The 55,279-nt window shown below is 70.3% G+C and carries 56 protein-coding genes, 1 tRNA gene and 1 pseudogene (1 of these 58 cut by a window edge); 39 read left to right on the top strand and 19 right to left on the bottom strand.

The genetic code is table 11. From position 1 onward, the window contains the following. Positions 1–887: the 5' portion of a cytochrome P450 gene (locus tag ACYVC6_RS00290; RefSeq protein ID WP_460709764.1), read on the bottom strand. The gene continues 301 nt to the left of window position 1, outside the view; the window shows 887 of its 1,188 coding nt (coding positions 1–887); its start codon is at positions 885–887; its stop codon lies off the left edge, out of view. Positions 888–917: 30 nt separating this feature from the next. Here ACYVC6_RS00290 and ACYVC6_RS00285 point away from each other — a divergent pair, with 30 nt between their 5' ends. From ACYVC6_RS00285 to ACYVC6_RS00275, 3 genes are all read left to right on the top strand, one after another. Next, positions 918–1,556, top strand: coding sequence for an MBL fold metallo-hydrolase (locus tag ACYVC6_RS00285; RefSeq protein ID WP_460709762.1), 639 nt, complete (start codon positions 918–920; stop codon positions 1,554–1,556). Then, positions 1,553–2,230, top strand: a complete 678-nt coding sequence (locus ACYVC6_RS00280) for a hypothetical protein (protein ID WP_460709760.1) — start codon at positions 1,553–1,555, stop codon at positions 2,228–2,230. Before ACYVC6_RS00285 ends, ACYVC6_RS00280 begins: the two co-directional genes overlap by 4 nt. 134 nt (positions 2,231–2,364) lie before the next feature. Further along, complete coding sequence (locus tag ACYVC6_RS00275) at positions 2,365–3,045, top strand: hypothetical protein (RefSeq protein ID WP_460709758.1); 681 nt, start codon at positions 2,365–2,367, stop codon at positions 3,043–3,045. Positions 3,046–3,055: 10 nt separating this feature from the next. On the opposite strand, the gene ACYVC6_RS00270 is transcribed toward ACYVC6_RS00275, so the two are convergent. Together ACYVC6_RS00270 and ACYVC6_RS00265 are read right to left on the bottom strand one after the other, a co-directional pair. Then, positions 3,056–4,321 (bottom strand): isochorismate synthase, encoded by a 1,266-nt coding sequence (locus ACYVC6_RS00270; protein ID WP_460709756.1) that lies wholly within the window; start codon positions 4,319–4,321, stop codon positions 3,056–3,058. Between the two features lie 26 nt (positions 4,322–4,347). Next, a complete protein-coding gene (locus ACYVC6_RS00265) occupies positions 4,348–5,220 on the bottom strand; it encodes a L,D-transpeptidase family protein (RefSeq protein ID WP_460709754.1) in 873 nt (290 codons plus the stop codon). A 110-nt stretch (positions 5,221–5,330) separates the two neighbouring features. On the opposite strand from ACYVC6_RS00265, the gene ACYVC6_RS00260 reads away from it, so the two are divergent. Continuing rightward, positions 5,331–6,020 (top strand): demethylmenaquinone methyltransferase, encoded by a 690-nt coding sequence (locus tag ACYVC6_RS00260; protein WP_460709752.1) that lies wholly within the window; start codon positions 5,331–5,333, stop codon positions 6,018–6,020. Between the two features lie 7 nt (positions 6,021–6,027). Here ACYVC6_RS00260 and ACYVC6_RS00255 read toward each other — a convergent pair whose 3' ends face one another. Continuing rightward, the gene (locus tag ACYVC6_RS00255; protein WP_460709750.1) at positions 6,028–6,300 is read right to left on the bottom strand and encodes a winged helix-turn-helix transcriptional regulator; all 273 of its coding nucleotides are present in this window, start codon (positions 6,298–6,300) and stop codon (positions 6,028–6,030) included. 62 nt (positions 6,301–6,362) lie between these two features. On the opposite strand from ACYVC6_RS00255, the gene ACYVC6_RS00250 reads away from it, so the two are divergent. From ACYVC6_RS00250 to ACYVC6_RS00175, 16 genes are all read left to right on the top strand, one after another. Then, a complete protein-coding gene (locus ACYVC6_RS00250; RefSeq protein WP_460709748.1) occupies positions 6,363–6,938 on the top strand; it encodes a carboxymuconolactone decarboxylase family protein in 576 nt (191 codons plus the stop codon). Between the two features lie 170 nt (positions 6,939–7,108). Next, the gene (locus tag ACYVC6_RS00245; protein ID WP_460709746.1) at positions 7,109–7,468 is read left to right on the top strand and encodes an NADH-quinone oxidoreductase subunit A; all 360 of its coding nucleotides are present in this window, start codon (positions 7,109–7,111) and stop codon (positions 7,466–7,468) included. 14 nt (positions 7,469–7,482) lie between these two features. After that, entirely contained in the window at positions 7,483–8,037 is a 555-nt protein-coding gene (locus ACYVC6_RS00240) for a NuoB/complex I 20 kDa subunit family protein (protein ID WP_460709744.1), read from the top strand. Then, positions 8,034–8,771 carry an NADH-quinone oxidoreductase subunit C gene (locus tag ACYVC6_RS00235; protein ID WP_460709742.1) on the top strand — a complete coding sequence of 246 codons (738 nt, stop codon included), beginning with the start codon at positions 8,034–8,036 and terminating at the stop codon, positions 8,769–8,771. Before ACYVC6_RS00240 ends, ACYVC6_RS00235 begins: the two co-directional genes overlap by 4 nt. Further along, the gene (locus ACYVC6_RS00230; RefSeq protein ID WP_460709740.1) at positions 8,771–10,126 is read left to right on the top strand and encodes an NADH-quinone oxidoreductase subunit D; all 1,356 of its coding nucleotides are present in this window, start codon (positions 8,771–8,773) and stop codon (positions 10,124–10,126) included. The genes ACYVC6_RS00235 and ACYVC6_RS00230 overlap by 1 nt, the downstream gene beginning before the upstream one ends. Then, positions 10,123–10,833, top strand: coding sequence for an NADH-quinone oxidoreductase subunit NuoE (gene nuoE, locus ACYVC6_RS00225; RefSeq protein ID WP_460709738.1), 711 nt, complete (start codon positions 10,123–10,125; stop codon positions 10,831–10,833). The genes ACYVC6_RS00230 and nuoE overlap by 4 nt, the downstream gene beginning before the upstream one ends. Continuing rightward, entirely contained in the window at positions 10,826–12,136 is a 1,311-nt protein-coding gene (gene nuoF / locus ACYVC6_RS00220; RefSeq protein WP_460709736.1) for an NADH-quinone oxidoreductase subunit NuoF, read from the top strand. The genes nuoE and nuoF overlap by 8 nt, the downstream gene beginning before the upstream one ends. Then, entirely contained in the window at positions 12,133–14,571 is a 2,439-nt protein-coding gene (locus ACYVC6_RS00215) for an NADH-quinone oxidoreductase subunit G (protein WP_460709734.1), read from the top strand. Before nuoF ends, ACYVC6_RS00215 begins: the two co-directional genes overlap by 4 nt. Next, positions 14,568–15,863 carry an NADH-quinone oxidoreductase subunit NuoH gene (gene nuoH / locus ACYVC6_RS00210; RefSeq protein ID WP_460709732.1) on the top strand — a complete coding sequence of 432 codons (1,296 nt, stop codon included), beginning with the start codon at positions 14,568–14,570 and terminating at the stop codon, positions 15,861–15,863. Before ACYVC6_RS00215 ends, nuoH begins: the two co-directional genes overlap by 4 nt. Continuing rightward, positions 15,863–16,378: an NADH-quinone oxidoreductase subunit NuoI gene (nuoI, locus tag ACYVC6_RS00205; protein WP_460709730.1), complete on the top strand. Its 516-nt coding sequence runs from the start codon at positions 15,863–15,865 to the stop codon at positions 16,376–16,378. The genes nuoH and nuoI overlap by 1 nt, the downstream gene beginning before the upstream one ends. Continuing rightward, complete coding sequence (locus tag ACYVC6_RS00200; protein WP_460709728.1) at positions 16,375–17,130, top strand: NADH-quinone oxidoreductase subunit J; 756 nt, start codon at positions 16,375–16,377, stop codon at positions 17,128–17,130. Before nuoI ends, ACYVC6_RS00200 begins: the two co-directional genes overlap by 4 nt. Then, a complete protein-coding gene (gene nuoK, locus ACYVC6_RS00195) occupies positions 17,127–17,420 on the top strand; it encodes an NADH-quinone oxidoreductase subunit NuoK (RefSeq protein ID WP_460709726.1) in 294 nt (97 codons plus the stop codon). Before ACYVC6_RS00200 ends, nuoK begins: the two co-directional genes overlap by 4 nt. Positions 17,421–17,430: 10 nt before the next feature. Continuing rightward, positions 17,431–19,368: an NADH-quinone oxidoreductase subunit L gene (gene nuoL / locus ACYVC6_RS00190; RefSeq protein WP_460709724.1), complete on the top strand. Its 1,938-nt coding sequence runs from the start codon at positions 17,431–17,433 to the stop codon at positions 19,366–19,368. Then, a complete protein-coding gene (locus ACYVC6_RS00185) occupies positions 19,365–20,909 on the top strand; it encodes an NADH-quinone oxidoreductase subunit M (RefSeq protein ID WP_460709722.1) in 1,545 nt (514 codons plus the stop codon). Before nuoL ends, ACYVC6_RS00185 begins: the two co-directional genes overlap by 4 nt. Continuing rightward, positions 20,909–22,573, top strand: coding sequence for an NADH-quinone oxidoreductase subunit NuoN (gene nuoN / locus ACYVC6_RS00180; protein ID WP_460709720.1), 1,665 nt, complete (start codon positions 20,909–20,911; stop codon positions 22,571–22,573). Before ACYVC6_RS00185 ends, nuoN begins: the two co-directional genes overlap by 1 nt. Next, a complete protein-coding gene (locus tag ACYVC6_RS00175; protein WP_460709718.1) occupies positions 22,570–23,580 on the top strand; it encodes a polyprenyl synthetase family protein in 1,011 nt (336 codons plus the stop codon). Before nuoN ends, ACYVC6_RS00175 begins: the two co-directional genes overlap by 4 nt. A gap of 18 nt (positions 23,581–23,598) precedes the next feature. Here ACYVC6_RS00175 and ACYVC6_RS00170 read toward each other — a convergent pair whose 3' ends face one another. After that, a complete protein-coding gene (locus tag ACYVC6_RS00170) occupies positions 23,599–24,891 on the bottom strand; it encodes an HNH endonuclease signature motif containing protein (RefSeq protein WP_460709716.1) in 1,293 nt (430 codons plus the stop codon). Positions 24,892–25,131: 240 nt separating this feature from the next. Then, positions 25,132–26,043 carry an EamA family transporter RarD gene (rarD, locus tag ACYVC6_RS00165; protein ID WP_460709714.1) on the bottom strand — a complete coding sequence of 304 codons (912 nt, stop codon included), beginning with the start codon at positions 26,041–26,043 and terminating at the stop codon, positions 25,132–25,134. Between the two features lie 112 nt (positions 26,044–26,155). Between rarD and ACYVC6_RS00160 the strand changes: the two genes are divergently transcribed. Next, positions 26,156–26,518, top strand: a complete 363-nt coding sequence (locus tag ACYVC6_RS00160; protein ID WP_460709712.1) for a hypothetical protein — start codon at positions 26,156–26,158, stop codon at positions 26,516–26,518. Next, complete coding sequence (locus ACYVC6_RS00155; RefSeq protein ID WP_460709710.1) at positions 26,518–26,916, top strand: hypothetical protein; 399 nt, start codon at positions 26,518–26,520, stop codon at positions 26,914–26,916. Before ACYVC6_RS00160 ends, ACYVC6_RS00155 begins: the two co-directional genes overlap by 1 nt. 31 nt (positions 26,917–26,947) lie before the next feature. Here ACYVC6_RS00155 and ACYVC6_RS00150 read toward each other — a convergent pair whose 3' ends face one another. Both ACYVC6_RS00150 and ACYVC6_RS00145 read right to left on the bottom strand, forming a co-directional pair. Further along, positions 26,948–28,045, bottom strand: coding sequence for a 2-oxoacid:ferredoxin oxidoreductase subunit beta (locus ACYVC6_RS00150; RefSeq protein ID WP_460709708.1), 1,098 nt, complete (start codon positions 28,043–28,045; stop codon positions 26,948–26,950). Between the two features lies 1 nt (position 28,046). Beyond that, the gene (locus ACYVC6_RS00145; protein WP_460709706.1) at positions 28,047–29,984 is read right to left on the bottom strand and encodes a 2-oxoacid:acceptor oxidoreductase subunit alpha; all 1,938 of its coding nucleotides are present in this window, start codon (positions 29,982–29,984) and stop codon (positions 28,047–28,049) included. A 268-nt stretch (positions 29,985–30,252) separates the two neighbouring features. Between ACYVC6_RS00145 and ACYVC6_RS00140 the strand changes: the two genes are divergently transcribed. The 5 genes from ACYVC6_RS00140 to ACYVC6_RS00120 are packed head-to-tail and all read left to right on the top strand — an operon-like array spanning position 30,253 to position 35,107. Continuing rightward, a complete protein-coding gene (locus ACYVC6_RS00140) occupies positions 30,253–31,299 on the top strand; it encodes a sulfate ABC transporter substrate-binding protein (RefSeq protein ID WP_460709704.1) in 1,047 nt (348 codons plus the stop codon). A 6-nt stretch (positions 31,300–31,305) separates the two neighbouring features. Beyond that, positions 31,306–32,187, top strand: a complete 882-nt coding sequence (gene cysT, locus ACYVC6_RS00135) for a sulfate ABC transporter permease subunit CysT (RefSeq protein WP_460709702.1) — start codon at positions 31,306–31,308, stop codon at positions 32,185–32,187. Continuing rightward, positions 32,180–32,989, top strand: coding sequence for a sulfate ABC transporter permease (locus ACYVC6_RS00130; protein ID WP_460709700.1), 810 nt, complete (start codon positions 32,180–32,182; stop codon positions 32,987–32,989). Before cysT ends, ACYVC6_RS00130 begins: the two co-directional genes overlap by 8 nt. A 10-nt stretch (positions 32,990–32,999) precedes the next feature. Next, the gene (locus ACYVC6_RS00125; protein ID WP_460709698.1) at positions 33,000–33,962 is read left to right on the top strand and encodes a sulfate/molybdate ABC transporter ATP-binding protein; all 963 of its coding nucleotides are present in this window, start codon (positions 33,000–33,002) and stop codon (positions 33,960–33,962) included. Between the two features lie 14 nt (positions 33,963–33,976). Then, positions 33,977–35,107, top strand: coding sequence for a geranylgeranyl reductase family protein (locus ACYVC6_RS00120; protein ID WP_460709696.1), 1,131 nt, complete (start codon positions 33,977–33,979; stop codon positions 35,105–35,107). Here ACYVC6_RS00120 and ACYVC6_RS00115 read toward each other — a convergent pair. Next, on the bottom strand, positions 35,082–35,567 hold the full coding sequence (locus ACYVC6_RS00115) for an SRPBCC domain-containing protein (protein ID WP_460709694.1): 486 nt from the start codon (positions 35,565–35,567) through the stop codon (positions 35,082–35,084). The genes ACYVC6_RS00120 and ACYVC6_RS00115 overlap by 26 nt on opposite strands. 70 nt (positions 35,568–35,637) lie before the next feature. Between ACYVC6_RS00115 and ACYVC6_RS00110 the strand changes: the two genes are divergently transcribed. After that, on the top strand, positions 35,638–36,567 hold the full coding sequence (locus ACYVC6_RS00110) for a glutaminase (protein ID WP_460709692.1): 930 nt from the start codon (positions 35,638–35,640) through the stop codon (positions 36,565–36,567). Between the two features lie 36 nt (positions 36,568–36,603). Here ACYVC6_RS00110 and ACYVC6_RS00105 read toward each other — a convergent pair whose 3' ends face one another. Continuing rightward, positions 36,604–37,095: a YajQ family cyclic di-GMP-binding protein gene (locus ACYVC6_RS00105; RefSeq protein WP_460709690.1), complete on the bottom strand. Its 492-nt coding sequence runs from the start codon at positions 37,093–37,095 to the stop codon at positions 36,604–36,606. 125 nt (positions 37,096–37,220) lie between these two features. On the opposite strand from ACYVC6_RS00105, the gene ACYVC6_RS00100 reads away from it, so the two are divergent. After that, positions 37,221–37,303 (top strand) — tRNA-Tyr (locus ACYVC6_RS00100). An 85-nt stretch (positions 37,304–37,388) separates the two neighbouring features. On the opposite strand, the gene ACYVC6_RS00095 is transcribed toward ACYVC6_RS00100, so the two are convergent. Together ACYVC6_RS00095 and ACYVC6_RS00090 are read right to left on the bottom strand one after the other, a co-directional pair. Beyond that, positions 37,389–38,069: a DUF305 domain-containing protein gene (locus ACYVC6_RS00095; RefSeq protein WP_460709688.1), complete on the bottom strand. Its 681-nt coding sequence runs from the start codon at positions 38,067–38,069 to the stop codon at positions 37,389–37,391. 75 nt (positions 38,070–38,144) lie between these two features. Further along, complete coding sequence (locus tag ACYVC6_RS00090) at positions 38,145–38,564, bottom strand: PRC-barrel domain-containing protein (RefSeq protein WP_460709686.1); 420 nt, start codon at positions 38,562–38,564, stop codon at positions 38,145–38,147. Between the two features lie 148 nt (positions 38,565–38,712). On the opposite strand from ACYVC6_RS00090, the gene ACYVC6_RS00085 reads away from it, so the two are divergent. Genes ACYVC6_RS00085 through ACYVC6_RS00075 form a run of 3 tightly spaced genes read left to right on the top strand, consistent with a single transcriptional unit; the run spans position 38,713 to position 41,443 of the window. Next, positions 38,713–39,420 carry a response regulator transcription factor gene (locus ACYVC6_RS00085; RefSeq protein WP_460709684.1) on the top strand — a complete coding sequence of 236 codons (708 nt, stop codon included), beginning with the start codon at positions 38,713–38,715 and terminating at the stop codon, positions 39,418–39,420. Further along, positions 39,417–40,796 carry a HAMP domain-containing sensor histidine kinase gene (locus tag ACYVC6_RS00080; protein WP_460709682.1) on the top strand — a complete coding sequence of 460 codons (1,380 nt, stop codon included), beginning with the start codon at positions 39,417–39,419 and terminating at the stop codon, positions 40,794–40,796. Before ACYVC6_RS00085 ends, ACYVC6_RS00080 begins: the two co-directional genes overlap by 4 nt. After that, entirely contained in the window at positions 40,793–41,443 is a 651-nt protein-coding gene (locus tag ACYVC6_RS00075; RefSeq protein ID WP_460709680.1) for a GerMN domain-containing protein, read from the top strand. Before ACYVC6_RS00080 ends, ACYVC6_RS00075 begins: the two co-directional genes overlap by 4 nt. Positions 41,444–41,450: 7 nt before the next feature. Here ACYVC6_RS00075 and ACYVC6_RS00070 read toward each other — a convergent pair whose 3' ends face one another. Then, positions 41,451–42,161 carry an STAS domain-containing protein gene (locus ACYVC6_RS00070; protein ID WP_460709679.1) on the bottom strand — a complete coding sequence of 237 codons (711 nt, stop codon included), beginning with the start codon at positions 42,159–42,161 and terminating at the stop codon, positions 41,451–41,453. 295 nt (positions 42,162–42,456) lie between these two features. On the opposite strand from ACYVC6_RS00070, the gene ACYVC6_RS00065 reads away from it, so the two are divergent. Beyond that, positions 42,457–42,738 carry a Fe-S cluster assembly protein HesB gene (locus ACYVC6_RS00065; protein ID WP_460709677.1) on the top strand — a complete coding sequence of 94 codons (282 nt, stop codon included), beginning with the start codon at positions 42,457–42,459 and terminating at the stop codon, positions 42,736–42,738. A 192-nt stretch (positions 42,739–42,930) separates the two neighbouring features. Here ACYVC6_RS00065 and katG read toward each other — a convergent pair whose 3' ends face one another. Both katG and ACYVC6_RS00055 read right to left on the bottom strand, forming a co-directional pair. Beyond that, positions 42,931–45,198, bottom strand: a complete 2,268-nt coding sequence (gene katG, locus ACYVC6_RS00060; protein ID WP_460709675.1) for a catalase/peroxidase HPI — start codon at positions 45,196–45,198, stop codon at positions 42,931–42,933. Positions 45,199–45,220: 22 nt separating this feature from the next. Beyond that, complete coding sequence (locus ACYVC6_RS00055; RefSeq protein ID WP_460709673.1) at positions 45,221–45,655, bottom strand: Fur family transcriptional regulator; 435 nt, start codon at positions 45,653–45,655, stop codon at positions 45,221–45,223. A 129-nt stretch (positions 45,656–45,784) separates the two neighbouring features. On the opposite strand from ACYVC6_RS00055, the gene ACYVC6_RS00050 reads away from it, so the two are divergent. Genes ACYVC6_RS00050 through ACYVC6_RS00030 form a run of 5 tightly spaced genes read left to right on the top strand, consistent with a single transcriptional unit; the run spans position 45,785 to position 51,433 of the window. Further along, positions 45,785–46,612, top strand: coding sequence for an alpha/beta fold hydrolase (locus tag ACYVC6_RS00050; protein ID WP_460709671.1), 828 nt, complete (start codon positions 45,785–45,787; stop codon positions 46,610–46,612). Next, entirely contained in the window at positions 46,609–47,403 is a 795-nt protein-coding gene (locus ACYVC6_RS00045; protein WP_460709669.1) for a lysophospholipid acyltransferase family protein, read from the top strand. Before ACYVC6_RS00050 ends, ACYVC6_RS00045 begins: the two co-directional genes overlap by 4 nt. 12 nt (positions 47,404–47,415) lie before the next feature. After that, complete coding sequence (locus tag ACYVC6_RS00040) at positions 47,416–49,065, top strand: AMP-binding protein (protein WP_460709667.1); 1,650 nt, start codon at positions 47,416–47,418, stop codon at positions 49,063–49,065. After that, a complete protein-coding gene (locus tag ACYVC6_RS00035; protein ID WP_460709665.1) occupies positions 49,065–50,441 on the top strand; it encodes a WS/DGAT/MGAT family O-acyltransferase in 1,377 nt (458 codons plus the stop codon). Before ACYVC6_RS00040 ends, ACYVC6_RS00035 begins: the two co-directional genes overlap by 1 nt. Beyond that, positions 50,438–51,433 carry an alpha/beta fold hydrolase gene (locus ACYVC6_RS00030; protein WP_460709663.1) on the top strand — a complete coding sequence of 332 codons (996 nt, stop codon included), beginning with the start codon at positions 50,438–50,440 and terminating at the stop codon, positions 51,431–51,433. The genes ACYVC6_RS00035 and ACYVC6_RS00030 overlap by 4 nt, the downstream gene beginning before the upstream one ends. On the opposite strand, the gene ACYVC6_RS00025 is transcribed toward ACYVC6_RS00030, so the two are convergent. The 4 genes from ACYVC6_RS00025 to ACYVC6_RS00010 are packed head-to-tail and all read right to left on the bottom strand — an operon-like array spanning position 51,430 to position 54,903. Then, entirely contained in the window at positions 51,430–52,389 is a 960-nt protein-coding gene (locus ACYVC6_RS00025; protein ID WP_460709661.1) for a metallophosphoesterase, read from the bottom strand. The two genes, ACYVC6_RS00030 and ACYVC6_RS00025, sit on opposite strands and share 4 nt — an antisense overlap. A 21-nt stretch (positions 52,390–52,410) precedes the next feature. After that, the gene (locus ACYVC6_RS00020; RefSeq protein WP_460709659.1) at positions 52,411–52,881 is read right to left on the bottom strand and encodes a nitroreductase family deazaflavin-dependent oxidoreductase; all 471 of its coding nucleotides are present in this window, start codon (positions 52,879–52,881) and stop codon (positions 52,411–52,413) included. Between the two features lie 58 nt (positions 52,882–52,939). Then, complete coding sequence (fahA, locus tag ACYVC6_RS00015; RefSeq protein ID WP_460709657.1) at positions 52,940–54,088, bottom strand: fumarylacetoacetase; 1,149 nt, start codon at positions 54,086–54,088, stop codon at positions 52,940–52,942. Continuing rightward, positions 54,085–54,903: a hypothetical protein gene (locus tag ACYVC6_RS00010; protein ID WP_460709655.1), complete on the bottom strand. Its 819-nt coding sequence runs from the start codon at positions 54,901–54,903 to the stop codon at positions 54,085–54,087. The genes fahA and ACYVC6_RS00010 overlap by 4 nt, the downstream gene beginning before the upstream one ends. 19 nt (positions 54,904–54,922) lie before the next feature. Here ACYVC6_RS00010 and ACYVC6_RS00005 point away from each other — a divergent pair. Further along, positions 54,923–55,279 (top strand): annotated as a pseudogene (locus tag ACYVC6_RS00005) (homogentisate 1,2-dioxygenase); the annotation flags it as partial.

The following is a 55,279-nucleotide window of genomic DNA, read 5'->3' as shown; positions in this document are numbered from 1 at the left end:
CCGTGGAGGTCGACGTCCTCGATGGCCTCGCGGGTCACCCAGGTGACGGTCGGGTTGACCCGCATGACCTCCTCGACGGCGGCGCCCCCGAGCTCCGGCCGCTCACCGAGCAGGCGCCACTGGTCCGGGTGTCGCAGCAGGGTCTGTAGGGCCAGCCCGAGCTGGTTGCGGGTGGTCTCCATGCCGGCGAACGCCAGGAACACCAGCGCCACCGAGAGCTCGCGCTCGGTGAGGTCCTCCACGTGGGCCAACGTGGTGACCAGGTCGTCTCGGGGCCGTGCGCGCCGGTCCGCCACCACCTCGTCGACGTATGCCGTCAGGCCGTCCAGGGCCGCCTCGATCCTCGGCACCTGGCGGCCGACGTCGACCGAGAACGAGGCGCCGAGGTCGTCGGCCCAGTGGGCGACCTGGCGCCACTCGCCGTCGTCCCCGTCGGGCAGACCGAGCAGCTGGCAGATGATGCGGGCGGCGTAGGGCTCGGCGAACTCCGAGATGAACTCGACCTCGCCGCGCGGTGAGAACCGGTCCACCAGCTCGTCGGCCAGGGCCTGGAACCCCGGCCGCATCGCGGCGATCGTCCGGTTGCGGAACGCCGGCATCAGCAGCCGGCGGATGCGGCTGTGGTCGCCGCCCTCGAGGCTGAGCAGGGTCTCGGCCCACCAGCGGGGGAACGGCCCATCGGGAACGCCGTTCTGCTCCGGCCAGCGGGCGTTCCCCTGCCGGAAGCGGCGGTCCCGTAGGAGGGCGCTCGCCTCCTCGTGGCGCAGCACCGCCCAGCCCCACGTCGTCTCGGCGTACCAACTCGCCTCGCGTGCCGCGTGGACCACCGGTGCGGTGACGTCGAACGCGGGGTCACCGAGGTCGAACGTCGCCGGCGACCCACCCATGCGCCGAGCCTAGATGTCTAGGGTCGAACCATGCGGATCACCAAGTTCGGGCACTCGTGCGTCCGCGTCGAGCACGGCGGGGTGACCGTCGTGGTCGACCCGGGTGTCTTCACCGACGCCGAGGCGGTGGACGGCGCCGACGCCGTCCTCATCACCCACGAGCACCCGGACCACTACCTGCCCGACCATCTGCGCGCCACGGATGCCCCCATCTGGACGATCGAGGCGGTCGCGCGGCGCATCCGTGAGGACGCTCCCGACGTCGCGGAACGGGTCACCGTGGTGTCGCCGGAGGAGTCCTTCGACGTCGGACTGCCGGTCCGCGCGGTCGGCGCGCTGCACGCGGTGATCCACCCGGAGCTGCCGCGCTTCGACAACAGCGGCTACGTGCTGACCGCCGGCACGACCCGGATCTACCACCCGGGCGACGCGCTCACGCTCCCGAGCGGTCCGGTCGACGTCCTGTGCGTCCCGGTGTGCGCGCCGTGGATGAAGGCGTCGGAGGGCATCGACTTCGCCCGTGAGGTCAGGGCACCGCGCAACCTGGCGATCCACGACCGCGTCTACTCCGAGGCAGGGCTCGGCATCGTCGACGGTCACATGAACCGCTTCCTGCCGGCCGAAGGACTGGAGTACGTTCGCCTCGCCGACGGGAAGGACATGACATGACGCAGACTCCTCCTCCCACCCCCGGACCCACCCCGGGCGCCACGCCCGCGCCGGCTGCCGGAGCCAAGGTCACCGAGCTGGAGAAGCAGCTCGCCGAAGCCGCCGCCCAGGTCGCCAAGGTGCAGGCAGAGCTCAGCCAGGCGCGTGCCGCGGACCCCAACCTGCCCGACGTACCGGTGCCCTACTCGGGCAATGCTCCCGTGGTGATGATCAACGGCCAGCAGGTCCCCGCGGGGCAGGCCGTGGACATCAGCGCGATGCTCGGCGGCTTCTTCGGCGGGGCGGGCGCCGCTGCGGGCGCGACGGTCGCCGCGGACGGCAGCCAGGTTGTCAACATCCCGCCGGTCGTCACGGTCAACGGGCAGGTGGTCAGCAGCGGCCAGCCGATCGACCTGGCGAGCGTCGTGGGTCCCGCGGCGCTGGCACAGATCCGCAGCTCGCTGGACCAGCTCGGCCTCGGCGGCCAGCTGGCGGGGCTTTTCGGCACGCCGGCGTCCCCCTCGGCCAGTCCGCCGCCGTCCGGTTCCTGGACCCAGCCCGGACCCGCGCCGGCCGTCTACTCCGGCACTCCGGGCGAGGTCACCGACTCCGGCAACAAGGGCCTCGTCTGGCTGGCGGCACTCCTGGTGATCGGGATCATCGGCGTCGTCGCCTACCTGGTCATCACCGGCTGACCAGCACCGGGCTGACCAGCTGCCGCTGGCGCCGCCCACACATCCCGAAGATCGGTGATGCCCCAGCCCCGGTCACCGAGTTCAAGTGGACTGGACCACTGTCTCGGGGTGCGCGCGAGCGCGGGGAGCGCAGCATGGAGGGGAAGATCGTCGAGGGCCCGGACGCGATGGGCCTGCTCGAGGTGGGCCTGCTCGCCATCCTCGGGCTAGCCGCCATCGTCGCGTTGGCGCTCGGCCTGTCCCGCCCCGACCCGGAACCTCCCGCGCGCGGCGGCGGGGAGCTCCTCTCGCAGCAGACGTCGGCGCCGGGAGAGGAGCTGGAGCCGCCATGGTTCGCGGAGTCACTGACGTCGACGTCGTCGTGCCGCACGGACACCGCCGGCACGGTCACCTGCGCGGACCCAGGTCCCTTCGTCGAGACCCTGGAGATCCGGACCTACCCCACGCGCCAGGACCTGTATGCCGCGTACGTGCGGGAGGTGGAGGCGCTGACCGACCGACCCTTCCACGGCAACGTCGGTGACTGCTCCGGGAGCCACTCCGAAGGAGAGGTGAGCTGGAGCCTCGACCGGAGCAAGAGCCGCGCCTTCCCGCTGCGGCTGCTTCGCGACGGGCTGCTGGACCCGACGACCGAGGCTGCCGGCAGGGTCTTCTGCACCTCGGCGGGCGGGCAGCACGCCACGGTCGTCTGGACCCAGGACCCCTTCCGTCTCGTGACGGTGACGGGCAGCCCGGCCCAGCGGGTCACCAAGTGGTGGGTGGACGTCCACATCCGGCTGGCGTGCGGGGACGACCCGTCGAGCTGCCTGGGCTGAGGCCGAGCGGTCAGGCGCCCAGGGCGTCGCGGACCGGGACGAACTTGGCCTGCGCCTCGGCCAGCTCGGCCTCGGGGTCGGAGTCCGCGACGATGCCGCAGCCGGCGAACAGCCTGACCGTCGCGCCGTCGAGCACCGCCGAGCGGAGGGCGATCGCCCACTCGCCGTCGCCGTTCGCGTCCATCCAGCCGACCGGCCCGGCGTAGCGGCCCCGATCCATGCCCTCGAGCTCGGCGATCAGCCGAGACGCGGTCTCGGTGGGCGTCCCGCCGACCGCGGCCGAGGGGTGCAACGCTTCGGCGAGCTGGAGCGAGGAGACCGTGTCGGCGTCGTGCACGACACCGGCGACGTCCGTGGCGAGATGCATGACGTTGGGCAGGTGGAGGACGAACGGCGCCTCGGGCACGTTCATCGAGGAGCAGTGGGGCTCGAGCGCATCGGCCACCGACCGCACGGCGTACTCGTGCTCCTCGAGGTCCTTGGACGAGCGGGCCAGGGTCGCGGCGAGGGCCATGTCCCGGTCGTCGTCACCGGTGCGCCGGATGGTGCCGGCCAGCACGCGTGAGGTGACCAGGCCTCGCTCGCGACGGACCAGCATCTCCGGCGAGGCGCCGAACAGCCCGTCGACGTGGAACGTCCAACAGGTCGGGTAGTCCTCGGCGAGCCGGCGCAGCGGCCAGCGGACGTCGAGGCGCGCGTCGGCCGTGGCGATGAGGTCGCGGGCGAGCACGACCTTCTCCAGGTCGCCGGCCCCGATCCGGGCGACGGCGTCGGCGACGACCCCCATCCACTGCTCGCCGTTGAGGGCGCCGTCGGCGAACACCAGCCCCTCCGGCGCCTTGGCAGGCTCGGCGAGCGTGACCGTCGCCGTGGCGTCGAGCGCGCCTCGCGACACGGTGGTCAGCCAGGTGCGGCCCCCGCGACGACCGACGATGACCTCGGGCACCACCAGCATCGAGCCGCCCGGCTCGTCGGCGAACGCGAAGGAGCCGAAGCAGACCAGGCCGGTGCCGGGCTCGTCCACCTCGTCGCGCACCACCGCATGCGACGTCGTCTCCGACCACCACTTGGCGGCGTCGGCGAACCGGGTCGCCCCCGCGGTCTGGACCTCCGCCGCACGGCCCCACCCGACCAGGCCGTCGCCGCGCCGCAGCCAGGTGACGGGGTGGGTGGAGGGTAGGAAGTCGAGCAGGGACGCGTCCGCCGGGAGGTCCAGCGGGATGGTCCTGACGACCAGGGGGAGCGCTATCCCCTCCGCCGCCGCGCTGGTCGTCACGATCGGCAAGCGTACGACCCAGACACCTAGGACCAGTAGACGACGACCTTGTCCCCCACCACGACCTGGTCGAACAGCCAGGCGACACCGTTGTAGTCGCGGACGTTGACGCAGCCGTGCGAGGCACCGTTGTAGCCGACCGAGGCGAAGTCCGGTGAGTAGTGCACGGCCTGGCCGCCGGAGAAGAACATCGCGAACGGCATGTCGGTGTCGTAGAGCTTGGAGTGGTGGTCCCGGCTCTTGTAGCCGACGTAGAACAGGCCCTCGCGGGTCGGGGTCGACGGGCCGCCGAACCGGACGTCCATGGTCTTGATGACCACGCCGTCGACGACCCACCGGATCGTGCGGCTGGTCTTGTCGACGCACATCACCCGGCCGGTGCGGCACCGGGCGTCGAGCGCCCCCGGGACGTTGCCCAGGTTGTGCAGCTCGGCGTGGGTCGGGGTCGCTGTCATCGCGACAAGGCGCTTCATGGTGCGCCGGTCGACCTTGCCGGTCCCGCGGAGGCCCCGCTTCTCCTGGAAGCCCCGGACCGCCTGCGTCGTCGCCTCGCCGTAGACGCCGTCCACGTCCGGGAAGTACCACGCCAGCTGCTTGAGCCGGGCCTGCAGGTCGCGGACCTCGTCACCCTTGTCGCCGGGTGCGAGCAGCGGAGGGACCGGCAGCGGCTTCGGCGGCGTCACGACTACGGGCTGCACCGGCTGGGTCGGGGCGGGCCTCGGTCGCGGCGAGCTCGCCGGCGAGCCACCGGCGCCCGGCCTCGGGTCGACGTACGTCGTCGCGTCGCTGCGGTCGCCGGAGCTCGGCTGGACGCGCATGGCGTAACCGGCGGCCGTGGCCGCGCCCGCGAGCAGCGCCACGCTCAGCAGGCCGAGCGCGAGGCGGCGTAGCAACGACATGGGAGGACTCCTTCAATGCTGCCGGGGAAGTGGAAGGCTCTCCGGTCACGAGGGTGACGCCTGGGGGCGCCGTTTGGTTGCACGACACGCTCGATCTCTAGGCTCGCCTCGTGGTCCGCGCCGAGCTCGACAAGCAGCCCGCCGACGTGCGTCGGATGTTCGACGCCGTCGCGAAGCGCTACGACGTCACCAACGACGTGCTCTCGCTGGGGCAGGACCGGCGGTGGCGGCGCGACGTCATCGAGGCCGTCGACCCCCAGCGCGAGGAGATCGTGCTCGACCTCGCGGCCGGCACGGGCACCTCGAGCCAGCCGTTCGCCGACCGCGGGGCGATGGTGGTGCCGTGCGACTTCTCGCTCGGGATGCTCCAGGTGGGCAAGCGGGCCCGGCCGCACCTGCCCTTCACGGCCGGCGACGGCACGCGGCTGCCGTTCGCCGACAACACCTTCGACGCGGTGACGATCTCCTTCGGGCTGCGCAACATCGTCGACCCGCTGGCCGGGCTGCGCGAGATGCTGCGGGTGACCCGACCCGGTGGGCGTCTGGTCGTGTGCGAGTTCAGCCACCCGACCTGGGCGCCGTTCCGCACGCTCTACGTGGAGTACCTCATGAAGGCACTCCCGCCGGTCGCCCGGGCGGTCTCGTCCTCGCCGGACGCCTACGTCTACCTGGCCGAGTCGATCCGCGCCTGGCCCGACCAGCAGGGGCTCGCCGACCTGGTCGCGGACGCCGGCTGGCAGGACCCGGAGTGGCGCAACCTCAGTGGCGGGATCGTCGCTCTGCACCGGGCCACTGCCTGAGTCGCGGTCAGCGTCGCGCCCGCCACCATCGTCGGGCCCAATCGTCCAGCGGCAGCAGCAGCGTCAGCAGCTCCCGGCCGCGCGGGGTCAGGACGTAGCCGTTGTCGTCTCGTCTGACGACACCTGCCTCGCTGAGTTCGCGGACCCGGTCCGCCAGCACGCTCGACGACACCTCGTCGCACCGGGACCGCAGCTCGCGGAAGGTCAGGCCGGTCTCGTCCCGCAGCTCCCAGAGGACCCGCAGGGCCCAGCGTCGACCCAGCAGGTCAAGCAACTCCATGACCGGTCTCGCCACACGTCACCCCGCTTCTCTTTCCGAGGCGCCGATGGTAGCGTCCGACGATGCCTCGGAAATCGAAGCGTCCCCGAATCGAGCCGCTCGAGCCGCCGTACGACGAGGCGCAGGCAGAAGCTCTGGGTCGGCTGGGACCACCGATCGCCCTGTTCCGGGTCCTGGCGGGCAGGCCCGATCTCGCTCGCGGGGTGTCGGGGTGGGGTCGCTACTACCTCTCACGTCAGTCGGCACTGACGCTGCGTCAACGCGAGCTGGTGATCGACCGGGTCGTGGCTCGTTGTGGTGCCGACTACGAATGGGGCGTCCACATCTTGGTGTTCGCCGGCAAGGCGGGCCTCACCGCCGAGCAGGTGCGTTCCCTCGCGAGCGGCAATGACGGCGATCCCTGCTGGACCGACCGCGGGGACCGGGCTGTGCTGCGTGCGGTCGACCGGCTCCATGACACCCATGACCTCGACGACGCGTCCTGGACCGCGTTGGTCGACGCGGTCGGCGAGGACGGCGCGCTCGACGTGCTGCTCCTGGCCGGCTGGTACCACGCCATCTCGTACGCCGTTCGCGCACTGAGGCTCCCGATGGAACCCGGTACGCCGATGCTGAGCGCGCAGCCCGGAAGGCCCTGACGGCCGGCGAATTAGACCACGTCCGCGTGCGGTAAATCCCCAGGTCAGGGCAGGCTTGCCCCCGACTTCACGGCTCGGCTGGCGAGTGGCAGTATGAGCGGCGCGCACTTCGTGAAGACGTTCACAAGTTCACGAACGAGATCCACGTCACATGCTGGGAGGAGGTCCGGATGGAGCTCTACATACCCGTACTCGCCCTCGCCGGCCTGGCGTTCGTCTTCGCCGTCGGCTCGGTCGCCATGAGCGCGGTGGTGGGTCCCAAGCGCTACAACCGGGCCAAGCTCGACTCCTACGAGTGCGGCATCGAGCCGACGCCCCAGCCGGTCGGCGGCGGCCGTTTCCCGGTGAAGTACTACATCACCGCGATGCTTTTCATCGTCTTCGACATCGAGATCATCTTCCTCTACCCGTGGGCCGTGCACTTCGATGCGATGGGCTACTTCGGGCTGGTCGAGATGGTCCTCTTCATCGCCACCGTCTTCGTCGCCTACGCCTACGTCTGGCGCCGCGGCGGACTGGACTGGGACTGAGGCACCAGGAACTCATGGGTATCGAGGAGAAGCTCCCCAGCGGCGTCCTGCTGACGACCGTCGAGGGGGTCGCCGGCTACATGCGCAAGGCGTCGTTCTGGCCCGCGACCTTCGGCCTGGCCTGCTGCGCGATCGAGATGATGACGACCGGTGGCCCGAAGTACGACCTGGCCCGCTTCGGCATGGAGGTCTTCCGGGCCAGCCCCCGCCAGGCCGACCTGATGATCGTGGCCGGCCGGGTGAGCCAGAAGATGGCGCCGGTCCTCCGCCAGATCTACGACCAGATGCCCGACCCCAAGTGGGTGCTCGCGATGGGCGTCTGTGCCAGCAGCGGCGGCATGTTCAACAACTACGCGATCGTCCAGGGCGTCGACCACGTCGTCCCCGTCGACATGTACCTCCCCGGCTGCCCGCCCCGCCCGGAGATGCTCATCGACGCGATCCTCAAGCTGCACGACCAGGTCCAGAGCCGGCCGCTCGGCCCCAACATGGCCGCGCAGATCGAGCAGCGCGAGAACGCCGCGCTCAAGGCGCTGCCCACCTCGGAGATGAAGGGGCTCATGCGTTGAGCGACAAGAGCCCCGAGCAGGCGGCCGTCGACCAGTCACCCGAGAACGCACCCGCCGAGCTCGCTCCGGAGACCGAGATCCAGGTCGTCGGGCAGCGCACGGGCATGTTCGGCGTCGCCGGCACCGGCGACACCAGCGGCTACGGCGGCCTCGTGCAGCCCGTCGTGTTCCCTGGGCACACCAAGCGGCCGTTCGAGGGATGGCACGAGGACGTCGCCCGCGCCCTCGACACCGCGATGTCCGGCGGCGGCGTCGAGCCCGACGCGCTCCTGGGCACGGTCATCCACCGCGGCGAGATCACCTTCCACCTGCGCCGCGAGGACCTGCCCGCGGTGGCCAAGCTGTTCCGGGACGACCCGGCACTCCGTTTCGAGCTCTGCGTCGGAGTCAGCGGGGTCCACTACCCCGAGGACACCGGCCGTGAGCTGCACGCGGTCTACCACCTGCTCTCGATGACCCACAACCGCCGGGTCCGGCTCGAGGTGTCCTGCCCCGACAGCGACCCGCACATCCCGTCCATCGTGGCGACGTACCCGACGAACGACTGGCACGAGCGCGAGACCTTCGACATGTTCGGCATCGTCTTCGACGGCCACCCGGCGCTGACCCGGATCCTGATGCCGGACGACTGGCCCGGCCACCCGCAGCGCAAGGACTACCCGCTCGGTGGCATCCCCGTGGAATACAAGGGCGGCACGATCCCCCCGCCGGACCAGCGGAGGTCCTACAGCTGATGGCTACGACCGACCAGCACGACATGTACGCCGGCACCAACGAGACCACCGAGGGACGCGTCTTCACCGTCACCGGCCAGGACTGGGACTCGATCGTCAGCGGCCTGGCTGCGGGCGAGGGAGACACCGACAACAAGGTCGTCGTCAACATGGGTCCCCAGCACCCGTCGACCCACGGGGTGCTCAGGCTGATCCTCGAGCTCGAGGGCGAGACGGTGACCGAGGCCCGCTGCGGCATCGGCTACCTGCACACCGGCATCGAGAAGAACATGGAGTACCGCTCCTGGGTCCAGGGCGTCACGTTCTGCACCCGGATGGACTACCTGTCGCCGTTCTTCAACGAGACGACCTACTGCCTCGGCGTCGAGCGCCTCCTGGGCATCGAGGACGACATCCCCGAGAAGGCCTCGGTCATGCGGGTCCTGCTCATGGAGCTCAACCGCATCTCCTCCCACCTGGTGTGCATCGCGACCGGCGGCATGGAGATCGGTGCGCTGACGGTGATGACCATCGGGTTCCGCGAGCGCGAGCTGGTGCTCGACCTGTTCGAGCTGATCACCGGACTGCGGATGAACCACGGTTTCATCCGTCCCGGCGGCGTCGCGCAAGACCTCCCGCCCGGGGCGCTCGACGAGATCCGCAGCTTCATCACGCTGATGAAGAAGCGGCTGCCGGAGTACGCCGCCCTGTGCAACGCCAACCCGATCTTCAAGGGCCGCCTCGAGGGTGTCGGCCACCTCGAGGTCGACGGGGTCCTCGCCCTCGGCATCACCGGACCGGTGCTGCGCAGCACCGGCTACCCGTGGGACCTGCGCAAGACCGAGCCCTACTGCGGCTACGAGGACTACGACTTCGAGGTCCAGACCTGGGACACCTGCGACTCCTACGGCCGCTTCCGGGTGCGGCTCAACGAGATGTGGGAGTCGCTGAAGATCATCGAGCAGGCCGCCGACCGGCTCGCCGCGCTCGAGGGCGCCCCGGTCATGGTCGGTGACAAGAAGATCGCCTGGCCGAGCCAGCTCGCCATCGGCAGCGACGGCATGGGCAACAGCCTCGACCACATCCGGCACATCATGGGCGAGTCGATGGAGGCCCTGATCCACCACTTCAAGATCGTGACCGAGGGCTTCCGGGTCCCGGCCGGGCAGGCCTACGTGCCGATCGAGTCGCCCCGTGGCGAGCTCGGCGCACACGTCGTCTCCGACGGCGGCACCAGGCCGTTCCGGGCCCACTTCCGCGACCCGTCGTTCACCAACCTCCAGGCGACCGGGGTGATGAGCGAGGGCGGCATGGTCGCCGACGTCATCGTCGCCATCGCCTCGATCGACCCGGTGATGGGCGGGGTCGACCGATGAGCCAGTCGACGGAGCCGACCTCCCTGGACGCGTCCGTGCTCGAGGAGCTGCGCTCCATCGCGGCCCGCTATCCGGAGGCCCGATCGGGCCTCCTGCCGATGCTCCACCTCGTGCAGTCGGTCGAGGGGCGGATCACCCCCGACGGCATCCAGGCCTGTGCGGACATCCTCGACCTCTCCGCAGCCGAGGTCAGCGGTGTCGCGACGTTCTACACGATGTACAAGCGCAAGCCGGTCGGCGACTACCTCGTCGGCGTCTGCACCAACACGCTGTGCGCGGTCATGGGCGGCGACGCGATCTTCGAGCGCCTCAAGGACCACCTGGATGTCGGGAACGACGAGACGACGGCCGATGGCAAGGTCACGTTGGAGCACGTCGAGTGCAACGCGGCCTGCGACTACGCGCCGGTGATGATGGTCAACTGGGAGTTCATGGACAACATGACCCCGGCCTCCGCGGTCCAGCTCGTCGACGACCTGCGCGAGGGCAAGGAGGTCACCTCGACCCGCGGCCCCCGCATCTGCACCTGGCGCGAGGCCGAGCGGGTGCTCGCCGGCTTCCCGGACGGCCGGGTCGACGAGGGCCCAGCGGCCGGTGGTCCCTCGCTGGTCGGTCTCGAGATCGCGCGCGAGCGCGGCTGGACGGCGCCGCCGACGGATGCCTCCGAGTCCGAGACGAAGCAGGAGGAGGTCGACGACGATGCCTGATGTCCTCACCCCCGTCCTCACCGAGATCTGGGACGCCGAGCGTGCCTGGACCTTGAAGACCTACGAGGCCCACGGCGGCTACGTCGCGCTCAAGAAGGCGCTCGGCATGGAGCCTGCCGCCATCGTCGAGGAGGTCAAGAGCTCCGGCCTCCGGGGTCGCGGCGGGGCCGGCTTCCCGACCGGTATGAAGTGGTCCTTCATCCCGCAGGACAACCCGAGGCCGAAGTACCTCGTCGTTAACGCCGACGAGTCGGAGCCCGGGACCTGCAAGGACATCCCGCTGATGATGGCCAACCCCCACCTCCTCGTGGAGGGCGTGATCATCAGCTCCTTCGCGATCCGGGCCCACCACGCGTTCATCTACATCCGCGGCGAGGTGCTGCACGTGATCCGCCGGGTCCAGGCGGCGGTCGCCGAGGCCTACGCCGCCGGCCACCTCGGCAAGGACATCCACGGTTCCGGCTACGACCTCGACGTGGTCGTCCACACCGGCGCGGGCGCCTACATCTGCGGCGAGGAGACCGCGCTGCTCGAGGGCCTCGAGGGCCGCCGCGGGCAACCGCGGCTGCGCCCGCCGTTCCCCGCCGTCGCCGGCCTCTACGCCTGCCCGACGGTCATCAACAACGTCGAGTCGATCGCCTCGGTGCCGAGCATCGTCGAGCACGGCTCGGAGTGGTTCGCCTCGATGGGCACCGAGAAGTCCAAGGGCTACGGCATCTTCTCGCTGTCCGGTCACGTGACGAAGCCGGGTCAGTACGAAGCACCGCTCGGCATCACCCTGCGCGAGCTCCTCGACCTCGCCGGCGGCATGCGCGAGGGTCACGAGCTGAAGTTCTGGACCCCCGGCGGCTCGAGCACCCCGCTGCTGACCGCCGAGCACCTCGACGTACCACTCGGTTTCGAGGAGGTCGCCGAGGCCGGCTCGATGCTCGGCACCCGGGCGCTGCAGATCTTCGACGAGACCACCTGCGTGGTCCGGGCGGTGCTGCGCTGGACCGAGTTCTACAAGCACGAGTCGTGCGGCAAGTGCACCCCCTGTCGCGAGGGCACGTGGTGGCTGGTGCAGACGCTGGCCGCGCTGGAGCGCGGCGAGGGCAGCGAGGCCGACCTCGAGCTGCTGCTCGACCAGTGCGACAACATCCTGGGCCGCGCGTTCTGCGCGCTCGGCGACGGGGCCACCAGCCCCATCACGAGCTCGATCCAGTACTTCCGTGAGGAGTATCTCGCGCACCTGAGCCACGGCGGCTGCCCGTTCGACCCGGTGGCCTCCACGGTGTTCGCGGACGAGGCGGTGACGGTATGACCCAGGCTCCCGAGCGCAGCGAGGTCGAGAAGGCGACGAAGACCGTCTCGCTCACCATCGACGGCATCGTCGTCGAGGTCCCGGAGAACACCTTGGTGATCCGGGCCGCCGAGCAGGTCGGCGTGCAGATCCCGCGGTTCTGCGACCACCCGCTGCTCGCGCCGGTCGGGGCGTGCCGCCAGTGCCTGGTCGACATCCCGGACGCCGGCAACGGCCGGGGCTTCCCCAAGCCACAGGCGTCCTGCACGCTGCCGGTCGCCGAGGGCATGGTCGTGTCGACCCAGGTGACCAGCCCGGTGGCCGACAAGGCGCAGCAGGGCGTGATGGAGTTCCTGCTCATCAACCACCCACTGGACTGCCCGGTCTGCGACAAGGGCGGCGAGTGCCCGCTGCAGAACCAGGCGATGTCCAACGGCCGCGGTGAGTCGCGCTTCTACGAGTCCGGCGGCATCAAGCGGACGTTCCCGAAGCCGATCGCGATCTCCCCGCAGGTGCTGCTCGACCGGGAGCGCTGCATCGTGTGCCAGCGCTGCACCCGCTTCGCGGACGAGATCCCCGGCGACCCGTTCATCGAGATGGTCGAGCGAGGGGCGCAGCAGCAGGTCGGCATCGCCGAGAACGCGCCGTTCCTCTCCTACTTCTCCGGCAACGTGATCCAGATCTGCCCGGTGGGCGCGCTGACCTCGGCGGAGTACCGCTTCCGCTCGCGCCCGTTCGACCTGGTGTCGAGCCCGTCGGTCGCCGAGCACGACGCCTGCGGCGCGGCGATCCGGGTCGACCACCGGCGCGGCAAGGTCATGCGCCGCCTCGCCGGCAACGACCCCGAGGTCAACGAGGAGTGGATCACCGACAAGGACCGCTTCGCGTTCCACTACGCCGATGCCGGCGACCGGATCACCTACCCGCAGGTGCGCGACGAGGACGGCTCGCTCCGTCCGGCCTCGTGGCCGGAGGCCTTCGCCGTCGCGGCGCGGGGTCTCCAGTCGGTGGCCGACACCGGCCGCGGTGTGGGGGTGCTGCCAGGTGGACGGCTGACCGTGGAGGACGCCTACGCCTACGGCCGGTTCGCCCGTGCGGTGCTCGGCACCAACGACATCGACTTCCGGGCCCGGCCGCTCTCGGCGGAGGAGGCCTCGTTCCTCGCCTCGACCGTCGCGGCCACCGGTCCGGCAGGCGGTGCGGTGACCTACGCCGACCTGGAGTCCGCCGCCACCGTCGTCCTGGTCGGGCTCGAGCCCGAGGACGAGGCCGGCACGATCTTCCTGCGCCTCCGCAAGGCCGCCCTGCGGACGCCGGGCACCCGGGTCGTCGCCCTGGCGCCCTACACCACGCGCGGGCTGCGCAAGCTGCACGGCCAGCTCGTCCAGGTCGTCCCTGGTGAGGAGGCCGCGGCCATCGAGGCGCTCGGCACCCAGAGCGACTTCGGCGTCGACTCGACCGCGGTGGTCCTGCTCGGCGAGCGGCTGGCCACCTCGCCCGGCGCCTACGCCGCCGCCGTCGCGCTCGCCGCGCGGACCGGCGCCCGGCTCGCGTGGGTCCCACGGCGCGCCGGCGACCGCGGCGCGGTCGAGGCCGGCTGCCTGCCCGGGCTGCTGCCCGGGGGTCGTCCGCTGGCCGACGCCGGTGCCCGCGTTGACGTCGCCACCGCTTGGGGCGTCGACACCCTTCCCGAGACACCTGGCCGCGACGCCGACGCGATCGTCGCCGCCGCCATCGGTGGCGAGCTCGGCGGCCTGGTGGTCGGCGGGGTCGACCCCGACGACACCGCGGACCCGCAGGCCTTCCGCGACGCGCTCGCCGCGGCGTCGTTCGTGGTGGCCCTGGAGCTGCGCGAGACCGATGTCACCCGGGCCGCCAACGTGGTGTTCCCCGTCGCGCCGGTGACCGACAAGGCCGGCACCTTCGTCACCTGGGAGGGCCGACCGCGCTCCTTCGACGTGGTGCTGGCGAAGCCGGCCTCGTTGCCCGACCTGCGCGTGCTCGCCGGCATCGCCGAGGAGCTGGGCTCGCCGCTCGGCTTCCGGACGGTGGCCGAGGCCCGCGCGCAGATGGAGGAGCTCGGACCGTGGGACGGAGCCCGGCCGAGCATGGACGCTGCGGTGGTCATCCCGACAGGCTCGACCGACGGGGACCAGGAGGGCTTGACCCTCTCGACCTGGAAGCAGCTGATCGACAACGGCTCCATGCAGGACGGCGACGACAACCTCGCCGCCACCGCGCGGCCGGCCGTCGCCCGGGTGAGCCAGCAGGTCTTCGACTCCACCGGCTCGGTGGTGACCCTGACGGGTGACCGCGGCTCGGTCACCGTCCCGGCCGAGGTGGCCGACCTCCCCGACGGCGTCGTCTGGCTCCCGGCCAACTCGTTCGGCAACGGCGTGCTGGCCGACCTCGCCTCGCCCGGCAACCGTGTGACGGTCAAGGAGGCGAAGGCATGAACGCCCAGCTGGTTCCGATGGCGCTCGAGGCGTTCGGCCAGGACCCCTGGTGGCTGATCCTGGTCAAGACGCTGCTGATCTTCCTGATCCTCGTGTTGCTCACCCTGTTCAACATCTGGGCGGAGCGGCGCGTCGTGGCCCGGATGCAGCACCGGATCGGCCCCAACGTCAACGGCCCGTTCGGTCTGCTGCAGTCGTTGGCCGACGGGGTCAAGCTGGCGCTCAAGGAGGACCTGATCCCCAAGGCCGCCGACAAGGTGGTCTTCCTGCTCGCCCCCGTTCTGGCAGTGGTGCCGGCGTTCGTGACCTTCTCGGTGATCCCGTTCGGGCCCGAGGTCGACGTGCCGTTCACCGACCGCACGACCCCGCTCCAGCTCACCGACATGCCGGTGGCCGTGCTGTTCGTGATGGCGATCGCCTCGGTGGGCATCTACGGCATCGTCCTCGGCGGCTGGTCCAGCGGCTCGACGTACGCCCTCCTCGGCGGTCTCCGCTCGAGCGCGCAGATGATCTCCTACGAGGTCGCGATGGGCCTCGCGCTGGTGGCGGTGTTCCTCTACGCGGGCTCGCTGTCGACCTCGGAGATCGTCGCCGCCCAGGACGACCTGTGGTTCGGGCTGATCCTCGCGCCGTCGTTCGTCATCTACATGATCGCGATGGTGGGCGAGACCAACCGGGCGCCGTTCGACCTCCCCGAGGCCGAGGGTGAGCTCGTCGGCGGCTTCCACACCGAATACAGCTCCCTGAAGTTCGCGCTGTTCTTCCTGGCCGAATACATCAACATGGCGACCGTCTCGGCGCTGGCGACCACGCTGTTCCTCGGCGGCTGGCAGGCGCCGTTCTGGATAGACGAGCTCTACGGCGGCTTCAACGAGGGCTACTGGCCGGTGCTGTGGTTCTTCGGCAAGGTGTTCGCGTTCATCTTCTTCTTCATCTGGCTGCGCGGCTCGCTGCCCCGGATGCGCTACGACCAGTTCATGGCGCTGGGGTGGAAGTACCTCATCCCGATCTCGCTCGGCTGGATCATCGCGGTGGGCACGATCCGGGCCATCTCGCTCGAGGGCGGGATCGACCGGCAGTACCTCCTGATCGGCATCGGGGTGCTGGCGGTGGCGTTCCTGGCGCTGTTCTTCTTCGGCGAGCCCGTCGAGGAGGAGCCCGCGCAGGTCGAGGAGAAGCCGGCCGGGTTCCCGGTCCCGCCGATGCCGGCCGGCGGCCCGGTCCGTGGCTCCGCGGCGCCGCTGACCTTCCACAGCAGCACAGTCGACAGCAAGGTGGAGGCGGGTTCGTAGTGCCCACGCTCAAGGAACAGTTCTGGGACCCGGTCGCCGGGTTCGGGGTGACCTTCCGGACCATGTTCAAGAAGGTCGTCACCGAGCAGTACCCCTTCGAGAAGCTGCCCACGGCTCCCCGGTTCCACGGCCGTCACCAGCTCAACCGGTGGCCCGACGGCCTGGAGAAGTGCATCGGCTGCGAGCTGTGTGCCTGGGCCTGCCCGGCCGATGCGATCTATGTCGAGGGCGCGTCCAACACCGAGGACGAGCGTTTCAGCCCCGGCGAGCGTTACGGCCGCGTCTACCAGATCAACTACCTGCGCTGCATCCTGTGCGGCCTGTGCATCGAGGCGTGCCCCACCCGGGCGCTGACGATGACCAACGAGTACGAGCTGGCCGACGACAACCGTGCCGACCTGATCTACGACAAGCACGACCTGCTCGCGCCGCTGCTGCCCGGCATGGAGCAGCCGCCGCACCCGATGCGGCTCGGTGACGACGAAGGTGCCTACTACCGGGGTGCACCGTCATGATCGCCTTCTGGATCCTGGCGCCGATCATGGTGCTCGCGGCCCTCGGCATCCTGTTCGTGCGCAAGGCCGTGCACGCCGCCCTGCTGCTCGCGGTCGTCATGCTCGGCCTGGCCGTGCTCTACCTCGTCCTCGAGGCGCCGTTCCTCTTCGCGGTGCAGATCATCGTTTACACCGGCGCGATCCTGATGCTGTTCCTCTTCGTGCTGATGCTGGTCGGCGTCGACGCGTCCGACTCCCTGGTCGAGACCATCCGCGGCCAGCGGGTGCTCGCCGCGGTCGGTGGGCTGGTTCTCGGGCTGGTGCTCGTCATCGGTGTGGCCCAGATGAGTCTCGGCTCGGCGCTCGGCCTCGAGGTCGCCAACCGGGGCGGCAACATCGAGGGACTCGCCAACATCCTGTTCTCCCGCTACGTCTTCGCCTTCGAGGTCACCTCGGCGCTGCTGATCACCGCAGCAATGGGCGCCATGGTGCTCGCGCACCGCGAGCGGCTCACCCCCAAGCCGACCCAGGCCAGCATCGCCGCGGACAAGATGCAGGCCTACGCCGAGCGCGGCCAGCACCCCGGCCCGCTGCCGCCGCCGGGTGTGTTCGCGCGGCACAACGCGGTCGACACCCCGGCGCTGCTGCCGGACGGCACCCCGGCCGACGTGTCGGTGTCCCGCGTCCTCGCGGCTCGTGGCGTGGTGCGCCACCCACCGCGCGACGTCGCCGAGCACGTGGCCCAGCAGCTCGAGCAGGGAGGCGACCAGTGACCGAGTACGTCGTGCTCTCCGCCATCCTGTTCACCATCGGCGCCGTCGGCGTGCTGACCCGGCGTAACGCGATCGTGGTGTTCATGTGCGTCGAGCTGATGCTCAACGCGTGCAACCTCGCCCTCGTCACCTTCGCGCGACAGCACGGCAACCTGGACGGCCAGATCGCCGCGTTCTTCGTGATGGTGGTGGCCGCGGCCGAGGTCGTCGTCGGGCTCGCGATCATCATGACCATCTTCCGGACGCGTCGCTCGGCCTCGGTCGACGACGCCAGCCTGCTGAAGTACTGAGGACTCCTACGTGATTGCCCTCTCCGAAGAGATCCCGCTGGTCCACCCGACCAGCGCGGACGGAGCCTTCGCGCTGCTCTGGCTGGTCATCGCGCTGCCGCTGGCCGGCGCGGCGATCCTGCTGATCGGTGGCGCGGCGTTCCCCAAGCCGTTCAAGGCCTGGGGCCACGTGCTCGGCAGCGTGTTACCCATCGGCTCGTTCGTGATCAGCCTGGTGCTGTTCCTGCAGCTGCTGGGGCGGGACGAGGACGACCGGCAGGTCGTGCAGCACCTCTACGACTTCATCCAGGTCGGCTCCCTCGACGTGGGGATGGACCTCCTCTACGACCCGCTGACCGCACTCTTCCTCCTGCTGATCACCGGCGTGGGCTCGCTCATCCACGTCTACTCCATCGGCTACATGGAGCACGACGAGCGGCGTCCCCGGTTCTTCGGCTACCTCAACCTGTTCGTCGCCGCGATGCTGCTGCTGGTCATGTCCGAGAACTACCTCGGGCTGTTCATCGGCTGGGAGGGCGTCGGCCTGGCGTCCTACCTGCTGATCGGCTTCTGGCAGCACAAGCACTCGGCCGCGGCCGCGGCCAAGAAGGCCTTCGTGATCAACCGGGTCGGCGACATGGGCCTCTCGACGGCGATCATGCTGGCGTTCGTCACCTTCGGCTCGACCAGCTTCACGGTGATCAGCGCCGGGGCCGGGTCCGCCGACCCCGACGTGATGACGGCGTTCGGCCTGCTCCTGCTGCTGGGCGCGTGCGGCAAGTCCGCCCAGGTCCCGCTGCAGTCTTGGCTGCTGGACGCGATGGAGGGCCCGACCCCGGTCTCGGCACTCATCCACGCGGCCACCATGGTCACCGCCGGTGTCTACCTGATCGTCCGTTCCAACTTCATCTTCGAGCTGACCGACACCGCGCGCCTGGTCGTGGTCATCGTCGCCACGGTCACACTGCTGTGGGGCGCGATCATCGGTTGCGCCAAGGACGACATCAAGAAGGCGCTGGCCGGGTCCACGATGAGCCAGATCGGCTACATGATGCTGGGCGCCGGCCTCGGGGTCGCGGGCTACGCGTTCGCGATCTTCCACCTGCTCACCCACGGGTTCTTCAAGGCCAACATGTTCCTCGGGGCCGGCTCGGTCATGCACGGCATGAACGACGACGTGGACATGCGCCACTACGGCGCGCTCCGAAAGATGCTGCCGGTGACGTTCCTGACCTTCGCGATGGGCTACCTCGCGATCATCGGGTTCCCCGGCTTCTCCGGGTTCTGGTCCAAGGACAAGATCATCGAGGTCGCGCTCACCGAGAACTGGTTCGTCGGCGTCTGCGCGATCCTCGGCGCGGGGATCACCGGCTTCTACATGACCCGGCTGATGCTGATGACGTTCTTCACCGAGGAGCGCTGGGACAAGGACGTGCACCCGCACGAGTCACCGAAGGTGATGACGATCCCACTCATCGTCCTGGCGGCGCTGTCCGTCCTCGGCGGCCTGATGCTCGCCGGCGGCTGGATCCAGGACTGGCTGGCGCCCGTGGTCGGCGAGGAGGCCCACCACGACCCACCGATCCCGGCCCTCGCGGTCACCGCGATCATCGTCCTCGTGGTCGCCATCGGTGCCGGGCTGGCGTTCGTGCTGGTCGGCAAGCGGGAGGTGCCGCGTGAGGCGCCCCAGGACGTCTCGTTCGTCACCAGGGCGGCGCGCGCCGACCTCTACGGCGACGCCATCAACGACGGTCTCGTGGTCGAGCCCTCACGCCGGCTCACGTCCGGCCTGCTCACCTTCGACCGCAGCGTCGTCGACGGTCTCTTCTCCGGCGGAGCCACTGCGGTGGCCGGCATCGGCGTCCTGCTCAGGCGGGTGCAGAACGGCTTCGCCCGTTCCTACGCGCTGTCGATCCTGGCCGGCGTCCTGCTCGTCGTCCTGGCCCTCCTGGCGGTGAACCTCGCATGAGCGACTTCCCCATCCTCACCGTCCTGATCCTCGTGCCGCTCGTCGGCGCCCTCGCGGTGGCCTTCCTGCCCGCGGCCGGTGACCGGCCCAAGCGGCTCGGTCTGCTTGTCTCCATGCTCACGCTGGCCGTCGGGGTCGTCCTCGCCGCGTCCTACGACGTGGGTGACGGCGGTCTCCAGCTGACCGAGACCCACGAGTGGGTCTCCGCCTTCGGCGTGCACTATGCGCTCGGCGTGGACGGCCTCGGGCTGCTGATGATGCTGCTGACCGTCGTGCTGGTCCCGGTGGTCCTGCTGGCGGCCTGGAACGACGAGGGGCAGACCGAGGGCTCGGGCGCCCGGCGGTTCGTGGCCTGGACGCTGGCCCTGGAGGCGCTGTCGCTGGCGGTGTTCGCCGCCACCGACGTGTTCCTGTTCTACGTCGTGTTCGAGGCGACGCTGGTGCCGGCGTACTTCCTCATCGGCGGGTTCGGCCGGGAGAAGCGGTCGGCGGCCGCCCTGAAGTTCCTGATGTTCCAGCTCGGCGGCGGGCTGGTCCTGCTCGGTTCTGTGATCGGCCTCTACGTCGTCTCCGCCCAACAGGGCTCGCCGTCCTACCTGCTCACCGACCTGCAGAAGCTCGACATCTCGACCGACGCCGGCCGCTGGCTGTTCGCGGGGTTCTTCATCGCCTTCGCGGTGAAGGCGCCGCTGTTCCCGGTGCACACCTGGCTGGCCGACACGACCGAGCAGGCGACGCCGCCCACCAGCGTGCTGCTGGTCTGCGTGCTCGACAAGATCGGCACCTTCGGGATGCTGCGCTTCTGCCTGGGCCTCTTCCCCGAGGCGTCGGACTGGGCGACCCCGGTGGTGGTCGTGCTGGCGCTCATCTCGATCGTCTACGGCGCCTTCGTCGCGATCGGGCAGGACGACATCCTGCGGCTGATCGGCCTCACGTCGCTGAGCCACTTCGGCTTCATCGTGCTCGGCATCTTCGTGTTCACCGCGCAGGGCGCCTCGGGAGCGATCCTCTACATGGTCAACCACGGGATCGCGACGGCAGCGCTCTTCCTGCTCGCCGGGTTCCTGATCCGGCGCCGCGGCACCACGCTGATCAGCCGGATGGGTGGGCTGGAGAAGGCGACCCCGGTCCTGGCCGGCCTGTTCCTCGTCGCCGGTCTCGCTACCGTCGGCCTGCCCGGCCTGAGCCAGTTCGTCTCCGAGATCCTGGTGCTGATCTCGGCCTTCGACTACGCCTGGTACGTCGGCGCGGTCGCGGTCACCGGGATCGTGCTGTCGGCGGTCTACATGCTCTGGGCCTACCAGCGGATGATGACCGGTCCGGACGTCCCCGAGGGCGACACCCGAGACCTGGACCGCCGCGAGCTGGTCGTGCTGACACCGCTGATGGTCGGCCTGGTGCTCTTCGGCTTCTACCCCGCTCCTCTGCTCGAGGTCAGCAACCCGACGGTCTACGCGCTGCTCGACGGCACGGGTGTGCCCGACGACGGACCGGACGTGCCGATCGGCTCCGCCGGCGGCCACCAGGAGGGTGACGACTGATGGACTTCACCAAGCCGGCCCTTGCCTACGGCGAGCTGTGGCCGATGCTCGTCGTGTTCGGCGTCGCGGTCGCCGGGGTGCTCGTCGAGGCGTTCCTGCCTCGCGAGGTCCGCTTCCGCACGCAGGTCGGTCTCGCCGTCGTCGGTCTCCTGGTCGCGCTGGGCGGGTCGATCTATGTGGCCATGGAGCTGACCGAGCGCCGCGCCGCCGACAGCGACGACGTGGTCGCCCGCGGCACCATCACCGCCGGCGAGACGCTGGTGGTCGACGGCCCGACGGTCGTGCTCTGGATCCTGGTGCTGGTCTTCGCGATCGGTGGGCTCCTGCTGTTCGCCGAGCGTCGCCTGGAGGGCGGTGTGTCGGCGTTCGCGGGTCAGGCGGCCGCGCTGCCGGGCACCGAGGCCGAGCGGGAGGCCTCCACCAAGGGTCTCGACCACACCGAGGTCTACCCCCTCGCCATGTTCGCGGTCGGCGGGATGCTGCTCTTCCCGGCGGCCAACGACCTGCTCACCATGTTCGTGGCCCTGGAGGTCCTGTCGCTGCCGCTCTACCTGCTGTGCGGGCTGGCCCGGCGGCGCCGCCTGCTCAGCCAGGAGGCCGCTCTCAAGTACTTCCTGCTCGGTGCCTTCTCGTCCGGGTTCTTCCTCTACGGCGTCGCGCTGATCTACGGCTTCGCCGGCACGATGACCCTGTCCGGGATCAACGAGGCGGTCCGCAACGACAGCTCCAACCAGGCGCTGCTCCTCATCGGCATGGGCATGCTCGCGGTCGGCCTGCTGTTCAAGGTCGGTGCCGTGCCGTTCCAGGCCTGGACCCCCGACGTCTACCAAGGCGCGCCCACCGCGGTCACCGGCTTCATGGCGGCCTGCACCAAGGTGGCGGCGTTCGGCGCCCTGCTGCGGCTGTTCTACGTCGCCTTCGGCTCCGACCGCTGGAGCTGGCAGCCGATGATGTGGGTCATCGCGATCCTCACCATGCTCGTCGGCTCGATCGTGGCCTGCACGCAGACCGACGTGAAGCGCCTGCTCGCCTACTCCTCCATCGCCCACACCGGCTTCCTGCTCACCGGCGTGCTCGGGGTGCAGGCAGCCGGGGCGCTCGGCGACAACGAGATCACCTCGCTCCAGGCGGTCCTCTTCTACCTGGCGACCTACGGGCCCGCGACGATCGGGGCATTCGCGGTCGTGACGCTGGTCCGCGACGCGGGTGGCGAGGCGACGTCGTTCGACAAGTGGACCGGCCTGGGCAAGCGCGCGCCGCTGGTCGCAGGCGTCTTCGGGTTCTTCCTGCTGTCGATGGCCGGCATCCCGCTGACCGCCGGCTTCATGGGCAAGTGGGCGGTGTTCACGGTGGCCATGTCGGCGGGCGCCTGGCCCGTCGTGCTGGTGGCGATCCTGTCGAGCATCATCTCGGTCTTCTTCTACGTCCGGCTGATCCTGCTGCTGTTCTTCCGTGGCGAGATGCCGGAGGAGAAGGAGGTCGGCGGTACGGACGGCGGCGGCGGGGTGGCCACGGCGACCCGGACCGAGCTCGCCACGGTCACGACGCCGTCCCTGGTCACCACCGGGGTCATCGCGGCCACCGCGGCCCTGACGCTGTTGCTGGGGGTCGTGCCGGGGCCGGTGCTCGACCTGCTGGCGGATGCCGGACAATTCATCAGGTGAACACCGAGTCCTTGGCGCTCCCGGTCACGGACCCGGCGCTGGAGGCACGGCTGCGCGGACGGATGGAGCAGGTCGAGAAGGCCCTCTACGAGCACGTGCAGAGCCAGTTCCCGTTCGTCACCGAGGCGGCCTCCCACCTGCTCGACGCGGGGGGCAAGCGCTTCCGGCCCCTCCTGGTGCTGCTCGCGGCCGAGGCCGGTGACCACCCCGACTCCGACGACGTGGTCACCGCGGCGTGCGTCGTGGAGATCACCCACGTCGGGTCGCTCTACCACGACGACGTGATGGACGAGGCCGCTCTGCGGCGCGGATCGGCGTCGGCCAACGCCCGCTGGGACAACCTGGTCGCGATCCTCACCGGTGACTTCCTGTTCGCGAAGTCGTCCTCCTTGACGGCCATGCTCGGCGCCGACGCCGTGCGCATCCAGGCCGACACGTTCACGCGCCTCGTCGAGGGCCAGATCCTCGAGACGGTCCCGCCGACCGCGGACGAGGACCCGCTCGCCCACTACCTCGCCGTCGTCGCCGGCAAGACCGGGTCGCTCATCGCGACCTCGGCCCGCTACGGCGCTCGTTTCGGCGGCGCTTCGCCGGAGATCGAGGAGGCGCTCGCGGCCTACGGCGAGATGGTGGGCTCCGCCTTCCAGCTCTCCGACGACATCCTCGACGTCGCCTCCGACTCGGTCGAGTCCGGCAAGACGCCCGGCACCGACCTCCGTGAGGGTGTGCCCACGCTGCCCACGATCATGGCCACCGCGCTCTGCAGGGAGTCGGCCGACCCGAGCGACGCGCGGCTCCTGGAGCTCCTGGACGGCCCGCTGACCGACGACGCCCTCCACGCCGAGGCCCTCGGCCTGCTGCGAGCGCACCCGGCCATGGACCAGGCCCAGGCCTACGTCGTCGACCGGGCGACCGAGGCCAAGCAGCTCCTGTCGGCGCTGCCCGAGGGCCCGGTCCGGTCCGCGCTCGAGGCGTTCGCGGACGTCGTCGCCGTGCGCTCTGCTTGAACGCTCGCGACAGCCGGCTCAGTGCCGGGTGACCGTGCCGCGCTGGTCCACGGTGTAGCGGTGTCCCTGCGGGCTCGTCCAGGTGTAGCTGCCGTCGCGGTTGCGGACGTAGCTCCAGCCGAAGTGGGTCTTCGCACGATGGTGTCGCCGGCAGATCGGCGCGAGGTTGTCGGGATTGGTCTGGCCCGGTGGCCCGCCGTCGTCCATCTCGACGTAGGCCTCGATGTGGTCGAGGTCGCAGTCACGGGCCGGCTTGTCGCAATAGCGGAACGGGCAACGTCGGTCGCGCTGGTAGACGAGCTCACGCATCCACTCAGGAGGGTCGTGCTGGTCGACGGCGTCTCGGCGGCGCAGGTCGAGCACCGGCTGGAGGGTGAAACGGCTCGTGCCCAGCCATTCCTGGAGACGGGCGACGGTCAGCGGTCCGAGCTTCTCGACGCTGCCGACCCGCACCAGGCCGTCGGGCAGCGCGAACAGGTCCCCGTAGTCGAGGTGGACGAACGCCTTGGTCGTGCTCCCCGCGCCCGCCCCTTCAGCGATCTGAGCGAGGGCTGCGATCTTGCGGTGCTCGAGACTCGGCTGCTCGTCGGCGGGCCGGTCGGCGTCGAGCAGGTCCCGTGCCTTGGCGCCGATCAGGTCGTAGACCGTGGTCAGCGTCGGGGTATCTCCGATGATCTCGAGCCGCGACGTCCCGCCCCAGACCTCGCCGACGAGGTGGTCGAGCCGCACGCCCCAGGCGGCCTTGGCCTCGTCCTCGACCGTCTCCTGCTGGTCGGGATCGAACATGGCCTTGGCCTCCTGGACCAGGCGCTCGATCTTGACCGCACCGCACGAGTCTGCGACGGCCGCGAGCTTGGTGTCGACGTAGGCAGCCGCCTGCTTGGACAGTGCGTGCGTCATGTTGGCGATCCTCCGGGCCCGCCAAGGGGCGATGCTGAGGTCCTCGACACCGCGGTGGATCATCGGGAGCCGGTACTTCAGGTCGAGCCAGTCAGACATCAGCTGGATCGCGGTTCGGCTCGAGATGCCGTACGCCGCCGCCATCGGCTCGACACACTCAGACGCGATGAGCGACGTGCCTTCGCCGCCGATCGTCTCCTCGACGTCGCGGAGATCGACGTCGGACCAGCACGCCGCCCCGTCCGCGTCGGCCACGACGTGCCGCTCGGCCCAGTCGAGGACGTAGCGGACCTTGCGCCGCGCTGCCGCGCGCTCCTGGATCTCGGACTCCCCCATGAGGTCCAGCAGGCCCTCGTTGTCGACGTGGTTCCCGAAGACCACGCCACCCGAGATGTCCGTCTCCACCATCATGATGCCCATCACGCTAGACGTGGGCGCCGACAGTCGAGCTCCCGCTGCCGAGGGATCTGTGGACAGTCGAGCTCGGGTCTGGACCCGCGTTGGGCAGTGTTGAGTTCTCCCGGATCTGCGAGAGACCGGATACGGGAGATGCCGCCTCATTCCACCGCGTAAGGAGCAGACCCCTGGGGTCCAGGGATCACGGCCCTCCCACGACGCACCGCGTCCCCACAACTCGAGACGGATACGTGATTACGCCGCCGCCGACGCGTGCACGGTGAGGCGCAGCTGGCGGCGGTGGTGGTTGGTCGCCTCGAACGTGAAGATCACCAGCGCGACCCAGACCAGGACGAAGCCGATCCAGCGGGACGCCGGCATGGCCTCGTTCAGGACGAAGACGCCGAGGGCGAACTGCAGCACGGGCGCGAGGTACTGCAGCAGCCCGAGGGTGGTCATCGAGACCCGGGTGGCGGCCGCCCCGAAGCAGATCAGCGGGATCGCGGTGACGATGCCGGTGGAGGCGAGCAACAGGGCGTGACCGACGCCCTCGTGGGCGAACGCCGAGGATCCCGTCGCGATCAGCCACCCCAGGTAGATGGCAGCCAGCGGCGCGACGACGGTGGTCTCGACGGCCAGGCTCTCGACGGCCCCGACGTTCGCCGTCTTCTTCAGCAGCCCGTAGGTGCCGAACGAGAAGGCGAGGACCAAGGCGATGTAGGGCAGCCGCCCGTAGTCGACGGTGAGCACGACGACGGCGAGGCTGGCGATGCCCAGCGCACCCCACTGCAGCGGGCGCAGTCGCTCGCCGAGGATGAGGACACCCATCAGCACGGTGACCAGCGGGTTGATGAAGTAGCCGAGCGAGGTCTCGACGACCCGCTCGTTGTTGACGCCGTAGATGTACGTCGCCCAGTTGAAGGTGATGACCAGCGCAGCCGACGCGAGGAGCAGGACGGTGCGCCGGTCGGCCAGGATCGCCCGGAGCTGAGGGGTACGCCGGAACAGCACGACCAGCAGCCCCATCGTGACCATCGTCCAGAGGATCCGGTGCGCGAGGATCTCGACCGCGCCGGCTGGCTCCAGGAGCGGGAAGTACAGCGGGAAGCCACCCCACAGGCCGTACGCCGCGATGCCGAGGAACAGACCTCGACGCTGCTCCGGCACCCGCCCAGGATAGGACGCGGGCGAGGCGGTAAGCCTGCGAGTTTCGGCCAACGTCCGCAAGGATAGGGTCAGGCCGACGGGTAGCGGACCCGTCCCGACGCAAGGGGATCACATGCGCAGCAGCAAGTTCGTGACGGCCTTCGTGGCCCTCATCCTCGGCCTCTCCCTCATCGGGCTGGTGGCCACGCCGGCCCAGGCCGCGAAGCCCAAGCACGACCTCACGGCCACCCCCGGCACCTCGGCGACCGGCAAGACCTACATCAGCGGCAAGGCCGCGACCCTGCCCAACAAGAGCGTGACCGTGCAGCGCAAACTCAAGGGCGGCGTCTGGAAGTTCTACAAGAAGGCCCCCACCAACAACAAGGGCAAGTACAAGGTGTTCGTCAGCGGCCCGAGCCAGTCGTGCTTCCGGGTCGTGGCGCCGGCCAACAAGAAGTACCGCCAGGCCAAGGTGTTCGTCGGCTGTCTCCAGTAGTGCAGCCCGGGCGTCCCAGCGCGTTGGTCGCGGTGGCGCTGGCAGCGACTCTCCTGTCGCTGCCGGCGCAGGCCGCGCCGGCCGCTGCCAAGAAGCCGCGACACGATCTCACGGTCTCGGCCAAGGAGATCGGCGACGACTCCTCCAACAGGTTCAAGATGTTCGGGTCGGTGCCGACCTACCTCGGCAAGGACCTCAAGGTCGAGCGCAAGGTCAACAACGGCACGTTCGAGCCGTGGTCGACCGACACCACCTCAGCCGACAAGGGCCGGTTCAGCTTCCGCATCTACGGCGGCAAGGTGGGCAGCACGATCTGCTACCGCGTCGTCGTGCCCGCGACGAAGGACCACCGCCGGACCAAGGGCCGGGCGTCCTGCATCGAGACCAAGCCCGCTTAGGACACTAGAGCCAGGCTGAGGACTCAGCGACTCAGTTGACCGTCCAGGTGTCGCCGCCGCCGATCAGCGCGGCGAGACGCTCCACCGGGTCGCCCGGAGTCGCCTCGCGGGCCCCGGCGATCTGGGCGCGGGCCCCGTCGTCGTACGTCGGGCGCTCGACCTGACGGAAGATGCCGATGGGCGACTGGTTGAGGTAGCCCAGCTCGGTGAGGCGGGAGATGGAGAACGCGAGCGTCGGGTCCGGGTTGCGCGCGTTGTGGACGAGGATGCTGTCCAGGCCGACGTCGGCGACCAGCGCGACCTTGACCCCGCCGGTCTCGCTGTCGCGGATCAGGCCCTTCTCCTGGCCGGCGCCGAACAGGATCGGCTCGCCGTGGACGAGCGGGATGATCGCGTCGGCCTTGGTCTCGTTGTCCTTGATCGCGTCGAACGCGCCGTCGTTGAAGATCGGGCAGTTCTGGTAGATCTCGACGAACGACGTGCCCCGGTGGGCGGCCGCGGCGGACAGCACCGCGGTGAGGTGCTTGCGGTCGGAGTCGATGGTGCGCGCGACGAAGGTCCCCTCGGCGCCCAGCGCGAGCGAGACCGGGTTGAACGGGTGGTCGAGCGAGCCCAGGGGCGTCGACTTGGTGACCTTGCCGGCCTCGGAGGTGGGGGAGTACTGGCCCTTGGTGAGGCCGTAGATCCGGTTGTTGAAGAGGAGGATCGTCATGTTGACGTTGCGGCGCAGCGCGTGGATCAGGTGGTTGCCGCCGATGGACAGCGCGTCGCCGTCACCGGTGACCACCCAGACCGAGAGGTCCTCGCGGGCGGTGGCGATGCCCGTCGCGATCGAGGGCGCCCGGCCGTGGATCGAGTGCATGCCGTAGGTGTCGAGGTAGTAAGGGAACCTCGACGAACAGCCGATGCCGGAGACGAAGACGATGTTCTCGCGGCGCAGGCCGAGCTCAGGCAGGAACCCCTGCACGGCCTTGAGCACGGCGTAGTCGCCGCACCCCGGGCACCAGCGGACCTCTTGGTCGGAGGTGTATTCCTTGCCGGTCTGGGGCTGGTCGCTGGTGGGGACGCCCTCGACACCGGAACGGAGTCCGGGGAACGGCAGCTCGGTGCTGTGCTCGGTGCTGGTCATCTCAGACCTCCTCTGCGGGAGCGGTGGTCAGGTCCACCTCGACACCCTCGGCCTGGGCGACCAGACCACCGATGGCCTCGGCGAGCTCAGCGGCCTTGAGCGGCAGACCGCGGACCTGGTTGTAGCCGATCGCGTCGACGAGGTACTTGCCGCGCAGGAGCAGCGAGAGTTGGCCGAGGTTCATCTCGGGCACGAGCACCCGGTCGTAGCGCTCGAGGATGTCGCCGAGGTCCTTGGGGAACGGGTTGAGGTGGCGCAGGTGCACCTGGGCCACGTTGTAGCCCGCCTTGCGGACCCGGCGTACGCCGGCGCCGATCGGGCCGTACGTCGAGCCCCAGCCGATGACGAGCACCTTCGCCGCGCCCGACGGGTCGTCGACCTCCAGCGGCGGGAGGGACTCGGCGATCCGGTCGACCTTGGCCTGGCGGGTGCGGACCATCAGGTCGTGGTTGGCGGGGTCGTAGGAGATGTTGCCGTGGCCCTCGCCCTTCTCGAGACCGCCGATGCGGTGCTCGAGACCGGGGGTGCCCGGGATCGCCCACGGACGGGCCAGCGTGTCCTCGTCGCGGAGGTAAGGCCAGAAGTCCTTCTTGGTCTCCCCGTCGGGCCCGGGCGCGAGCTCATGGTTCGGCTCGGTGGCGAAGTCCGGGTCGATGGTGGGCAGTGATGCGACCTCGGGGATCCGCCAGGGCTCCGAGCCGTTGGCGAGGTAGCCGTCGGAGAGCAGCATCACCGGGGTGCGGTAGGTGACCGCGATCCGGATCGCCTCGAGCGCGGCGTCGAAGCAGTCGCCGGGCGACTGTGGCGCCACGATCGGCACCGGTGCCTCGCCGTTGCGGCCGAACATCGCCTGCAGCAGGTCTGCCTGCTCGGTCTTGGTGGGCAGGCCGGTGGAGGGGCCGCCGCGCTGGACGTCGATGACGACCAGCGGCAGCTCGGTCATCACCGCGAGGCCGATGGCCTCTGACTTGAGCGCGATGCCCGGGCCGGAGGTCGTCGTGACGCCGAGGTGTCCGGCGAACGATGCGCCGATGGCCATGCCGACGCCGGCGATCTCGTCCTCGGCCTGCACCGTGCTCACGCCGAACGCCTTGTGCTTCGACAGCTCGTGGAGGATGTCGGAGGCCGGGGTGATCGGGTAGGACCCGAGCAGGATCGGCAGGCCAGACTGGACGCCGCCGGCGATCAGGCCGTAGGCCAGCGCCAGGTTGCCGGTGATGTTGCGGTAGGTGCCCGTGGGCATCGGGGCCGGCTTGACCTCGTACTGCACCACGAAGGTCTCGGTGGTCTCGCCGAAGTTCCAGCCGGCCTTGAACGCCGCGATGTTGGCGTCGCGGATGGCGGCGACCTTGGCGAACCGCTTCTCCAGGAACGCGATCGTGGTCTCGGTGGGGCGGCCGTACATCCACGAGAGCAGCCCCAGGGCGAACATGTTCTTGGCCCGGGCGGCGTCCTTGCGGGACAGGCCGAACTCCTTGACCGCCTCGACGGTCATCCCGGTCAGGTCGACCGGGTGGACCGCGAACTCCCCGAGCGGGTCGTTGGCGTCGCCGACGAACTCGAGCGGGTTGGCGTCGTAGCCGGCCTTGGCGAGGTTGCGCGCGGTGAAGTCGTGGGTGTCGACGATGATCGCCGCGCCCTTGGGCAGGTCGCCGAGGTTGGCCTTGAGGGCGGCCGGGTTCATCGCCACCAGCACGTCGGGTGCGTCGCCCGCGGTGAGGATGTCGTGGTCGGCGAAGTGCACCTGGAACGAGGACACCCCCGGCAGCGTGCCCTGCGGTGCCCGGATCTCGGCGGGGAAGTTGGGCAGCGTCACCAGGTCGTTGCCGAACGCCGCGGACTCCTGGGTGAAGCGGTCGCCGGTGAGCTGCATGCCGTCACCGGAGTCACCCGCGAACCGGATGATCACCCGGTCCAGCTGCTTGACCTGCTTGGACACCTCGCGCCCACTCCCTGCTTGCTGCGTCTCGGACCCCTGATCGTACCCGCGGTATGTCCAAGAACTGAACTCGTTCCAGTTTCTGCGCGGAGGGCCGGAACTCACGATAGTCGGCGCTCGGGGCGTGTCTCCTCGAACCTTCGGTCGTGGACACGTGACGCGAGACGCGCCTGGTCAATTCGCATCTAGACACCTAAGTCGCCTATGCTTATCGACTTAACAGACGACTGCTGCGTTCGGGAGCGGCACGACCGGAAAGAGAAGGCGCATGAGGAAGAACGTCAAGGCTGCGGCCGCGCTGGTCGCCGCCGGGGTGCTGGCCCTGAGTGCCTGCGGTGGGGACGCAAGCGGGGAGAGCGGCGATGGCGAGGCCATCAACTACACCGCGTTCTCCATCATGGAGGCCGCCAACGAGCAGGTGTTCGAGGACTTCAAGGCCACCGACGCCGGTGACGGTGTCGAGTTCGAGGGCTCCTACGGACCATCGGGTGACCAGAGCCGTGCGGTGCTCGCCGGCGCCGACGCCGACGTCGTGCACTTCTCCCTCGAGCCCGACATCACCCGGCTCTCCGCCGAGGGTCTGATCGCCGAGGACTGGAAGGACAACGCGACCAACGGGATCGCCACGTCCTCGGTCGTGGTGATCGTGACCCGCGCCGGCAACCCCCTGGGCATCGAGGGCTGGGACGACATCGTCGAGCCGGGCGTCGAGATCATCACGCCCAACCCGGGGTCGTCGGGCGGGGCGCGCTGGAACATCCTGGCCGCGTGGGCCCACGCGACCGGTGGCACGGACGACGAGGCCGCCGGCACCGAGTTCCTGACCAAACTGCTCAACAACACCATCGCGCTGCCGGGCTCCGCCCGCGAGGCGACCACGGCGTTCACCGACGGCAGCGGCGACGTGCTGCTCTCCTACGAGAACGAGGCCATCCTGGCCAAGCAGAGCGGTGCCGACATCGACTACGTGGTCCCCTCGGACACCCTGCTCATCGAGAACCCGGCTGCGGTCACCACCGACGCCGGCGACGCGGCGAAGTCCTTCCTGGAATACATGACGAGCACTGAGGCCCAGGCGGTCTACGCCGGGTTCGGTCTCCGGCCCGTCGTGGACGGGGTGGAGATCCCCGAGGTCGAGGGTGCCAACGACCCTGCCGCCCCGTTCCCCGCCCCAGAGACGCTCTTCACCATCGACGAGGTGTTCAACGGCTGGGGCGAGGCCAACAGCAAGTACTTCGGTGACGGCGAGGAGGGCAACCCGCTCGGCATCATCACCAAGCTTCAGCAGGACCTCGGCAAGCAGGGCGAGGAGTAGACGACCATGTCGACCGCCCTCTCCGGGGCGACGATCGACACGACCGGGCCGGCGTCCCCCGAGGGACGCCGGCCTGGGCGTGCGAAGAGGTCGACCCCGCGCAACACGCTCACGGGCGGCGCCGGTCTGGGTCTGGGCATCGCGATGCTCTGGTTCAGCGTGCTGGTGCTGCTCCCCCTGTCCGCCATCGTCGCGCGCGCCGCGGCGGGTGGCTGGGACAGCTACTTCACCATCCTCCAGAACGACCAGACCTGGGCGGCGGTGACCCTCACCGTCCGACAGGCCGGGATCGTCACGGCCATCAACGTGGTGATGGGGACGGTCATTGCCTGGGTGCTGGTCCGTGACCGGTTCCCCGGCAAGGCAGTCCTCAACGTGATCATCGACGTGCCGTTCGCGCTCCCGACGATCGTCGCCGGCCTGGTGCTGCTCGCGTTGTACGGGCCCAACAGCCCGATCGGCGTCAACTGGGCGTTCACGCCGAACTCGGTCCTGCTGGCGTTCGCGTTCGTGACGCTGCCGTTCATCGTCCGGACGGTCCAACCGGTGCTCGAGGAGCTCGACGCCGACGTCGAGGAGGCCGCTGCCTCGCTGGGCGCCGGCCGGCTCACCATCTTCCGGCGGATCATCCTGCCGAGCCTGTTCCCGGCGATCATCGCGGGCGCGACACTCAGCTTCGCCCGGGCGATCTCGGAGTTCGGTTCCCTGGTGCTGCTCAGCGGCAGCCGGCCCTTCGAGACGGAGGTCGCGTCCGTGCGGATCCTGTCGTTCATCGAGAACGGCAGCTATGCCTCGGCCGCGGCCCTCGCCTCGGTCCTGCTCGCGGTGGCGCTGGTCGTCATCGTCGTGCTGGACATCGTCCAGAGGCGGGTGGCGCGCCGTGGTTGAGGTCTCCACTCCCGCTCGCTGGGCGCTGCGTCTCCTGGCCGTCGGCTACGTGTTCCTCCTGGTCGCGTGGCCCACCGGGCTGCTGGCGTTCCGCACCTTCGAGCAGGGTGCGGCCAACCTGCTCGACACCCTCCAGGAGCCTGACGTCCAGTCCGCGCTCCTGCTGACGGGCCGGGTCGCGCTGGCGGCGATCGTCATCAACCTGGTCTTCGGCGTCACCATCTCGATCCTGCTGGTGCGCTACGAGTTCCCGGGCAAGCGGCTGCTCTCGGCGCTGATCGACCTCCCGCTGTCGGTGTCTCCGGTCGTCGTCGGTCTCGCGCTCATCCTGGTCTACAACGGCCGGGACGGCTGGATCGGCCCGACGCTCGAGGACAACGGCGTTCAGGTCATCTTCCACACGCCGGGTCTGGTGATGGCGACGACGTTCGTCGCGCTGCCGCTGGTCATCCGTGAGGTCGTCCCCGTCCTCACGGAGATCGGCGACGACCAGGAACAGGCGGCGCGGAGCCTCGGGGCGACCGCACCGCAGACGTTCTGGCGGATCACCCTGCCCAGCATCAAGTGGGCGGTCGTCTACGGCGTCGTGCTGGCCACGGCCCGGTCCGTCGGCGAGTTCGGGGCGGTCAAAGTCGTGTCGAACAACATCAGCGGCAAGACCCAGACGGCCACCCTCATGGTCGAGGAGAAGTACCAGAACTTCGCCCAGGACCAGGCGTACGCGATCGCCTTCCTCCTCGTCCTCGTCAGCATCGCCTGCCTCGTTGTCGTCGCGCTGCTGCGACCCAAGACCGAAGAGTGAGAGAACAGTCATGAGCATCGACATCACCGGTGTCACGAAGAAGTTCGGCGACTTCGTCGCCCTGGACGACGTCAACGTCACCATCCCGACCGGCCAGCTGACCGCGCTGCTCGGGCCCTCGGGTGGTGGCAAGTCCACCCTCCTGCGGATCATCGCCGGGCTGGACAGTGCCGACGAAGGATCGATCAGCATCGAGGGCACCGACGCCACCCGGCTGCCGCCGCAGAAGCGCAATGTGGGTTTCGTCTTCCAGCACTACGCGGTCTTCAAACACATGACGGTGGCCAAGAACGTGGCCTTCGGCCTGGAGATCCGCAAACGCCCCAAGGCAGAGGTCGAACGCCGCGTGGAGGAGCTGCTGGAGCTCGTGCACCTCTCGCAGTTCTCGCACCGGATGCCCAGCCAGCTCTCCGGTGGTCAGCGGCAGCGGATGGCGCTGGCCCGGGCGCTCGCGGTGGAGCCGACCGTGCTGCTGCTCGACGAGCCGTTCGGGGCCCTGGACGCGAAGGTGCGCAAGGAGCTGCGCGACTGGCTGCGCCGGCTGCACGACGAGGTGCACGTGACCACGGTGTTCGTGACCCACGACCAGGAGGAGGCCCTCGAGGTCGCCGACGAGATCGTGGTCATCAACGAGGGTCGCGTGGAGCAGATCGGCTCGCCCGAGCAGCTCTACGACGAACCGGCCAACGACTTCGTCATGGGGTTCCTCGGCGAGGTCACTCGGTTCAACGGCCTCGTCGTCCGTCCCCACGACCTCGAGGTCGCGATGCGCCCGCTCGGCAACGGCGAGGTCGCCGGCACCGTGACCCGGGTTCTTCGGGTCGGGTTCGAGGTCAAGCTCACCGTCACCCTCGAAGGCGGTGACCAGGTCGTGGTCAGCATGACCCGGAGCCACCAGAAGCACATCGGGGTCGATGAGGGCTCCAGGGTGTGGCTGACGATGTCGAGGGGCGCGGTCGTCGTCCCGGTCTGAGTAGGTTCGGCGACGTGGATCAGTACGACGTCGCCGTGGTCGGTGCCGGTCCGGCCGGGAGCTCGGCCGCCCGCGCGGCCGCCGATGCGGGAGCGAGCGTCGTCCTCCTCGACCGCGCGCAGTTCCCTCGCTACAAGACCTGCGGCGGCGGACTGATCGGGCCCGGTGCCGGCGCCCTGCCCGCGGGTCCGCCGGTGCGAATGTCGATCACCCGCGCGTCGTTCACGCTGCGCGGCGGCAGGCACCAGGAGCGCACCGCGACGGCCCCCTTCCTCTCGATGACCGCGCGCAGCGAGCTCGACCAGTGGCTCGTCGACCGGGCCGTGGCCGCCGGCGCGGAGCTGCGCGCTCCGTGCCGGGTCGGCGACGTCGTCGACGGGCCGGAGCAGGTCGTCGTCCACACCGACCAGGGCCCGATCCGGGCCGACCACGTCATCGCGGCGGACGGGACGTCCAGCCGGGCCGCCCGGGAGGTCGGGGTGCGGCTGGCGCGCGTCGACCTCGGACTGGAGCTCGAGCTCGAGACGGGCGACCGCGGCGAGGAGTGGGCCGAGCGCGTCCACCTGGACTGGGGTCCGCTGCCGGGCTCCTACGCGTGGGTGTTCCCCAAGGGGGACTCGCTCACCGTGGGGGTGATCGCCGAGCGAGGGCGACCGGAAACGACCAGGGACTATCTCCGGGCGTTCGTGCGCGCCCAGGGCCTGGACCGGCAGCGGGTCCTGCACGATTCCGGCCACCTCACCCGTTGCCGCACCCCGGGCAGCCCGCTCGGCAGGGGCCGGATCCTGCTGGCGGGCGACGCGGCTGGCCTGCTCGAGCCCTGGACCCGGGAGGGCATCTCCTTCGCGGCCCGCTCCGGCTCGCTCGCCGGCGCCATCGCGGCGCGGGCCACCGACAACCTGCAGGCGGCGTACGCCGCAGCGATCCGCTACCAGCTGGTCCCGGAGATGGAGGCGGGTGAGGCCTGCCGGGTCGCGTTCGAGCGGCGGCCGGCCGCCTTCCACGCGCTCCTCACCGGCACCCGGGTCGGTTGGCGGTCCTTCGAGCGAGTCGTCAGCGGCGACACCACGTTGGCGCGGGCGATGCGGCACCCGTCGGTCCGGCTCGGGCTGCGGGCGCTCAGCCTCGGGTCGACGGGGGATTGAGGTCCTGCGCCCTGGCCCTGAGCCCTTCCGCGTGCCTGCGGAAACCGTCGGCGATCCGCGCCGGGCCCGCGAAGCGGGCCATGGGACCGGTCAGCTCCTGCTCGGTGGTGTAGACGGTCGGGCCGTCACCTTCCTGGCGCAGCCACTGGTGACGGATGCTGTGGACGAGTCCGAGCTTGTCCGGCAGGCCCTCGTAGGCGTACGAGAGCTTCGCCGTAGCCACTCCGTCCTCATGCAGCGGCCCCTCGAGGTCGGTGATCCGTTCCGGCGACCTGGTCGACCGCCCGTTGGCCCAGCGCACGTGCAGCACGACCCTCACACCGACCGCTGGCAGGGTCTCGCAGTCGATGCGGTAGACGAACGGGTTCCACTCGCCGTACGACGACGTGTCGAGCATGACCGCCCAGACCAGGTCGAGGGGCGCGTCGATCGAGGCGCTGGCGGCCGGGCGCGCGCTCATGTCTGCGAGACCCCGTTGCGGCGCGCCATGGCGCGGACTCTACGGGCCCTCACCGCACACAATGGCGACCATGACAACGACGTCGTCCCCCACGTTCGAGCCGGTCCTCCAACGCATCGCCGAGGAGATCGAACGGATCCCGGACCGCGGCCGGTCCGCCGACTACATCCCGGCACTGGCCGCCTGCGATCCACGTCGCTTCGGCATGGCCGTGGCGGAGCTCGACGGCACGGTGTACGGCGTGGGGGACTGGCAGGAGCCGTTCTCGACGCAGTCCATCACCAAGGTGTTCACCCTCGCCCTCGACCTGGCCCGGGAGGGCGACGCCCTCTGGGAGCGCGTGGGTCGTGAGCCTTCCGGCAACCCGTTCAACTCCCTGGTGCAGCTGGAGTACGAGAACGGCATTCCGCGCAACCCGTTCATCAACGCAGGAGCCTTGGTGGTCACCGACCGCCTCCAGACCCACACCGGCGATGCGGCCGGGGAGCTGCTCTCCTTCCTCCGTTCGGAGAGCGGCAACCCGGGCCTCGACTTCGACGCCCAGATCGCCGCCTCCGAGGCGGCGCAGGGCCACCGCAACGCGGCGCTGGGCCACTTCATGGCGTCGTACGGCAACATCGACAACGCGGTGCCGACCCTGCTGGACCAGTACTTCCGGCAGTGCTCCCTCATCGCGTCGTGCGCCGATCTCGCCCTCGCGACCACCTTCCTCGCCCGCCACGGTGTCCGCGCCGACGGCACCCGCCTGCTCACCCGGAGCCAGGCGAAACAGGTCAACGCGGTGATGCTGACGTGCGGCACGTACGACGCGGCCGGCGACTTCGCCTACCGCGTGGGCCTGCCGGGCAAGAGCGGCGTGGGCGGCGGTGTCATCGCCGTCGTGCCGGGCCGCTGCACGCTGTGCGTGTGGAGTCCGGGCCTGGACGAGCGGGGCAACTCCGTGGCGGGAGTGGCCGCATTGGACCTCTTCACGACGCTGACGGGTGTGTCGGTCTTCTGACCGCCAGGCGGGGCCAGGACCTGCGCACGCCCGGGTTCAGCGGTAGTTGGTGAACTGCACCGCGAAGTCGTAGTCCTGCTCCTTGACCAGCCGCTGCACGGCCTGGAGGTCGTCGCGCTTCTTGGAGGAGACACGCAGCTCGTCGCCCTGGATCTGCGCCTTCACGCCCTTGGGGCCCTCGTCGCGGATCAGCTTGCTGATCTTCTTGGCGTCCTCCGAGGAGATGCCCTCCTTGAGGGTGATCCCGATCTTGCTCTCGGTGCCGGACTGCCGCGGGTCGGAGGCGTCGAGGACCTTCAGGCTGACGTCGCGCTTGACCAGCTTCTGCTTGAAGACGTCGAGCACGGCGGAGGCTCGGTCGTCGGCGGAGGCGCTGATCTCGATCGCCTGCTCGCCCTTCCACTCGATGGTGGCGCCGGTGCCCTTGAAGTCGAAGCGGGTCGCGATCTCGCGGGCGGTCTGCCCGAGCGCGTTGTCGACCTCCTGGCGGTCGAACTTGCTGACGATGTCGAACGACGAGTCGGCCATGCGAGGGCTCCTTGTGGTGCGCTGGTGTAGCTCTGCTGATTCTCGGACGCGGTCCGCGCTGCGCTATTGTTTCGCCTCGTTGTCGCCCGGCCAAGGCCAGGTCGGGGCAGGGCGGTGACAACCCAGGCAGGTTGCCCGAGCGGCCAATGGGAGCGGACTGTAAATCCGTCGGCGTATGCCTACGCAGGTTCGAATCCTGCACCTGCCACTCTGTGATGTCTCAGGACATCGGCGACACCCGGACCTGCGGCCCAGGACCGGGTGTTGTCCATTTCGAGGACCTGGACGGCGGGTCAGGAGCGGGCTGCGGCAACTGCGGACGCTGCTCGAGCCTCATGGAGGGTCTGCAACGCCCTCACCAGGATGCCGATGAGGCCCAGCCCGGCGGCCTCTCCCTCGAAGTCGGGGACCGGACGTCGTCGGGCTTCCTCAGCAGTCGTGGCCGGGCCGTTGTCCTCGATGTCCTCGATGAGCCAGTCCATCTCCTTGATCTCCTTGCGCTGGGCTCTGATGATCCCGTCCGCCAGCTCGCGCACCCGGACATCGTCGATGTCCGCACGCTCACTGGTGAGGATGGCGATGGAGTGGTGCGGGATCATGCCCTTCATGTAGGCCTGGTCATCGACCAGCGCCTGAGAGCGGGAGAGGTAGAGCGCGGTGCCGCCGAGCAGGAGCGCCATGGCCACCACCACCGCGTTGAGTGCCCGGTTCTTGTACATCATGCTGCGCATGAACGCGAGCATCACCAGCGCCATCGCTGCGCCCATCAGGAGCGCCATGTAGAAGCGCTCCTCGCTCCACCGGATGTGCTCGGTCGAGAAGGCGTTGGTGTAGGTCAGCGCGAACATGACCACCGTGGAGGTGGCGAGCATCAGCCCGAACCGGACGTACATCCGCCGTTCGTGTCCGGCGTGGGCCTTGGCAGCGTCAGTGCCACCTGCATCGCGGTCGCGCGTGGCGTCGGGTGACGTCATGGGTCCTCCTGGTGTGGCCGGGTGCGGTTCCTCGGGCGCCCGGCCGGCCCCAACGCGGAGATGCGCCGCGGGCCGTCACGGCCCCCCGGTGCGCCCGAGGAAGTAGGGATAGATGTAGCCAGGGCCCCAGAAGGGTGAGTACCCGTAACTGGCGCACATCTCACGGTAGGCCCGCGTGGGGTCGACCTCCGCGTCGGATCTGGCCAAGTGGACCTGCGTGTGAGGAGCCTCGATGTGCACCTGCTCGTCGACCCGGACGACGGCATCCACCGGGATCAGGCGCATGGTGGTCCCGAGGCCCAGGATCCCGCCGGAGGTCACGACGAGGAGTCTCGGGCGGCGTTCCTCGCGGTCGATGATCAGGTCATCGACCTTGCCCACGCGATGGCGGTGCGGGTCAACCACCGTCTGCCCCCGGAGGTCATCGGCCGGGTGCGCGAGTGTCAGGCCGCTGCACTCGAGGCTGACCAGTTCGATCTGGTCGGTGTGCGTCACTGTCTTGTCCCTTCCTCGCATCGTGCTTGAGACCCTGACAACCGGGCGTGACGGTAGCGTCGTCGGGTTGTTTGCAGTCTCGTGACAATCGGCGGCCTCACCACTGCCTCGGCCTGAGGGGCTGGGCCGCGGTGGGACCATGGCCCGCATGGCGACCCGGGTCCTGGTGCTGGAGGACGACGCGGGCCTGCGCGCCTCCCTGCGGATGGTCCTGGAGGACGAGGGCTATGACGTCATGGAGGCCTCTAACGCCGAGCAGGCCCTCGAGGCGGTCGCCGGCTGTGACGTCGACCTGATGCTGGTCGACCTGATGCTCGGGGGCATGGACGGGTTCTCCTTCATCAGGCGCGCTCGTCCTGCGACCGAGGCACCCATCGTCGTCGTCAGCGCCAGGGATGGTGTCGACGACATCGTGGCGGCCTTGGAGGTTGGGGCCGACGACTATGTCACCAAGCCTTTCGACGTGGCAGAGGTCAAGGCCAGGCTCAAGGCCCTGCTGCGGCGACCGTCCATGGGAGACACCGGACCGGCGGAGACCCAGGACGTGTTCGTTCTCGACAGCCAGAACGGCCCACTGGTCTTCGACCGGGGTGCTGGGGCGCTCACCCGCGGGAGCCAGGAGATCCACCTGACCAACACCGAGTACCGCGTGTTGAGCGTGCTCGCCGACAACGCGGGGCGGGTGCTCAGCCGCTCCAGCCTGCTCGAGCACGTCTGGGACGCCGGGTTCTTCGGCGACGAGCGGATCGTCGACGTCCACGTACGACGACTACGCAAGAAGCTCGAGCTCGAGCCCAGCGCCCCCATGACAGTGGTCACCGTGCGCGGGCTCGGCTATCGACTCGATCTCCGATGAGGCCGGCCGGCGCCACCCGAGGTCTGCGTTCGACGGTCACGCTCGCGTTCGCGATCGGTGCGCTGGCGCTCTCGTCAGCGCTGGCGCTGGGAACCTACTTCGTCTCGCGGCACCTGCTGCTGGACCAGCGCGAGCGGACGGCGACGCGCCAGGCCTTCGCGGACGGGGCGCTGGTCCGAGACAGCCTGCTGACGTCGGGGGCCCAGGTCAGCGACGTACTCGGCTCCCTCTCACCGCCGGCCGGAGCCGTCATCTACGTCCGCCGGCACGGTGAGTGGTACTCGTCATCCTTGGACAGCGCCGGTCCCGAGCTGACCTCTGCCGTGCAGCCGATCGTGGCCGAGGGGTCCGTCGGCGTCGCCTGGACGGACAAGACGAACCCGCACGCAGTGGTGGTGGGCATCCCGCTCCCGGCCGTCGACGCCGAGTACTACGAGGTCTCGGTGGCCGAAGAGCTCGATCGCACCTTGTGGACACTCGGCCTCGCGCTGGCCGTCTGTGCGGGCCTGACGACGGTGGCCGGGGCGCTGCTCGGACGCGCATCGAGTCGCCGAGTGCTAGCTCCGTTGGGCGAGGTGACCACGGCAGCGGTCAAGGTCGCGGCAGGGGACTTGGGCGCGCGTCTGAAGGACACCGACGACCCCGACCTGGCGGTCCTCGTCGGCTCGTTCAACCACATGGTGGATGCGCTGCGCGAGCGCATCCAGCAGGACGCACGCTTCGCCGCCGACGTCAGCCACGAGCTGCGCACTCCTGTCACGACCTTGACGACCAGTCTCAGTCTTCTCCAGGACGCTCCCGACCTCTCCCCCCGGACGGCACACGCCGTGGAGCTGATGGCCGACGAGCTCGCTCGGTTTCGCCGTGCGCTGGCCGACCTGCTGATACTGGGACGCCTCGACGCGCACGTTCACGAGGCCGAGCCGACCGTCATCGGAGCCCTCACCCTCGTACGTCAGGCGCTGCTGTCGAGCGACCGCCCGCTCGGTGTCCTGGACGCTGGTTCCGCGGAGACCTCGGGCCCGCTGGTCGAGGTGGACCGGTCGCAGATGGTTCGTGCGCTGACGAACCTGTTCCAGAACGCCGACCTCCACGGCGGAGGCCTGACCGGCGTGCGCGTGGTGGACCACGGTCGGTTCGTCGATCTGTGCGTCGAGGACCGCGGCCCCGGCGTTGCCCCGGCGGACCGGAGGCGGATCTTCGAGCGGTTCGCTCGTGCGGGCGGCGAGAAGGTCGGCACGGGCAGCGGGCTCGGGCTGAGCATCGTGGAACAGACGGTCCGCAACCTCGGCGGGGACGTGTGGTGCACGGCCCGAGCGGGTGGCGGCGCGAGCTTCGTGATGAGGCTGCCGACCACCGAGGCGGAGCCCTCGTGAGCCGGCGGCGGCCGGGGCGCACCGCGACCACGGTGGCTGCTCTGCTCGTGACCGCGCTGCTGTCGTCGTGCGGCCTGCCGGGGGAGGGCTCGGTCACCAGGGTCGACGGCGAGACCGTTCCCTACGACCTGCTCGAGTCCGGTGCTCCGTCGTCGCGCGATGCGGAGGGCAGCCCGGTTCCCGGGCCCGTGCCGATGGTGTTCTGGCTCGTCGGCGACGAACGTCTGGTTCCGTCGGCGGCGGGGGCCTCGTGTGACCAGCCGCCCGAGCTCGCCGCCGCGCGTCTGCTCGAAGAGCTCGCGGCGGGGCCCACCGAGGACGCTCGTGCCGCCGGACGTTCCACCGCGATTCCACCCGAGTCGGCACTCACTTTGGTTGACGTCGCGGAGGGCACAGCCCAGGTGGCGGTCGCCCCCGAGACGCCCATCAGCGCGGAACGACTGCCGGCCGCCGTGGGTCAGATCGTGCTGACCGTGACGTCCGTAGCGGGCGTGGGGTCTGTGCTGATCGTGAGCAGCGCAGGCCCGGTGCAGGTGCCGCTTCCGGGGGGTGCCCTGACGGGCGGCCCGGTCACAGCCGAGGACTACTCATCGCTCCTGCCCGACCGGTTCGAGCAGCTGCCGGTCGGCTGCCCCGAGACTGAGTGACTCCGGTTCAACGTGTGTCGAGGACCATCCACTGGACCGGTCCCCAGGCGTTGGTCGAGAAGCCCCAGTCCTCCGCCAGGGCGTCGAGAGTGCCCGTCGTGGACTCGAGATCCCCACTCGCTCCGGCGGGCCGGGCGGTGGCCGAGCATCCCTTCCACCTGACGTCGACGCGGACCCGGTCGAGGTCAACCCAGCGGACCGCGATCGTGACGCTGCGCGGGTCGAAACGGAGCCCGTGTGTGATGGCCGCCAGGACCAGCGCCCCGAGCCTGCTGACGGAGGCGGCCGGCAACGCCCGGTCCCGAGCCCACCTGCGGGTCAGTTCCTGCGCCGTGCGCGCGACGTCGGGCCCGCACACGAGGTCCAACCGCGTCACCCCGACCTCTGGAGCCGAGTCGGCCTCGCGGAGGCCCTCGTGTTCGTCCGGGGCCACCTGGGGCTGCGGCTTCGTCGCCAGCATGCCCAGGAGCCCGCTTCGGTGCAGCGTGTCGGTGAGGCGGCGGTCCGGTGCGCGCAGGGCCACATCCACCCCGCGTGCCGAGGCACGCTCCCGGACGCACATGAGCGCGGCAATCGTCGAGGAGGAGGTATGCATCGCCCCGTGAAGGGCGGAGAGGTCGACGACCAGGGTTCGCGGGCCACCTTCCAGCAAGAGGTCCACCTGGCGCTGGACCTCGTCGAGCTGGTGCAGCCCCGTGCGGTGGAGGTCGAGCACCACCTGGCCGGGCGAGCCAGTCCCCGGCGGATCCGCGTCCCGGGTATTCGCGAGCCCCCGCGAGGGCGATGGCCTCAGAACGTGCCCCAGCACGTTTGAACGCTCCATGGCGAACACCGTCGCAGCGCTTTGTGACAAGCCACCGGTACGTGACATTGCAGCCTCATGACGATCCGCGGACGAGGTGCGAGCACTTCGTCCCGAGGGGTTGTCGGCGGGTTCTCAGCGATGTCTTGATGGAGTTCCTGCCATCGGAGATCCCGCTGGCCCAGCGATGACCGAGGAGGCGAGCAGTTCCATGCTCTCCATCACTCCACGGGCTCTTGCGGTCCTGCGAAGAGTCACGGCCCACCCGAAGCTGACGCCCACTTCCGGGCTGCGGATCGCCCCCCATGAGGCGCCGAGCCGGCCGATGCAGGTCCGAGCGGTATCAGGCCCGCACCCGGACGACCGGGTCCTCGAGCAGGACGGTGCGCGTCTCTACCTCGGACGTGGAGCGGACGTGCAGGTCGAAGGCCGCGAACTGGATGCCGTCACCGACGACGAGGGCCGGGTGCAGTTCATCCTGAGGTCCGCGTGAAGCCCCGCCTCGAGCCGGCGAAGGCGACGCGCCGCGAAGTCGTCATCGCTCGCGCGCACGAGATCACCAGGCGGACGGAACGGCGGCAGCGGATGCTGCGACAGCTGCGGCGGACGTGCTGAGCGGTCCAACCATGGGGGTCTTGGGGGCCCGGTCGCACATGTGCGACCGGGCCCCTGGACGTGCCGCTGCCTAGTCCAGGTCGAACCGGTCGTTCTCCATGACCTTGGTCCAGGCGGCCACGAAGTCGTCGACGAACTTGGCACGCGCGTCCTCGGAGGCGTAGACCTCACTGATCGCGCGCAACTGTGAGTTGGACCCGAAGATGAGGTCGACCGCGGTCGCGGTCCACTTCAGCTCGTCGGTCGCGACGTCGCGGATCTCGTAGACGTTCTCCTCGGACTCCGACGCCTTCCACCGGCTGCCGGGCGAGAGCAGGTTGGTGAAGAAGTCGTTGGTCAGAGCGCCGGGCCGGTCGGTGAGGACGCCGTGCTGGGCACCGCCCGCGTTGGCACCGAGCGCGCGGAGCCCACCGACCAGGACGGTCATCTGGGGTGCCGACAGGTTCAGCATGTAGGCCCGGTCGACGAGCAGGGTCTCCGGCTGGAGCTTCTCGCCGGCGCGCAGGTAGTTGCGGAAGCCGTCAGCGCGCGGCTCCAGCACCCTGAACGAGTCGGCGTCGGTCTGCTCCTGCGAGGCGTCGGTGCGGCCCGGATGGAACGGCGCCGTGACCTCGTGGCCCGCTGCCCTGGCGGCCTGCTCCACTCCGGCGTTGCCCGCGAGCACGATCAGGTCGGCGAGCGAGATCTTGGCGCCCCCTGCGGAGTTGAACTCCTCCTGGATCGCTGCGAGCTTCTCCAGGACGGGCGCGGTGCCCTCGTTGACCGCCCAGCCGCGCTGTGGCTCGAGGCGGATCCGGGCGCCGTTGGCCCCGCCGCGCTTGTCGGTGTGCCGGTAGGTCGCCGCCGACGCCCACGCCGTGGTCACGAGCTGGTCGACCGTCAGGCCGGACTCGAGCACCTTGGCCTTGAGGTCGGCGACGTCGCTCTCGGAGACCAGCTCGTGGTCGACCGCAGGGACCGGGTCCTGCCACAGCTGGGGCTCGGGCACCCACGGGCCGAGGTAGCGCTCGGCTGGGCCCATGTCGCGGTGCAGGAGCTTGTACCAGGCCTTGGCGAAGGCCATCGCGAACTCGTTGGGGTTCTCGAGGAACCGGCGCGAGATCTTCTCGTACTCCGGGTCGAAGCGCAGCGCGAGGTCGCTGGTGAGCATGGTGGGCTTGCGCTTGGGGGAGTCGGGCGTCGGGCCCGGGATGATCTCCTCGGCGTCCTTCGCGACCCACTGGTGGGCGCCGGCGGGGCTCTCGGTGAGCTCCCACTCGTAGCCGAAGAGGATCTTGAAGTAGTCGTTGCTCCATCGCGTCGGGGTCGTGGTCCAGGTGACCTCCAGGCCGGAGGTGATGGCATCGGCGCCCTTGCCGGAGCCGAACGAGCTCGTCCAGCCCAGCCCCTGCTCCTCCAGCGGCGCGCCTTCGGGCTCGGGACCGACCAGGTCGGCGTCCCCGGCCCCGTGGGTCTTGCCGAAGGTGTGGCCGCCGGCGATCAGGGCGACGGTCTCCTCGTCGTTCATCGCCATCCGGGAGAAGGTGTCGCGGATGTCGTGGGCCGATGCGAGCGGGTCCGGGTTGCCGCCCGGACCTTCGGGGTTGACGTAGATGAGACCCATCTGGACCGCGCCGAGCACCTCGTCGAGCTGGCGCTCCTCTGCGTAGCGCTCGTCGCCCAGCCAGGTGTCCTCGGGACCCCAGTAGATCTCCTCCGGCTCCCAGACGTCCTCACGGCCGAAGCCGAAGCCGAATGTCTGGAAGCCCATGTCCTCCAGCGCCACGTTGCCGGCCAGCACGAGCAGGTCGGCCCACGAGATCTTCTGTCCGTGCTTCTGCTTCACCGGCCACAGCAGGCGCCGGGCCTTGTCCAGGTTGGCGTTGTCCGGCCAGCTGTTGAGCGGCGCGAACCGCTGGCCACCGTCACCGGCGCCGCCGCGCCCGTCGAAGATCCGGTAGGTGCCGGCCGCGTGCCAGCTCAGCCGGATCATCAGCCCGCCGTAGTGGCCGAAGTCGGCCGGCCACCAGTCCTGCGAGGTGTTGAGCACCTCGACGATGTCGCGGCGCAGCTCGGCGAGGTCGAGCTTGGCGAACTCCGACCGGTAGTCGAAGCCGGCACCGAGCGGGTTGCCGGCCGGTGAGTGCGCGTGCAGGACCGAGAGGTCCAGCATGTTGGGCCACCAGTCCTTGAGGGTGTGCGGCCGCCCACCCGTCTGTGGGGTCGGCGAGTCGATGGCCGGGTTCTCGCTCTCGCTGCCGTCCGCGGCCGCTGAGCCGGGCATCACCGGGCAGCCCTCCTCGGCCTTCCGGTCCACCCCCTGGGGGCTGTCGGGCGTGGAGTCCTGGCTGTCGCTCATCTGCATTCCTTCCGGGTCGCGTTCACTGAGGGGTCGGTCCGGTCGCGCACTCGGGGCAGGTGCCCCAGTAGACGACCTCCGCCTCGTCGACCTCGAAGCCGTGGTCGTCGGAGGCGGTGAGACAAGGGGTGTGGCCGACGGCGCAGTCGACGTCGGCGATGGCGCCGCAGGAGCGGCACACGACGTGGTGGTGGTTGTCGCCCACGCGCGACTCGTAGCGGGCCACCGACCCGGCGGGCTGGATCCGGCGCACCAGGCGGGCCGAGGTCAGCGCGCGCAGCACGTCGTAGACGGCCTGGTGCGACACGTCGCCGAGCTCGCGGCGTACGGCGCCGATCAGCCGGTCCGTGTCGGCGTGCGGGTGCTCGTGGACAGCGGCCAGCACGGCCAACCGAGGCCGGGTCACCCGCAGCCCGGCACCGCGCAGCAGCGGCTCGAGCTCCAGGGTCGTGGGCACGCCCCCACCTTTGCGAGTTTTCTTGAATGAGTCAAGAGAGCGTGCTGGCGCCTTCCAGGTACTCGCCAGTAGTGTGACCTGTACTAGAACGCGTTGCAGTTTTGTCGGAGCGACGCCCATACTCGACACGTGTACGACTTCCGAGCTGCGGGGATCGGACGGGACCCACACGGGCGCCCCGACCTCCGCAAGCCCTCCCTGGTGCTGACCGCGGGCGAGGCGTTCCGGGCACCCGGTGAGCTCGTGGGATCGCTGCTGCTCGACGCGGTCAGCGGGCCGCTCGTCGACAGCGACCTCGGGGCCGGGCGGCCCGTCCTGGTCATCCCGGGCTTCCACTCGGGCGACCCGGTGACCCGGCCCCTGCGTGGTCACCTGCAGCGGCGCGGGTGGGACACCCACGGCTGGGGGCTCGGCACCAACCACGGTCTCACCGACGCGGTGGTCGACGGCGTCCTGGCCCGGTTCGACGAGGTCTACGGCGGTCGTCACGAGCCGGTGAGCCTGGTGGGCCACAGCTTCGGCGGGCTCCTGGCCCGCTGGCTGGCCCAGCAGCGTTGCGAGCACGTGCGCCAGGTGGTCACCCTGGGGTCGCCGTGGCGGCCCGAGGGCGAGCGCACGCGGACGACCCGGATGTTCGAGCGCTCGCGGCGCACCCACGGCCTCAGCGAGCGCGCGGAGGCTGTCATCGACGAGCTCCGCGAACCGCTGCCGGTCTTCAACACAGCGATCTGGTCCAGAACCGACGGGATCGTCCCGTGGCGCGGGTGCGCCCTGGACGAGAGCCCGACGGCGGAGAACATCGGGGTGCCCAGCTCGCACGTCGGTCTGGTCGCCAACCCACTGGCGCTCGCGGCCCTCACCGACCGGCTGGCCCAGGACCCGGCGGCGCCCGAGCCGTTCAGCTGGCGCCGGGTGCTCGGGTCGACGCTGGGCTCTCCGCCGCGGAGGGCATCGTGAGCGAGCCGGACCTGACCCTGCGGGACGCCGACTACGTCGGCAAGTGGCTGCCGTTCCTGCGGCTGGTGATGAAGAAGTACTTCCGTTCCGAGGTGCGCGACATCGAGCGCATCCCGCCGGACGGCGGCGTGCTGATCGTCTCCAACCACTCCGGTGGGCTGATGCCCATGGACGTCCCGATCATCACGGTGGCGTTCCACGACCACTTCGGCCTGGACCGGCCGATCTACACGCTCGCCCACGACATGCTCTTCACCGGAGCCCTCGGTCCCCACGTTCGCGCCGCCGGGTTCGTGGAGGCCAACCGCGAGAACGCCGCGGCGGTGCTCGAGGCTGGGGCGGTGACGATCGTCTTCCCGGGCGGTGACTACGACAGCTTCCGGCCGACCCGCAAGCAGGGTGAGATCGACTTCAACGGCCGCACGGGCTATGTCCGGACGGCGCTGGAGGCGGACGTCCCGATCGTGCCGGTGGTGAGCATCGGCGGCCAGGAGTCGCAGCTGTTCCTCTGGCACGGCGAGCCGCTGGCCAAGCTGTTCGGCCTCCAGAAGCTGATGCGCTCGGAGTACTTCCCGGTCAGCCTCGGGTTCCCGTTCGGCCTCACTTTCGCCTTCCCGCCCAACCTCCCGCTGCCGACCAAGATCGTGACCCAGGTCCTCGAGCCGATCGACATCCGCGCCGAGTTCGGTGAGGACCCCGACATCGCCGAGGTCGACGCCGAGATCCGCAGCCGCATGCAGGACGCTCTCGACCGGCTGTCCCGGGCCAGGCGATTCCCCGTGATCGGGTAGGCATCGGCTGACATGAGCAGCGGGGAGCGCAGGGCCAAGGTGCGGCAGCGGCTGCGCCACGCCCGCTGGCGCACCGCCACCCTCGCCCGGGCCGGACTGATCGCGCCGCTGCGCCCCGACCGATATGCCCGGATGGGCCTGGTGGTACGCCGCTACGGCATCACCGCGACCACGGGCCTCGGGCTCGCCGCCGCCCGGCGTCCCGACGGGGTGGGCCTGGTCGACGAGCTCGGCTCACTGACCTGGGGCGAGCTCGGCCGGCGCTCGGACGCCCTCGCCTCGGGCCTCGCCCGGATGCGGACGCCGTCGGGTCGCCAGGTCCGCACCATCGCCATCCTGTGCCGCAACCACCGCGGCTTCGTGGACGCCCTCGGGGCCGCGACCAAGCTCGGCGCCGACGCCCTGCTCCTCAACACCGGGTTCTCCGGGCCCCAGCTCGCCGACGTGGTGGCCCGGGAGAAGGCCGAGCTCGTGGTCTACGACGAGGAGTTCGCCGGCCTGGTCGAGCACGCGCGCACCGTGGTCGGCGACCTCGTCGAGCTCGTCGCCTGGCAGGACCAGCCCGGCGGTGGCGACGTCCGGTCGCTCGACTCGGTGATCCGGGCCAACGACGGCGCCACTCCGGCCAGGCCGGAGCGCTCGGCCAAGGTCATCCTGCTGACCTCGGGGACCACCGGGACGCCCAAGGGCGCCGCCCGCGGTGCCGACGGCGGCACCAACGCGATGGCCGCCATGCTGGACCGCATCCCGTGGCGCGCCGGCGAGACGGTCGTGGTGGCCGCCCCGATGTTCCACGCGTGGGGCTTCGGCCAGCTCGTCATCGCCGCGACGCTGGCGTGCACGGTGGTCACCCGGCGCAGGTTCGACCCCGAGGCCACCCTGGAGATGGTCCGCAGCTCCGGCGCCACCGGCCTCGGCGTCGTACCGGTCATGATCGAGCGGATCATGGAGCTCCCCCCCGAGGTGCTCGACCGCTACCCCTTGAAGGGGCGGCTCCGGTTCGTGACGGCCAGCGGCTCGCGGATGCGCGGCGCCGCGGTCCTCGAGTTCATGGACCGGTTCGGCGACACGATCTACAACAGCTACAACGCCACCGAGGCCGGGCTGATCAGCACCGCCGTGCCCGCCGACCTGCGGGTCGCCCCCGACACGGCCGGCAGACCCGTCGTCGGCACCGAGCTGCGGATCCTCGACGACGCCGACCGCGAGGTCCCCCAGGGTGAGGTCGGGCGGATCGCCGTGCGCAGCGGCTTCCAGTTCTCCGGCTACACCTCCGGTGACACCAAGGCGTTCCTCGGCGACTACATGGTCTCCGGAGACATCGGCCGGGTGGACGCGGAGGGACGCCTCTACGTCGTGGGCCGCGACGACGAGATGATCGTGTCGGGCGGCGAGAACGTCTACCCGCTCGAGGTGGAGGAGACGCTCAACGCCCACCCGGCGGTCCGGGAGGCGGCCGTGGTCGGCGTGGACGACGAGAAGTTCGGCCAGCGGTTGGCGGCGTACGTCGCGATCGAGGCCGGCGCCGACGTCGGGGCCGACGACCTGCGCGCGCACGTGAAGTCGCAGCTGGCCGGCTACAAGGTGCCGCGCGACGTCACGTTCGTCGACGAGCTGCCCCGCAACGACTCGGGCAAGATCATGAAGCGCGAGCTCCCCTGATGCAGCGCATGGACGGGGTGGACGCCAACTTCCTCTACCTCGAGACCCCGACCATGCACATGCACACCGTGAAGGTCGCGATCCTCGAGCGCCCAGGAGGCTTCGACTTCGACGCGTTCGTGGGCGAGGTGATGGCGCGGCTCGACAAGCTGCCGTCGTTCCGCAAGCGGGCCCTGATGGACCCACTGCTCCTCAACCACCCGCTGTGGATCTCGGACCAGGAGCTCGACCCGGCCCGGCACATCTTCCGGGTCGTGCTGCCGGCCCCGGGCTCCATGCGTGACCTGGAGCGGATGGTCGGCCAGATCGTCAGCGTCCCGCTCGACCGCTCGGTCCCGCTGTGGGAGCTGCACGTCTGTGAGGGGCTCGAGGGCGGCAAGGTCGCCGTGGTCGCCAAGCTCCACCACGCGTTGGCCGACGGCAACGCCGCCAACAACCTGCTCGCCAACGCCACCGGCGCGGTGACGCCGGCCGGCGCCCCGGAGGTGAGGCTGGAACCGACGCCGTCTCGACCCGAGCTGGTCCGCGCCGCCCTCGTCGACGCGGTGCGGCAGGCCTTCTCGCTCCCTGCGCTCCTCAGTCGCACGGTCCGCCGGCTGGTCGACCTGGTCAGGATCCGCCGGGGGTCCGACGTCACGCCGCCGCGGCCGATCCTCGACGTGCCGCGCACCTCGTTCAACGGGCCGCTGGGCTCGCGGCGCAACTTCGCCACCGTCACGCTCCCGCTCGACGAGCTCAAGGCGGCCCGCCACGCGCACGGCGTGACCCTCAACGACGTGGTCCTCGGTGTGGTGTCCGGAGCCCTGCGCCGGTGGCTGGCGGCGCTCGGTGAGCAGCCCAGGTCCTCCCTCACCGCAGGCGTGCCGGTGGGCACCGACCCGCCCGACGGCCCGCCGCGCCTTGAGGGCAACCGGGTCTCCAACATGTTCACGACCCTGGCCACCGACATCGACGACCCGCACGAGCGGCTGCAGACGATCTCGCGGGTGACCGACGCGGCCAAGGTCGTGCACCGGACCCTGGGTCCCGACATGTTCGTCGACTGGGTGCAGTTCACCCCACCGGCGGCGTTCGGGGCGGTCATGCGTCTCTACTCCAGGGTGCGCGCTGCCTCCTGGCACCCGGCCCCGTTCAACCTGGTCGTCTCCAACGTCGCCGGGCCGCGGGAGGAGCTGCTGCTCGGTGACTCCCGGCTCGTCGACCTGTTCAGCGTCGGCCCGATCCTCGAGGGCATCGGGCTCAACGTGACCGCGTGGTCCTACCAGGACCGGATGAACTTCGCCCTGCTGTCCTGTCCCGACCTGGTGCGGGACCTCGCGCCACTGGTCGCCGAGTTCGCCCCGGCTCTCCGGGAGCTGACGAAGGAGGAAACGTGACACCCACCCTCGCCCGCCTGATCTGGCGCACCACCCGGGTCACCACCCGGGTCGGGAGGAAGGCCGGCGTCTACGGCGCCACCGTCGTGGGCAAGGCGGTCGCCGGCCGCGTCGTCACCCTGCCGGCGGTCGAGGACGTCCCCGAGGGGCGGATGGTCGATCTGCCCGGCCGCGGCCGCACCTTCCTCGTCGACGTGCCCGGCCCAACCCCGGACGCCCCCACCGCGGTGTTGCTGCACGGGCTCGGCTGCACGGCGTACCTCTGCTGGTTCGGCACCATCGGCGAGCTCTCGCGCACCCACCGTGTCATCACCTTCGACCAGCGCTGGCACGGACGCGGCATCCACTCGGAGCGGTTCCGGTTCGTCGACTGTGCCGACGACGCCGCGGCGGTCATGGATGCCCTCGACATCGACCAGGCCCTGGTGGTCGGCTACTCGATGGGCGGCGCGGTCGCCCAGGAGCTGTGGCACCGGCACCCCGGGCGGGTCAGCGGCCTGGTGCTCGCGTCGACCGCCCGCAACTTCCGCGGCCATCCGCGGGAGAAGCTGTTCTTCTCGCTGGTGACCCTGACGATGAACCCGCTGTCCCGCTACGCCCAGCCCAAGGTCGAGCGGTTCGCGCTCGGCCTGCCGGACGTGTCGCCGTACGACCACCGGGATCGGGTCGGCTGGGGTGCCCGGGAGTTCCGCAGCACGAGCGCCTGGTCGATGCCCGAGGTGCTCGGCGAGCTGGGGCGCTTCAACTCCGCGTCCTGGATCACCGGCGTCGACGTGCCGACCGCCGTCGTCGTGACCACTCGTGACAAGGCGATCCCGGCCCGGCGTCAGCACGCCCTCGCCGCGGCCATCCCGGGCGCCGAGGTGCTCGAGGCGCCGGGTGGTCATGCGTCGGTGGTCATGGACCACGCCGGGTGGTTCCCGGTGTTCCTCGAAGCGGTCGCGGACGTGACGGCGCGGACGCCGGCACGGTCGAGGGCGGCGGTGGGTTAGGGCTGAGGCTCCACCAGTGGGCCCTCGACGCCGAGGTTGAAGTCGGAGTCCTTGCGGCTGATCGTGTCGAGCCGCTCATCGGGTGACAGCGCGTCGATCAGCGGCAGCATGTCGAGCCCGAAGCCGCTGACCTCGGGCGCCTCCGCCAGCGGCACCACGGTGTGGACGATCCGGTCGTCGTAGACGTGCGCCATCGTGAACGCCTGGTGCCCGTCGACGCCGGAGATGAGGCGGTCCTTGGGCGCGACGTCGGTGGTGTAGCAGCTCGCCGAGGCCACCGAGACCGGGATGCCGGCGAAGATCGAGTAGGTCGTGTAGTGGTAGTGCCCGCCGAGGATCGCGCGTACGTCGCTGCCCTCCACGACCGCGGCGAGCCGGTCCATGCCGTGCAGCTCGATGACGGCCGCCTGGGGGACCATCGGCACGGGGATCGGCGGGTGGTGCAGCGCCAGGAGAGTGCCGTGCTCGGCCGGGGTGGCCAGCACCTCCGCGAGCCAGGTCAGCTGTGCGTCGGTGAGGTCGCCGTGGTGGTAGCGCGGCACGCTGGTGTCCAGCGCGACGATGCGCAGCCCGCCGACGTCGTAGACCGCGTCCTGCGCGGGCACGTCGACGTCCGCGAGGTGACCCAGCTCGCGGTCGAAGAGGCCACGCGCGTACGCCGCTCGCTCGTCGTGGTTGCCCATCACCCACACGACCTGGGCGCCGATCTCGTCGGCGAACGGCTCGACCAGCCCGCGCAGCCGCGCGTATGCCTCGGGCTCGGCCTTATCGGCGAGGTCACCGGTGAAGACGAGGGCGTCCGGGACGAGCTGGAGCCGCGACAGCCGCTCGAGGACGTGCATCAGCCCGACCTCGGGGACGATCGCCTCGTACTGCTTGCGACCCGGGCTGAGCAGGTGGACGTCGCTGAGGTGCGCGACCGTGAACCGGGGCGCTGGGAACTGGCCGTACTGCACGGCCGGAGACTATCGGCCGGGTCAGACCCGGGTCAGCCGGAACACGGGGATCTGCCGGGTCATCCGCGCCTCGTAGAGCCGGTAGTTGGGCCAGACGTCGAGCATGGTCTGCCAGGCGACCTCGCGGTCCGCGCCTTCGAGCTCGGTCGCGATGACCGGGATGCGTTCGCGCTGGTACTGGATCACCGCCTCGCCTCCGGCGGCCCGCAGGTTCATCACCCACAGCGGCTCCTTGGGACCGCCGAAGTTCGAGCCGGCGAGCAGCCAGGTGTCGCGGTCCGGCACGCACAGCAGCGGGGTCGTCCGCTCGATGCCGCTCTTCCGTCCCCTGACAGTCAGGTTGACGTTGGGCAGGCCGGCGACGTCGAGCAACGTCAGCTTGCCGCGGGTCAGCTTCTGGAGCTGCTTGTCGGTCCAGACGATCTGGGTCAGGTACTTCGGCAGCCAGGGGATGGCGCCCACGCGCCGCGCGATCGGAGTGAAGAGGCCCACGCGAGCAGTCTAGGGCGGAAACTGGAACACGTTCTCGTTGGCCCGGGACCCGGGATGGTCAGTCCCTGGCCGGCTCGACCCGACCGGCGACCTCGCCGAGGGTGATCCGGCCGCCACCGGTGCCCGGTGCCGAGTAGCGCAGCACCACCTGGTCGCCGTCGCGCAGGAAGGTGTGGCCGTCGGCCCCGAACGGCTCGGCCCCGCCCCACGACAGCTCCAGGAACGAGCCGCGCTGGTCGCGCTCGGGTCCGCTGATGGTGCCGGACGCGAAGAGGTCGCCGGTGCGCAGCGAGGCCCCGTTGGCGGTCAGGTGGGCGAGCATCTGGGCGGGCGACCAGTACATCGTGCGGTACGGCGGGCGGCTGACGACCTCGCCGTTGAGCGCGATCTCCACGTCGATGTCGAGGCCCTTCGTCGCCCCGGGGCCGAGGTAGGGGAGTGGCTCGGGGTCCTGCGCCGGCAGGTCGACCCAGGCCGCGTCCAGGGCCGCGAGCGGCGTGACCCACGGCGAGATCGAGGTGGCGAAGGACTTGCCGAGGAACGGGCCGAGGGGGACGTACTCCCAGGCCTGGATGTCCCGGGCGGACCAGTCGTTGAGGCCGGTCACGCCGAACAGGTGGTCGGCCAGGCCGCTGAAGGGCACCGGCTCGCCCAGCGGGCTCGGCACCCCGACGACGAAGCCCAGCTCCGCCTCGATGTCGAGGCGCTGGGAGGGCCCGAAGGTGGGCGCGGCGTCTGTCGGTGCCTTGCGCTGGCCGCACGGGCGGGTGACCGGCGTACCCGACACGACGACCGTCCCCGCCCGGCCGTGGTAGCCGATCGGCAGGTGCCGCCAGTTGGGCGTGAGGGCGTCGCCGTCGGGCCGGAACATCCTCCCGACGTTGGTGGCATGGTCGAGCGAGGCGTAGAAGTCGACGTAGTCCGCGACCTCGACGGGCAGGTGCAGCGTGACCGAGTCGAGCGGGACCGTGTGGCCGCCGTCCTCGGCCAGCTCGCGGACCTGGTCCCGGGTCTGCCGCCACACCTCGGTGCCGAGGGCCAGGAACGCGTTGAGGGACGGGCTGTCGAACTCGGAGCGGCCGGTGGCGGCGAACAGGTCGAGCACCCAGTCACCGGCGTCGTCATTGAACCGGACGCCCACCCGGCGCGGCCCGCCCGCGACGGAGAACACGCCGTACGGCAGGTGGTCGAGCCCGAACCCGCTCACTCGACCAGCCCCAGATCCCTCAGGTCCGCCCAGGGCTCAGCGACCGAGCACGAGCCGAAGGACCGGAACCAGCGCCGGGCGGCGGCCCCGCCCTCGTAGTCGAACGCCTGGGTGAGCATCCCGGCGTCGCGCGACTCCAGCACCTGTGTCACCTCGGCCGCACCGCTGCCCGCGAAGGCGCGGGCCGTGGCGACCAGGACGTTGAGGAAGCCGTGGTGCTCGAACCCGTCCTCGCCGGTGTGGCGGACCGCACGATGCAGACAGGCGGTGCACTTGAACTGGGTCTCCCGGTCGAGGGCCGCGTCGATCCACCGGGCCAGGGCGTGCGCGGCGGGGAAGGCGGCAGCCTCGAGCCCCCCGGTGCGGAACTTCAGGTGCAGTCCGGCCGCGGCGACCTCGTCAGCGGCGGCCAGCCACGCGGAGGTCGACCCGACGTGCGGGAGCTCCACGTAGACGGGCACCGGCTCCTCGAGCTCGCCGAGGGCCACCACCACGCGGCGGACGTTGCCGGCGAGGTCGTCGAGGTCTCGCAGGGCGATCTCGAGACCCGCCAGCTCCAACCCGAGCTTGCGGCACAGTCCGGCCGGACCGGCCAGCTGACCCGCGCCACCGGTCACGACGACCGACAGCGGGCCGCCGAACCCGCGCACCAGCGGAAGGTCGGTGTCCCTGAGCACGAAGGTGCCTACGAGCTCGGCTCCCTCCTCCGGCGTACGCGCGGCGTAGGCCGCCGTCGCCTCGTGCAGGGGCGCGTCGCCGGGCGGGAAGACGGCGGCGTCATCGACCAGTCCTGCCCACGCTTCATCGAGTGGCACGGGTCTAACGTAACGAGGCATGGCGTACTACAGGTCAGTAGGCGACGTCCCGCCGAAGCGGCACACCCAGCACCGGGACCCGGAGGGGCGCCTCTACTGCGAGGAGCTGATGGGCGAGGAGGGCTTCTCGTCGGACTCGTCGCTGCTCTACCACCGCGGTGTCCCGTCGGCGATCGTCGCCGCCGAGGTGTGGGAGCTGCCCGACCAGGCCCGGACGCCCAACCACCCCCTCCAGCCGCGACATCTCAGGCTGCACGACCTCGAGACCGGGACCGACGCGGTCACCGACCGCCGGCTCGTGCTCGGCAACAACGACGTCCGCATCGGCTACGTCGTCACCGGGACCGACCCCTCGCCCTACTACCGCAACGCGATC

Source organism: Nocardioides dilutus, from assembly GCF_054779555.1.
This window is presented reverse-complemented; position numbering and strand designations above follow the sequence as displayed.

What these genes read in the sequence shown, in the direction of transcription:
- ACYVC6_RS00285 (WP_460709762.1), top strand. Translation starts at nt 918, where the DNA reads ATGCGGATCACCAAGTTCGGGCACTCGTGCGTCCGCGTCGAGCACGGC.
- ACYVC6_RS00280 (WP_460709760.1), top strand. Translation starts at nt 1,553, where the DNA reads ATGACGCAGACTCCTCCTCCCACCCCCGGACCCACCCCGGGCGCCACG.
- ACYVC6_RS00275 (WP_460709758.1), top strand. Translation starts at nt 2,365, where the DNA reads ATGGAGGGGAAGATCGTCGAGGGCCCGGACGCGATGGGCCTGCTCGAG.
- ACYVC6_RS00265 (WP_460709754.1), bottom strand. Translation starts at nt 5,220, where the DNA reads ATGTCGTTGCTACGCCGCCTCGCGCTCGGCCTGCTGAGCGTGGCGCTG.
- ACYVC6_RS00255 (WP_460709750.1), bottom strand. Translation starts at nt 6,300, where the DNA reads ATGGAGTTGCTTGACCTGCTGGGTCGACGCTGGGCCCTGCGGGTCCTC.
- ACYVC6_RS00250 (WP_460709748.1), top strand. Translation starts at nt 6,363, where the DNA reads ATGCCTCGGAAATCGAAGCGTCCCCGAATCGAGCCGCTCGAGCCGCCG.
- ACYVC6_RS00245 (WP_460709746.1), top strand. Translation starts at nt 7,109, where the DNA reads ATGGAGCTCTACATACCCGTACTCGCCCTCGCCGGCCTGGCGTTCGTC.
- ACYVC6_RS00240 (WP_460709744.1), top strand. Translation starts at nt 7,483, where the DNA reads ATGGGTATCGAGGAGAAGCTCCCCAGCGGCGTCCTGCTGACGACCGTC.
- ACYVC6_RS00230 (WP_460709740.1), top strand. Translation starts at nt 8,771, where the DNA reads ATGGCTACGACCGACCAGCACGACATGTACGCCGGCACCAACGAGACC.
- nuoE (WP_460709738.1), top strand. Translation starts at nt 10,123, where the DNA reads ATGAGCCAGTCGACGGAGCCGACCTCCCTGGACGCGTCCGTGCTCGAG.
- nuoF (WP_460709736.1), top strand. Translation starts at nt 10,826, where the DNA reads ATGCCTGATGTCCTCACCCCCGTCCTCACCGAGATCTGGGACGCCGAG.
- ACYVC6_RS00215 (WP_460709734.1), top strand. Translation starts at nt 12,133, where the DNA reads ATGACCCAGGCTCCCGAGCGCAGCGAGGTCGAGAAGGCGACGAAGACC.
- nuoH (WP_460709732.1), top strand. Translation starts at nt 14,568, where the DNA reads ATGAACGCCCAGCTGGTTCCGATGGCGCTCGAGGCGTTCGGCCAGGAC.
- ACYVC6_RS00200 (WP_460709728.1), top strand. Translation starts at nt 16,375, where the DNA reads ATGATCGCCTTCTGGATCCTGGCGCCGATCATGGTGCTCGCGGCCCTC.
- ACYVC6_RS00185 (WP_460709722.1), top strand. Translation starts at nt 19,365, where the DNA reads ATGAGCGACTTCCCCATCCTCACCGTCCTGATCCTCGTGCCGCTCGTC.
- nuoN (WP_460709720.1), top strand. Translation starts at nt 20,909, where the DNA reads ATGGACTTCACCAAGCCGGCCCTTGCCTACGGCGAGCTGTGGCCGATG.
- ACYVC6_RS00170 (WP_460709716.1), bottom strand. Translation starts at nt 24,891, where the DNA reads ATGATGGTGGAGACGGACATCTCGGGTGGCGTGGTCTTCGGGAACCAC.
- ACYVC6_RS00160 (WP_460709712.1), top strand. Translation starts at nt 26,156, where the DNA reads ATGCGCAGCAGCAAGTTCGTGACGGCCTTCGTGGCCCTCATCCTCGGC.
- ACYVC6_RS00150 (WP_460709708.1), bottom strand. Translation starts at nt 28,045, where the DNA reads ATGACCAGCACCGAGCACAGCACCGAGCTGCCGTTCCCCGGACTCCGT.
- ACYVC6_RS00140 (WP_460709704.1), top strand. Translation starts at nt 30,253, where the DNA reads ATGAGGAAGAACGTCAAGGCTGCGGCCGCGCTGGTCGCCGCCGGGGTG.
- cysT (WP_460709702.1), top strand. Translation starts at nt 31,306, where the DNA reads ATGTCGACCGCCCTCTCCGGGGCGACGATCGACACGACCGGGCCGGCG.
- ACYVC6_RS00125 (WP_460709698.1), top strand. Translation starts at nt 33,000, where the DNA reads ATGAGCATCGACATCACCGGTGTCACGAAGAAGTTCGGCGACTTCGTC.
- ACYVC6_RS00115 (WP_460709694.1), bottom strand. Translation starts at nt 35,567, where the DNA reads ATGAGCGCGCGCCCGGCCGCCAGCGCCTCGATCGACGCGCCCCTCGAC.
- ACYVC6_RS00110 (WP_460709692.1), top strand. Translation starts at nt 35,638, where the DNA reads ATGACAACGACGTCGTCCCCCACGTTCGAGCCGGTCCTCCAACGCATC.
- ACYVC6_RS00105 (WP_460709690.1), bottom strand. Translation starts at nt 37,095, where the DNA reads ATGGCCGACTCGTCGTTCGACATCGTCAGCAAGTTCGACCGCCAGGAG.
- ACYVC6_RS00095 (WP_460709688.1), bottom strand. Translation starts at nt 38,069, where the DNA reads ATGACGTCACCCGACGCCACGCGCGACCGCGATGCAGGTGGCACTGAC.
- ACYVC6_RS00085 (WP_460709684.1), top strand. Translation starts at nt 38,713, where the DNA reads ATGGCGACCCGGGTCCTGGTGCTGGAGGACGACGCGGGCCTGCGCGCC.
- ACYVC6_RS00080 (WP_460709682.1), top strand. Translation starts at nt 39,417, where the DNA reads ATGAGGCCGGCCGGCGCCACCCGAGGTCTGCGTTCGACGGTCACGCTC.
- ACYVC6_RS00065 (WP_460709677.1), top strand. Translation starts at nt 42,457, where the DNA reads ATGCTCTCCATCACTCCACGGGCTCTTGCGGTCCTGCGAAGAGTCACG.
- katG (WP_460709675.1), bottom strand. Translation starts at nt 45,198, where the DNA reads ATGAGCGACAGCCAGGACTCCACGCCCGACAGCCCCCAGGGGGTGGAC.
- ACYVC6_RS00040 (WP_460709667.1), top strand. Translation starts at nt 47,416, where the DNA reads ATGAGCAGCGGGGAGCGCAGGGCCAAGGTGCGGCAGCGGCTGCGCCAC.
- ACYVC6_RS00035 (WP_460709665.1), top strand. Translation starts at nt 49,065, where the DNA reads ATGCAGCGCATGGACGGGGTGGACGCCAACTTCCTCTACCTCGAGACC.